The sequence below is a fragment of the Paenarthrobacter sp. GQ52 genome (assembly GCF_059759005.1).
In genome coordinates, this window is record NZ_JCAXEJ010000003.1 from 286,945 (window position 1) to 332,605 (window position 45,661).

The following is a 45,661-nucleotide window of genomic DNA, read 5'->3' on the forward strand; positions in this document are numbered from 1 at the left end:
GGACCAGGGCCGTGGGAATGGTGGAGAAACCCGGACCGGAAAGAACCTGGACATATCCACCCTCTTGGTCGGTGGCCACAAAAAGGGGTACCCCGCCGGTTGTTGCGGCAGAGACCGTGCCTGTCAGCGAAGACACAAGGGACGCCGTCGGGGCAGCTCCGGCCTTGCTGCGTCCGCTGAGGTAAACGTTCCCGGCGTGATACTTCGTCAGCGCTTCCATGGTTCCCGGTTCGGGGCCGCTGGCCTTGGCTGCCACCATGAACAGTTGTCCCACCCGCTGCTCAAGGCTTAGAGCGGCGAGCTGCTGCTCCGCAGCTGACGGCGTGCTCGGCGCCGGCACAGGCGCTACGGAGGGAGCCGGGGAAGGAACCGCTGGCTTGGTAACTGACGCCGGCGGGGACGAGGGAGCCTGCGTGCCTGACGGCGAAGAAGGAGCCACCGATGGTGTCCCCTCCGCCGAATTTTGGCCGGAGTTCGTTGGGCCAGTGGAACATCCGGCCGCCGAGACCAGAAGCACTCCGGCGGTGGCGATGCTGACGCTCAGTGATGCAATGGAAGGGGACTTGCGCATGGTAAACCGTGAATTCGTTGGGGGTGGGTTTCCACCTACGAGCCTACCCCGATCGGACGCAACATTGCCCCGGACAATTGCGTCAAGCAGTCGCCCGGGGCATCACCAAAGATCAGGCCGAGGCGCCCGCTGCGGCCTTCGCTGCTGCCGGAAGGGCATCGATGATCCGGTTCATCGCTGCGTCGTCATGGGCAGCGGAGAGGAACCAGGCTTCGAAGACGGACGGCGGAAGGTAAACGCCGGAGTCCAGCATGGAGTGGAAGAACGGGGCGTATCGGAAGCTATCCTGCCGCTGGGCGTCGTCGTAGTTGTGCACGCCGTGGGCAGAGGTTCCAAACGCAACCGAGAAGAGGTTGCCCGCCCGCTGGATGGAGTGGTCCACGCCGGCGTCGTCAAGGGCGGAGGAGAGCGCAGCTGAGAGTTCCAGCGAACGGGCATCAACATAGGCGTAGACCTCAGGAGTTGCATTGGTCAACGTCGCTACACCTGCGGCCATGGCCACGGGGTTTCCGGACAGCGTACCGGCCTGGTAAACCGGGCCCACGGGAGCGAGGTAGTCCATGACGTCGGCACGGCCGCCGAGTGCCGCCGTCGGCAGTCCGCCGCCGATGACCTTGCCGAAGGTGAGCAGGTCCGGAGCCCAGCCTTCCTGGCGACCGGTCAATCCCCAGTAGCCGGCGTAGCCGGTACGGAAGCCGGTAAGGACTTCGTCGAGGATGAGGAGTGCACCGTGTTCCTTGGTGATGCGGGACAGGCCCGCGTTGAAGCCTTCGCCCGGAGTGACGACGCCCATGTTCGCCGGAGCCGCTTCCGTGATGACGGCAGCGATGTTTTGGCCGTGGGCAGCGAAGGCAGCCTCAACGGCAGCAAGATCGTTGTAAGGCAGAACCAGAGTCTCAGCTGCGGTGGCCTCTGTGACACCGGCAGAGCCGGGCAGTGCCAACGTGGCCAGGCCGGATCCTGCGGCTGCCAGCAGTCCGTCAAGGTGCCCGTGGTAGCAACCGGCGAACTTGATGATCAGGTTGCGGCCGGTGAAACCGCGGGCCAGGCGAACGGCCGTCATGGTGGCTTCGGTTCCGGTGGATACCATCCTCAAACGTTCGACGGCGGACACCCGGTCCTTGACGATCGCGGCAAGGTTGGCTTCATCCGGCGTGGAGGCTCCGAAGGAAAGGCCGCGGTCCACAGCTGCGTGAACGGCGTCGAGCACGGCGGGGTGGGCGTGGCCCAGCAGCGCCGGTCCCCAGGAGCACACCAGGTCTACGTATTCCTTACCGTCTGCGTCCGTCAGGTAGGCGCCCTTGGCGGACACCATGAACTTCGGAGTGCCGCCCACTGACCCGAAGGCGCGTACCGGCGAGTTCACGCCGCCGGGCATCAGGGACCGGGCACGGTCGAACAGTTGATCGGACACGGGGGTGTTTGACGTCATGGTACCTATTCTTTCAGTGATTCAGGGAGTGGCATGGCTGCCACCTAGGATGCTGCGGCCAGCAACTCAGCAACCCTCGGGGCTACCTCGGTGCCGTAGAGCTCGATACAGCGCATCATGGATTGATGCGGCAATGTTCCATTGCTGTATTTGAGGTCGAAGCGGTCCACGCCAAGGTTCCGCTTGAGCAGGGCGATTTTCTGCGCCACGGTTTCCGGTGAGCCGACGTAGAGAGCACCTTCGGGGCCGCACATGGCATCAAACTCGCCACGGTTCCCTGGACCCCAGCCGCGTTCGGAACCGATCCTGTTACGTTGCTCCAGCCAATGCGGGAAGAGTTCCTCGCGGGCAGCATCGTCCGTGTCAGCGATGAAACCGGGTGAGTGCGTTGCGATCTGACGCATCGGATGGCCGTACTTGGCCATCGCCTCGCGGTACAGGTTGACCAGCGGTGCGAAGCGGCGGGGCTCACCCCCGATGATGGCGAAAATGATGGGGTACCCATATTCGGCACAGCGCAGCACGGACTCAGGTGTACCTCCGACGCCAATCCAGGCCGGCAGCAAGTGGTGCTGCAATTTGGGGTATACCTGCAGCCCGTTGACGTTGGGCCGCGTGCGGCCCTCCCAATGAACCGGTTTCTGTGCCCGAACCTTGTCGAACAGCTCCAGTTTTTCCTCGAACAGGACTTCGTAGTCCGCCAGGTCCAAGCCAAACAGCGGGAACGACTCCACGAACGAACCCCTGCCGAGCATTACCTCAGCCCTGCCGTTGGACAACGCGTCCACTGTGGCGAAGCGCTGGAAAACCCGGATCGGATCATCTGAACTGAGCACGGTAACGGCCGACCCCAAGCGAATCCGTGAGGTAACTGCGGCTGCCGCTGCAAGGAAGACCTCGGGCGCGGACACAGCGAAATCGCGGCGGTGGTGTTCGCCCACACCAAAGGCATGGATTCCGACGGCGTCAGCCAGCTTCGCTTCCTGCAGCAACTCACGCAGGACGCGCGCATGCTCCTTCGGGTTCCCATCGGCATCCACACCGGCGTCGCCAAAAGTGTTCAGGCCGAGCAGGATCTCGTTGGCCCCTACCGGAGCGGTGGGCTCGGAGGAAACAGATGTCATCAGGACTCCTTCAGCCAGCCTGCCAGTTCGGAGGCCCAGTAGGTCAGGACGGTGTCTGCTCCGGCACGCTTGATGCCGAGGACGGATTCGGTGATGGCACCGCGCCTGTCGATCCAGCCGTTGGCCGCGGCCGCTTCGATCATGGCGTACTCGCCAGAGATTTGGTAGGCCGACACCGGCACAGGGCTCATGGCTGCAACGTCGGCCAGGATGTCCAGGTAACTCATTGCGGGCTTGACCATGACCATGTCGGCGCCCTCTTCGAGGTCCAGCTCAACTTCCAGGATGGCCTCCCGACGGTTGGCAGCGTCCATCTGGTAGGTCCGGCGATCGCCCTTGAGCTGGGAATCCACGGCCTCACGGAAGGGGCCGTAGAACGCTGACGCGTACTTGGCAGCATAGGCAAGTACGGCCGTGTTCTTGTGTCCGGATTCCTCCAGTGCTTGACGGATCACCGCTATCTGGCCGTCCATCATTCCCGAGGGGCCCAAGACGTGGGCTCCGGCGTCGGCCTGGGCGACTGCCATCCGGCCATAGATCTCCAGCGTGGCGTCGTTGTCCACATAGCCATCGGAATCAAGGACGCCGCAGTGGCCGTGGTCCGTGAATTCGTCGAGGCAAACGTCGCCCATGATGACCAGGTCATCGCCGACCTCGGCCTTGACGTCACGAATGGCCTTGTTCAGGACGCCTTCAGGGTCCAGCGAGGCGGTGCCTTGCGCGTCACGTACCGCGGGCACGCCGAACAGCATGATGCCGCCGACGCCCAACTCCACGGCTTCCGCGGCCGCCCGCTTCAGGGACTCGGTGGTGTGCTGGACGACCCCCGGCATGGAACTGATGGGGCTCGGCTCGGTAAGTCCCTCCCGGATGAACGCTGGAAGGATCAGGTCCGCGGGCGCCAGACGGGTCTCGGCGGTGAGCCTGCGCATGGCGGGAGTTGTGCGCAAGCGGCGGGGACGATGGTTCGGAAAGCTCATTGCGGGTTCCCTTCGTTGGCGAAAATAGACTCCAGGGCGGCCACAATGCCGTCCGGGGTTGGTTCTTTGGCTGTGACTGCAACGGCGAGGCCGATCCGCGAGGCCTCTGCCGCCGTCGGACGCCCGATGGCGACTAAGCGGCAGGTGCCCAAAGCAGGAAATAATTGGGCGATACGACGTGCAGCGCTGGGAGAAGCAGCCACTATTGCGTCCAGGGTTCCGGCATCGAGTGCGGTTCGTGCCTCTTCAGGGCTGAGCGTTGCCGGAACGTCTGGTGCGGAAAGCACGACGCCGGACGGTAGTTCCGCTGTGAGGCGGACTTCCGCACGGGCTGGGTAATCGACCGTGTGGTAGGCGACAACGGTCGTCACGTCCGCGCCGGTGGCGGCCAGGCCGTCCCGCAGGCCGGGCGAAGCGATGTCAGCCTGAGGCAGGAAAACCCTTCCATTGGACGCCTCCCATACAGCAAGCAAACCCTCGGCCGACTGGACTTCCGCCGGCGCCAAGGCGACAGTGAGGCCGACGGATTCAAGGACCTGACGGGATGAGGGACCGATGGTGGCCACCTTCGTATCGGCTGGGACAAGGTCAGCGAGGGCGATGCCGCGCTGAGAAGCTTTCTCCAACAGAACCCGCACGGTAGTGACGCTGCTGATCACCATCCAGTCGAAGTCGCCGGCCACCAAACGGTCCAAGGCCGCGTCAAGGGGAACCTGGTTCCCCGCCTTCTCAAAATCGATGAGCGGCAGCACCAGTGGCTCCGCTCCCAAACCGGTCAAAAGCGACGCCAGCGGACGCGCACGGTCGGCGGTCCTGGTAATCAGGACGCGCCGACCGGTCAGCCCGTTCAATTCATGCGTCTCAGGACGCCGCAAGGTCCGCGATCTCCGCGGCGCCGGCAGCGAGCAGGAGCTCCGCCACTTCGATGCCGAGCAACGTGGCTCCGACTTCCGTGAGGCCGTCGGTGGCTTTCTTCTCGCGCACAGTCTTGGTGCCATCCACGGCACAGACCACTGCTTCAAGGTGCAGCATGCTGCCCTTGCGGAAGGCGTAGGCACCCACGGGAGCTGCACAACCGGCTTCAAGCCTGGCCAGGACTGCACGCTCGGCCGTGACGGCGAGGCGGGTGTCGTCGTCGTTCAGCGCCGCAAGGGCCTGCGCGAGCACGCCGTTTGACCCTTCGGTGGAACCCGCTGTACGCGGGGCGTCGTTGGTCCGGCATTCAATGGCCAACGCTCCCTGTCCGGGCGCGGGAAGCATGACGTCGGATTCGAAGAACTCGCTGACAGTGTCCAGGCGGTCCATGCGCTCCAAGCCCGCAGCAGCCAACACCACGGCGTCGAGGTCACAGGACTTGCCCGGAACAACCTCTTCGGTGAGGTTTCCGGGCAAACCCGGGACACGACCGAGGCGAGTGTCCACATTCCCACGGATATCGAGTACCTCGATATCCGGACGTGCAGCCCGAAGTTGAGCGGCACGCCGTGGCGAGCCTGTGCCTACTTTGGCACCGCCCGGCAGCTCGGCAAGAGTCATACCGTCGCGTGCACAGAGAACGTCACGGACATCCACCCGCTTGGGAGTTGCTGCGATGCTCAGGCCAAGTGCGGCTCCCGTGGGCAGGTCCTTCAGGGAGTGCACGGCGACATCACAGGTATCAGCGAGAAGGGCATCACGCAGGGCAGCAACGAACACGCCTGTGCCGCCCATCTGGGAAAGGGATCCGGTTTTGACGTCGCCCTCGGTCTTGATGTGCACGAGCTCTACGGGGAAGCCGCCGACGGCAGCCAACTGGTCCGCTGTTTGCTGCGTCTGCGTCAGGGCAAGTTTGCTCGCCCTGGTGCCGATGCGAACAGTCACTTGGCAGCCTCCGGAGCCGGGTAGGCGTCGTGGCCGATACCGATTCCGGCGCCAACTTCGGAGATGACGGGTTTTGCCCCGCGGAAGTTCTCGCAGCAGTTGGGACGGCAGACGTCGTACCAAGGGCCCAGGTCGGTGACGTGGGGACGTTCGGCGATGTTGTTGTCCACTGTGCGTTCGCAGATCAGGTCCACGAGGCCGGACACGAAAGCCGCGTGCGTACCCGGTGTGGGCACACGGGTGGCCTCGATGTCCAGGTTCTTGCAGGTTTCCAGTGCCTCGGTGTCCAAATCCCAGGCAACTTCCATATGGTCGCTGACAAAGCCAAGGGGAACTATGACCACACCGCGGACGCCCTCGGGGGCGATCTCCTCAAGGTGGTCATTGATGTCCGGTTCCAGCCAGGGAATGTGCGGCGCGCCCGAGCGGGACTGGTACACGAGGTCCCACGCCACGTTCGGCGCCACAGCGTCCATGATGGCTTTGGCATTGGCAAGGTGCTGTGCAGCGTAGGCGGAACCTTCCGCAAATTCGCGCGGCTCGTCTTCGGACCTGCCTGCGGCCTCTGCATCCCGGGTAGGAATGGAGTGGGTGGCGAACAGCACTCGAATTTTCGAATCCGGGTCCGTTTCGCCAGCGGCGGCGAGCTTCCCACGGATCTCCTCCAGGCCGGCGGCAGTTCCCTCAAGGAACGGCTGCACTACGCCGGGGTGGTCGAAGTACTGACGGATCTTGTCCACTTCAAGCTTGCCGTCCAAACCGGTTTCGGTCAGCGCAATACCAATGTCTTCGCGGTACTGGCGGCAGCTGGAGTAACAGGAGTAGATGCTGGTGGTGAGCATCAGGATCCGGCGGTGTCCGGCGTCGTAAGCGTCCTGCAGGACCGGGGCGATGTACGGGTCCCAGTTCCGGTTGCCCCAAAGGACCGGCAATTCGATCCCCCGCTGTGCCAGTTCGGCCTCGATCGCGGCCTTCAGCTCACGGTTCTGCTGGTTGATGGGGCTGATTCCGCCAAAAGCCCGGTAGTGGTGCGAGACCTCTTCGAGGCGCTCGTCCGGGATCCCGCGGCCACGGGTGACGTTGCGCAGGAAGGGAATGACGTCATCCTGGCCTTCAGGACCACCAAAGGATGCGAGCAGCACGGCGTCGTACCGCTTGGGTTCCTGCCGCCCACGCTCAGTGACGGCGTTCGGTGCTGTGGAGATAACGGGCTGGGTCATGCCAGGACCTCGGCAATCTCGGCAGCCGTGACGCGGCGGCCGGTATAGAAGGGGATTTCTTCGCGGACGTGGTGTCGCGCTTCCGTGGACCGCAGGTGGCGCATCAGGTCCACGAGGTCCACCAGTTCAGGTGCTTCAAGGCCGAGGATCCATTCCCAGTCGCCTAGGGCAAACGAGGAGACGGTGTTGGAAATGACCTGCGGGAATTCGCGCCCAAGAAGGCCATGGTCGCGGAGCATCTTGCCGCGCTCGTCCGTGGGCAGCAGGTACCACTCGTAGGAACGCACAAACGGGTAGACGCAGAGCCAAGTGCTGGGCTCGACACCGCGTGCGTAGGCGGGCACGTGGCTCTTGGAGAACTCAGCTTCGCGGTGCACGCCCATGGCGGACCAGACGATGTCTGTTCCCGCGAAGAGCTTGCTCCGGCGGATGGACCGAACAGCTGCCTGCAGGTCCTCCGGCTTGGGCCCATGGAGCCACACCATGATGTCAGCGTCCGAGCGCATGGCCGAGACGTCGTAGCTGCCCCGGAGGATCACGCCGCCCTCCGCGAGCTTCTCCGCAAGGGCTTCGAATTCCTGTGCAGCATCGCCGCTGCGCAGGACGTCGGCCGAGCGCTTGAAGACCGTCCACAGGGTGTAGAACTGTTCTTCGGTTTCAGCAGTTTTAGTGACAGATTCGGCAGAAGTGTGGCTCATGGTTCAAGTTTGCCCCGTGCCAGCCCCTAAGTCGAAACGGATCAGTTCTACAAGCCGTAGAAGTGATGCAAATCACAAATCTGACAGTCAGCCGGCCCGTACGGCGGCGAGTTGCGCCCGCGTGTCAGCCACAACTGCGGCAAGGCCGTTTCCGGCCAACCAGCCGCCCACCACGCTAAGACCGTCCGCTGCGGCGCACACCTGGCGGACCTGCGCCACGCGCTGTTTATGACCGACGGCGGCGAACGGCAAGGCGCCCGCCCACCGCACCACATCCCAGTCAACGATGTCCGCCTGCGAAATGGGAACGGTCAGCAGTGTGGAAGCATCCTCCAACGCCGCCGCCAGCAGAGATTCGTCATCGAGGACAACATCCCCGCCCCCGCCAGCTTCTTCACGCCGGCCGTAGGAAAGGCGCAAGACGTGCGTGCCGGGACCGGCTTCGTCGGCCAGCCAATCCCACTTGGCCGTTGCATGAGTCAGCGCCTTGGCCCTGATCCCCGGGGTTTCAGGCGCCACCAGGATCCCCGTCCCCCGCGGCCTGCCGTCGAGCTGGGGCAAGTCCACCACCATCGTCACAAGACTCACCAGCGGACCGGGAGCCGGGCGGAGGCTGGACAGCTCAGGCAAGGACTTCTCCAGCAACCCAACAGCGGCCGGGCCGTCAAGCGCGACCACCAGGCGGCCGGCGTCGTACGTGGCATTCCCGGCGGTGACCCGCCAGCCCTCCGGTGCCTTCACGACGTCGTCGGCGTGTTGACCCGTGAGCAACTCGACTCCACGCTCCCGGAGGTCCGCCACGAGCGCGTCCACCAGGGTGTTCATTCCACCCCTCAAGCCCGCGACGGCGGAACCCGCCTTGGCCGGACCAGACGCGCCGCCGGAACCCTTGGCGGCTTTGCGTTGAGCCGCCACAGCGGCGGCGAGTGAGCCCTGGGCGCGAATCCCAGCGCGCAGCCCCGGGGCCACCATGTCAACGTCCAAGAGGGCAGGGTCGGCCGAGTGAACGCCGCCCACTACGGGTGAAACAAGCCGTTCAAGAACTTTTTTGCCCATGCGGGCGCGGACCAAAGAGGAAACGCTGGTGACGTCCGAAGACGTGCCAACAGAGGCCGGGAGCCAGCGGTCCAAGGAGGCCCTGATGGCTCCGGCGAGGCCCAGGGAACGCCGTACCTCCGGGTCCCACGGGTTCGCCGGAATCCCAAGCACTCCCGTTTTTGGGAGCTCCTGCGGGCCGTCCGGCAGCTGCACCCAAGCACCGCCCGGGTGCGGAGCTACGATCCTGTCCGCCAGTCCAAGTTCACGTGCGAGGTCGGCTACAGCTGTGGACCGGGTGGCGAACGATTCCGCCCCGCTGTCCAGGTGCAGCCCGGCAACAACATGGCTACCCACGCAGCCGCCCCAGGCCTGGCTTGCCTCAAGGACAGTAACCGCAGAACCGGCCAGGGCCAGTTCCCGTGCGGCGATCAGGCCCGAGATGCCACCGCCCACCACGACGGCGGCTGGTCCTGCGACTGTTGCCTTGGGCGTTGGGTGTCCCCCGCGCATTGTTCCTACTTCGCGGGGATGGAGTGAATGAGCTCCACGACGCGCGTCAGGACTGTGGGGTCCGTTTCGGGAGGAACTCCGTGGCCGAGGTTCAGTACGTGGCCCGGGGCGTGGGAACCGGCGGCGATGACTTCGCGGACGTGGGCTTCAAGGACCTCCCACGGGGCAGACAGAAGCGCGGGGTCGATGTTGCCCTGCAGCGGCACGGTGCCACCGAGACGACGGTTGGCCTCGTCCAGGGGCAGCCGGTAGTCCACGCCCACGACGTCCACTCCGACGTCGCGCATGGCAACCAGCAGTTCGGAGGTGCCGGTGCCGAAGTGGATCAGCGGTGCCCCGAGTCCACGGACATGGTCAAGCGCGCGGGTAGATGCCGGCGCCACGTACTTGGTGTAGTCAGCCAGGCCCAGGGATCCGGCCCACGAGTCAAAGAGCTGCGCTGCCGAAGCGCCTGCCTCAAGTTGGGCCTGGAGGAACATGCCTGAAGTGTCGGCAGCCCAGTTGGCCAGCGCGGCCCAGGTCTCGGGATCCGCGTGCATCATGGTCCGCGGGCCGAGGTGGTCACGCGAGGGCTTCCCTTCAACCATGTAGGCGGCAAGGGTGAACGGTGCACCGGCGAAGCCAATAAGCGGCGTCTTTCCCAGCTCGGCAACCGTCAGGCGGACGGCTTCACGGATGGGCTCCAGCGCTTCCCACGTCAGCGTGGGCAGGGCAGCAACGTCGGCTGCTGTCCGGACCGGCTTATCCAGGACGGGTCCCACGCCGGGGACGATGTCCACACCGACACCGGCGAGCTTCAGCGGAATGACGATGTCCGAGAAGAAGATGGCGGCGTCCACATCGTGGCGGCGAACAGGTTGGAGGGTAATCTCGGCGGCGAGTTCCGGGCGGAGGCAGGAGTCCAGCATGGCCACGCCCTCGCGCACCTTCAGGTACTCCGGAAGGGAACGGCCAGCCTGGCGCATGAACCACACCGGCCTGCGAGAGGGGGTGCCGCCGCGGTATGCCGTAATCAGCGGCGAGTCCGAGGTCCGACCGTCCTTCAGCGGGTGGTTGGCGTCGAGGGTTCCCGCCGGGGCGTTGGAGGCCGTACTGTTGGATGCTGCCGCGCTAGAAGTCATGCCTTCGATTGTGCCGAAAATCCGGGGCAAAAGATAACGACAAGCTGTCACGTCGCGCCCCGCCCGGGCCGTTGTGGCCGGGATCACCCGCCTTCGTGTGGATCACCACGGCGCCACATTGTTCTACCGGGCTACGAAAAAGCTATGATTGGGGTGCTGTGGTTCTTTTCTCATTGGTGGCTACACACGCCGACATCGACCTCGAAACCGTCGCTCAGTTGAGCAACGGTTCCTCTGAGCTTGCCTCGGCAGCCCTGACAGATTCCTCTGTGGTCTCCGGAGCCGTGGTTCTGGCCACGTGCAACCGCTACGAGGTTTACGGCGAAACTGCCAACGGCGCTGACCTTGAGGCAGCCCGTTCCGCCCTCGTTTCGCAGATCAGCGAACTCAGCGGCCTCAACGAGCAACTCGTCTCCCGCTCTTTTGCCACACACACCGGCCCGGACGTTACCCGGCACCTCTTCGCTGTGAGCGCCGGACTGGATTCAGCCGTAGTGGGTGAGCGTGAAATCGCCGGTCAGGTCCGCCGTGCATTGATCACCGCCCAGCAGGAAGGCACGGCCAGCTCCGGCCTCGTGCGTCTTTTCCAGGCAGCTTCCAAGACCGCCAAGGATGTAGGCGCGCAGACTGCCCTCGGCTCGCGTGGTCTTTCGATCGTGTCTGTCGCGTTGGACCTGGCCACGGACCTCGCCGAGAACGACGATTGGTCCACCAAGAAAGTGGTGGTCTTCGGAACCGGTGCCTACGCCGGCGCCACCATGTCGCTGCTCCGTGAGCGTGGCTGCACGGATGTTTCCGTCTATTCTTCTTCCGGCCGCGCCGAAGGTTTCGTCGCGACCCGCGGTGGAACAGCACTCGACGCCGACACCCTTCCCGCTGCTGTTGCCGCAGCTGATGTCATGATCGGCTGCAGCGGTTCCGACAACCGGGTGGAGGCCGCGGACCTTGCCCGTGTCCGGGCAAGTTCGGGCAAACCCTTGATCGCAATCGACCTCGCCCTCACCCATGATTTCGACCCCGCAGTAGGCGAACTCGACGGCGTTGAACTCCTGACGCTCGAATCCGTTCGACTCGCGGCCCCCCAGGAACAGGCAGAGTCACTCTCGCAGGCCAGCGCAATCGTCAACGGTGCCGCAACGTCATTCGAGTCAGAACGCGAAGCCCGCTCCGTGGACACCGCCATCGTGGCGCTCCGCCGCCACACCATGAACGTCCTGGACGCGGAAATGGAAAAAGTCCGCGCCCGTCACGGCTGTACTGCCGCTGCCGAAGAGGTGGAATTCGCCCTGCGCCGGATGGTCAAGCAGCTCCTGCACATCCCCACCGTCCGGGCGCGTGAACTCGCGGCAAACGGCCAGCAGGACGACTACGTTGCCGCGCTCGAGGCCCTCTACGGCATCCAGGTGGAACAGCCCCGGGCCGTTGCCCCGTCCGCTGAGTGCCCGGTTGACCACGAGCAACTCCGCTCCGAAAGCGCCTAGCCGCCAGATTGCCGCCCGCCGGTCAGCCGGCCTGCGTTAGCTGGGCGCCCACCTCTCCGCCTAGTAGACGGGCTTCTGCGGCTCCACATCCCGCACCCAGGCGAGAATACCGCCGTCGAGATGGCTGATGCGGGTGTAACCCGCCTTTTGTGCCGCTTCCAGGACTGCAGCCGAGCGCGTCCCCGCCTTGCAGTGGAACACTATGTCTTTGTCCTGCGGCAGCTCTACCCACGCCTCGCCGGAGAGAATGCGGCCCTGCGGAATGAGCCGCGAGCCATCGATACTGACGATGCTGTGCTCGCCGGACTCACGGACATCCACGAGTTCGAAGTCCCGCTCCCCCAGCTCCCGTTCGGCAAGCATCCCGGCGAGGTCCTTGGCGGTAACAGTGTGAGCCTGGTCCGTGGCTGCCGGTGGCGTCACGCCGCAGAAGGCTTCGTAGTCGGTCAGTTCAGTGATGGGTTCGGCTTCCGGATCCTTGGAGACCTTGATCTCGCGCCAGCTGCCGCCAAGGGCATCGAAGAGCGCCACACGGCCGAGCAAGGAACGTCCGACGCCGGTGATCAGCTTCACGGCCTCAGTCACCATGAGCGATCCAACCGCTGCGCACAGCATGCCGAACACCCCGCCTTCGCCACAGGACGGCACAGACCCGGCGGGAGGCGCTTCAGGATAGAGATCCCTGTAGGTGGGCCCGTGATCGGCCCAGAAGACGCTCACCTGGCCGTCAAAACGGAAGATGGAGCCCCAGACATAAGGCTTACCGAGGATGGCAGCGGCGTCGTTCACGAGGTATCGCGTGGCGAAGTTGTCGGCGCCGTCCAGGATGAGGTCATATTGCGCAAACAGCTCCAGCGCGTTTGAAGAGTCGAGCCGGATGTCATGCAGGACCACGTTGACCAAGGGGTTGAGCTCTGCAATGGCATTGCGCGCGGATTCGATCTTGGGCGTACCCACGTCCTTCACACCATGGATGACCTGTCGCTGCAGGTTGCTGAGGTCCACCACGTCGTCGTCCACAATGCCAAGAGTGCCCACGCCTGCGGCGGCCAGGTAAAGCAGAGCCGGGGACCCGAGGCCTCCGGCGCCGATGACGAGGACTTTGGCATTCTTAAGCCTGCGTTGGCCCAGGGCGCCAATTTCGGGAATGATGAGATGCCGGGAGTACCGCTCCACCTCGGCCGGAGTGAGTTCGGCGGCAGGTTCGACGAGGGGCGGCAGGACAGCGGGCGCAGCAGTGTGGGCAGCAACAATTGAGGCCATACCCCAATGTATGCCTGCAGATGCCGCGCGGTCATATTACCCCCCGGTAGAGTAGTCATAACTGCAAAGGAAAGGCGGCAGACTGTGGCTGACGGCACACGGGCAAACGATGGAGCACCGGCCAAGCTGGAACGGGCAGGTACAACGCGTTCACCAAGGTTGCCGCGGGACGAGCGCCGCGCACAGTTGCTGAACGCGGCATTGGAAGTTTTCGTCTCCAACGGTTTCCACGGCGCGGCCATGGACGAAATCGCGGAAGCCGCACATGTGAGCAAACCAGTGCTTTACCAGCACTTCCCGTCCAAGCGTGAGCTTTATATGGCTCTCTTGGACAGCCACCTGGCAACCTTGACGCAACTGATGCTCGACGCCTTGAACTCCACCACGGACAACAAGGAACGCGTCAAGGCCGTCATGCGCGCCTACTACAGGTTCATCGCCGACGACGACCAAGCCCACCGCCTGGTGTTCGAGTCCGACCTCATCAACGACCCCGACGTCAGTTCGCGTTTGGAGACTTTCAACAAAACGTTCGCGGACGCCGTGGCCCACGTGATTGCGGAGGACACCAAACTGCCCCCGCTTGAAGCGCAGCTGCTTGGGCGTGGTTTGGCCGGAATGGCGCAGGTCAGTGCCCGGTATTGGCTTGAAACGGATGGAAACCTGGACCTCGATGTGGCCAGCGATCTGATCTATCGTTTAGCTTGGCGCGGAATCAGTCGTTTCCCCAAAGAGTCCTAGGCTACAAATAGAGGACTGACTTAACCCTTGATTGGCTTGGAGGCCTTGCTGTGGAAGTAAAGATCGGCATTCAGAATGTTGGCCGTGAGATCGTGCTCGAATCCTCTTTGGATGCCGATGCTGTTGCCAAGATCGTGGCCGAGGCCGTGACCAAGGGCTCCGAACTTCGCCTTACGGACGAGAAGGGCCGCCAGATCATCGTTCCGGGCAACGTCCTGGGCTACGTGGAGATCGGCGCCGAGGAAGTCCGCCGCGTAGGCTTCGGCGCCCTCTAGCCCAATCCCCACGTCTCGTCGTCCGCTAAGGAGTTTTCATGCTTTCTCTCGTCGTGGTGGTTTTGGCCACCATTGCCACCGGATTCATCGTGTGGGCCAACGACAAGCGGCACGGCAAATACGGGATCGCGCTGCCTGCCGGCGTCTCAGCAGCTGTCGGCACCCTGAGCTGGATCGCTTTCATCAGCGCCGGATTGGGCTACCAGCCGGGCGCCACATGGATTCCTTGGGTCCTGCCCATTGTGCTCGGGACCGCCGCTGCGGTTGCCGTGGTGCTCTTCCTGGGCCGGACCCGAACGAAACACGACACTGCGGCGCTCACCAAGGCGTTGCGGCTTTAGGGCCTTAAGCCCGCGAGATGGCAGTTAACACCAATGGCCAAGCTTGGGATTGGTGTTAACTGCCATCTCGGCTCTTTACGACGCCGGATACCGCTCAGGCTGCGCAGCTGCGCCTACCCTTGCGGCCGCTTCGCTCACAGCGGTAGCAGCCGCAACGTCACGTTTGGTCACTTGGCCGCCCGCATCGTGGGACACGTAGCGGAGAAAAACCCTGTTGTAGCGCCACTCCAGATCCGGATGATGATTTTGGTCCTCGGCGATCTCTCCAACCGCGGCGATGAGCGCTAGCGCGTCCGCCGCCGTCGAGGTTTTATATACGGTCACCAAGCCACCTTGGTACTTCCAGTCCGGAAGGTCCCCGAGGGCATCATTGATGGCTGCTTCAGTCAGTTGGTCTTCCGTGCCTGCCATGACTGCTCTTTCATCAGAGGAACTCTGCCCGGCCCTCCATCGCCGAGGATGCGAGCGCGTGCTCCCGCCGCGGGATCCGGCCCGCCTGCTTGGCCAGCCTACCGGCGATCACAGCGTGTTTGAAGGCCTCGCCCATCTGCACCGGGTTCTGCGCCCGCGTTACGGCGGTGGCAAGCAGGACGGCGTCGCAGCCCAGTTCCATGGCAAGGGCAGCATCGGAGGCCGTCCCGATCCCGGCATCCAGGACCACGGGTACGGAGGCCCGGGACACGATGAGCTCAATGTTGTGGGGGTTCAGGATGCCAAGGCCCGTCCCGATGGGCGATCCCAAGGGCATCACGGCTGTTGCACCCAGGTTCTCGAGCCTGAGCGCGAGTACGGGATCGTCATTGGTGTAAGCGAATACCTTGAAGCCTCGGTTCACCAGCTGCTCCGTTGCATCCACCAGTTCGACGGCGTCTGGAAGGAGCGTGTGTTCGTCCGCGATGACTTCCAGCTTCACCCAATCGGTCTCAAGTGCTTCCCGGGCCAGTTCAGCAGTCATCACGGCGTCCTTGGCCGTGAAACAACCAGCAGTATTGGGTAGCACGCGGATGTCATGGTCCACCAGCAGCTGGAACAGCGAGCCCGTTTCGGCGGGTGAATAGCGACGCATCGCCACCGTGGTGAGCTCGGTCCCCGAAGCGAGGAGCGCTGCTCCCAAGCCATCGAGGCTCGGCGCGCCTCCGGTACCCATGATGAGGCGGGAACCGAATTCGACGCCGTCGATCACCAGTGCGTCGGTGCGAACGTCAACGTTTGCTGTTGTCATGATTAGCCTCCCTGGACTGCTGTTACGAGTTCAAGTTCGTCTCCGTCGGAGAGCGCTGTCACGGCCCATTGGCTGCGCGGCACGACCTCGGAATTGCGTGCGACAGCGACTCCCAGCTTGCCGCCGTCGGCCGCTTGTCCGCGAGGGTCCAAGGCGCGACCGGTGACGGCGGTGACGAGGGTACTGACGGATGCGTCGTCAGAGACTGCGTGGTCGGTTCCGTTCACTTTGATGTTCATGCTGTTTCCTTGGTGGTGGTTCGGGCTGCTGGTGTAAGTGCTCGGGCAACAGGGGCGTTGCCCGCGAAACGATGGGGCAGGAAGGGGGCCCACCGGGAGTCCGTGGAGCCTTTGAGGAGTTCCCCCACGATCTTGGCGGCCACCGGAGTCAGGAGGACTCCGTGGCGGAAGAATCCTGTGGCAACCACCAGGCCGTCGATGTCACCGTTGGAAACACCGACCCGTCCGAGCAGTGGAGCGTTGTCCGGAGTTCCGGGCCGGGCGCGGGCGGTTGCTTCAAGGAGTTCCAGTTCAGCCACTGCGGGGACCAATACTTGGGCGTCCCTCAGCAATTGGTAAACGCCACCCGCCGAGACCGCGTTGGAAGAGGCTGACAACCCGTCTTCGCGTTGCGTGGCTCCAATCACCACAGTTCCGTCGTCCCGGGGCACGATGTAAACCGGTACCCCGCGAACCATCCCGCGAATCGTTGATGTGACCAAGGGCCGCAAGTGATCGGGGACGCGAAGCCGGAGGATGTCCCCGTAGACCGGCCTTACGGGAAGCGTGAGGCCCTCAGGGAGACCGGAGAGTTGGGACGCCCCGAGCCCGTTGGCCACCACCGTTTCTCCGGCGTGAACGGTGACTCCTGAGTCCAGTGCCACGCCTGTGACACGCCCGCCTTCCCACAGCAAACCGCGCGCCCTGGAAGCAATGGCGAATCCGTCATCGGCTCCCGACACCCAGGAACTGTCATTGGGCGAATGGGCTGCCAGTCCTGCCAGGAGGCATGCCGCGAGTTTCCTTGGATCGACTTGGTGGTCGGCAGGTATATCGAAAGCACAGGAGATCTGCGGGCTGAGGAGCGGCTCACGCTGCCTCGCGTCCCGCAGAGCGATAGGTTCGACTTCCAGGCCAGCCGCAAGCTGGACCGACCTTAAGTCTGCGAGCGCCCGGCGGTCGGCTGCGTCGGCACCCACGGCGAGGGTCGGCGTCGTGCGATATCCGTTGTCCTCCGCGCCTTTATGCAGGCCGTCCACGAAGGAGGGCCAGAGCTGGGAAGACTCAAGCATTAACTCAAGAAGGTCTTCTTCCTGGTAATGGAGTTCGCTGACGGGTGCAAGCATGCCTGCCGCTGCGAAGGACGCGCCGGAAGCGGGAGCGGGGTCGATCAGCGCAACTGAACGGCCCAATCGCCGGGCTTCGTGAGCGATGCCGAGGCCGATGACGCCGCCACCAATGACGGCAACGTCTGCCTGGAGGCGGGTATGGCGGGAATCTGCCATTCGTTTCCTTCCCTACGCCGGTACTAGCCGGATCAGGTCAAGCGGTCGGCGCTGAAGCCCTCTCAGCCGGACAGTCATATGACGAATGTCGCGGCTCCCGCAGTACGAGCCCAGTTTAGAGGAACTACTCTGGTTCCCATGACTCAGCCTGACGCTCTTGCCTCCGCCCGCCTTTACCTGTGCACCGATGCCCGTAAGGAGCAGGGCGATTTTGAGGACTTTGTGGACGCCGCTTTCGAAGGCGGTGTGGACATCATCCAACTCCGCGACAAGACGCTGGAAGCTGCCGAGGAACTGGAGATGTTGACCGTCCTGCGGAGCGTCGCACAACGGCACGGACGGCTTTGGGCGGTCAACGACCGGGCCGATGTTGCCAGCATTTCCGGGGCTCCCGTCTTCCACATCGGGCAAAAGGACCTGCCCCTGACTGCAGCCCGGACCCTCCTGCCGAACGCCACCGGCATAGGCCTCTCCACCCACACAACCGAACAAATCGATGCCGCTGTGGCCACCTCCCAAGGGCCCCTGGGACTGGACTATTTCTGCGTGGGTCCGGTCTGGGCAACACCCACCAAACCCGGTCGCGCTGCTGTCGGTTTGGACCTGGTCACATATGCCGCAGAAGCGGTCAAGCGCTCGGGCGACGGTGTGACCCTCCCTTGGTTCGCCATTGGTGGCATCGATCTCAGCAACGTTGAACAGGTTGTGAAAGCGGGCGCCGGCCGGATCGTGGTGGTCCGCGCCATCACAGCGGCACCGGACCCGACGGCGGCGGCCAAGTCGCTGCTGGAAGCCTTGGATTCCGTCTAGGGAAGCCGGAGGTTCCGCGCGATCCGCGGGCTAGGCGGTCAGGCCGAGGCCAGTCATCCGGCGGGCGTGCTTTTCGGCGAGCTCCGTCGTCAGCCTTTTCGCCGCGGCACGCGTGTCCCCGCCGCTTTTCAGCATCGGCCCCAGCAGGGGGTGTTCCATGCCCACGCGTTGCGCCTGCGTCAGCGCTTCCCCCACCAAGCGGCGGCCCCACAGCGCCAATCGCGAAGCGAGGCGCGGGTCATCTGCCAAGGCCCGCCTGAGCAGGACGCGAAGGACTTCCGTGGCCTGATCGGGTGAAGCAACGCGCTCAACGAAATGCTGCGTTGTCGGGTCGAGGAACATCGAGACAGCCCTATAGAAATCCGATGACACAGTATCGATGACATAGGCCTTCATCACGGATTCGAACCAGTCCCCCGGCTTGGTGCGCTCGTGGAAGTGATCGAAGGAGCGCTGAAACGGCAGCATGGCACGTTCGGGATCCAGACCCATCTCCGACAGGCGGTCGTTGAGGAGGGCGAAGTTTCCGTAGGCCCCCACTGCGATCTTCGCGAGCACTGACCTGTCGTGAAGCGTGGGTGCATAGCGGGAATCCAGGGAGAGCCGCCCGAAGGCGGACAGTTCGCCATACGCCATGGCTCCAAGCAACTCCGCTGAGAGTTGCCCGGCATAGGCTGCGGCGTCCGGGGAAGTGCCCATGATCCAAGACTATCGGCCCATTTCGGGCTAACCTGATTTTCGTGTCACATCATCGGATTGCGCCCAACGTCGACGACTCGTCGGACCAGCTCGCCTCGGCCCTCGCCGCCCTAAGGACGGAGCTGGAACTCCCCGGCGAATACCCGGCAGAAGCTGTGGAGGAGGCACGGGAAGCGGTGGAGGCCCTTGAGCTGCCGGCCCAGGACCTGCGGGATATCCCTTTTGTGACCATCGACCCCGCGACGTCCACCGACCTGGACCAGGCTCTGTTCATTGAAAGGGCCGGTGATGGGTACAAGGTCCTCTATGCCATCGCCGATGTGCCTTCCTTCGTGGCTCCCGGCGGCGCGCTGGATACCGAAACGCGTCAACGCGGGCAGACGTTCTACGCCCCTGACGGGCGGATCCCGCTGCATCCGGAGGTCATCAGTGAGAACGCGGGAAGCCTGCTGGCCGACCAGGATTGCAGCGCGTTCGTTTGGGATTTCGACCTGGACGGGAAAGCTGAAATTTTGGCCGTCACCGTTGCCCGTGCGACTGTGCGCAGCAGGGCAAAGCTGAGCTACAAGGGCACACAACAGCAGATCGACGACGGTACTGCCCCGCCGGTTCTCCAGCTACTCAAAGAAGTGGGCCTGAAGCGCGTTGAACTGGAACGTCAACGCGGCGGCGCAAGCCTCAACATGCCGGAACAGGAGATAGTCCAGGCGACTGACGGCGGCGGGTACAGAATCGCGGCAGCACCGTCCCTGCCGGTTGAGGATTGGAACGCGCAGATCTCCCTCATGACCGGCATGGCCGCCGCGCAGATGATGCTCGATGGAAAAGTGGGCATCCTGCGCACCATGCCCGCACCTGATGATCGGTCACTGCTCCATTTCAAGCGGCAGACCACTGCCCTCGGCAAACCCTGGGACGGAGAGGTCAGCTACGGCGAATACCTGCGGACCCTGGATGCATCCGATCCCAAACAGCTTGCGATCCTGCATTCGGCCGGAACGTTGTTCCGCGGTGCAGGCTACACGCCCTTTGACGGTGATGTTCCGGCCAATGTGATCCAAGCAGCTATCGGGGCTCCCTATGCCCACACCACAGCACCCTTGCGGCGCCTCATTGATCGCTTTGTCCTGGTGATCTGCGAAGCCCTCAGCAATAACCAGGACATTCCGGCATGGGCGCGTGAAGCCCTCCCGTCGTTACCCGAGATCATGGCATCCTCGGATCAGTTGGCCGGACGCCTCGAACGGGCGGCATTGGACACAGTAGAAGCGGCGCTCGTTGCCAACCACATCGGCCAGGAATTCGAGGCTGTTGTCATTTCCGGGTCCAAACCCTCCAACGGAGCCGCCCGTGGAAACGGCAACGGCAATGGAAACGGCAACGGGCCCTTTGGCGTCGTGCAAATCGCGGACCCCGCTGTCACGGCCCGGTGCGACGGAGAAATGGAGTCCGGAACCAAGGTTCGGGTGCGCCTGCTGAAGGCTGATATCGCCAGCCGGGAGATCCGGTTTCAGTTGCTGCCCTGAAGCCGTTCATCCGGCAATCCGGGCTTTCCGGCCCCCAGAGGATAGACTGGGCTTGTAGTAATGGATGCCCGGTCGTTGATTCAGTTAATTTTTGAACTCAACAAGCCCGCCCCTACGCGATCTTGAGATGTACCAACTGGTCACCAGTGCCAGTACTTAGATAGCCCGCGATCGGCTTCCACTGGACTTGCTTGCGCGCCCGTTCGTGCTCCGGTACGGCTCCGCCGCCGCCGTTGAGCATGCAGCGCCAATGCCCAAATGAATAAGGAAACTCCCTGTGAGTGAATTGCATACCCACGAAGTCCTGACGGACTCCACCGGAACCGAATCAATCGAACCCGAGGAAACGATCATCTCGGATGAGACGCCCCACGAGATCGAAGAGAAGTCGTTCGCTGATTTTAACGTGCGCGCCGACATCGTTGAGTCCTTGGCCGACGCTGGCATCACGCACCCCTTCCCCATCCAGGCCATGACCCTGCCGGTCGCCTTGAGCGGCCACGACATCATCGGCCAGGCCAAGACGGGAACGGGAAAGACGCTTGGGTTCGGCATTCCCGCCCTCCAGCGCGTAGCCGGCCGCGACGACGCCGGTTACGAAAAGCTTGCTGTCCCGGGCGCACCCCAGGCCTTGGTGATCGTCCCCACGCGTGAACTCGCGGTGCAGGTTGCCAACGATCTCCAGACCGCGTCACGCAAGCGCAACGCCCGCATCGCCACCATCTACGGCGGCCGTGCGTACGAGCCGCAGGTTGATGCCCTGCAGAAGGGCGTCGAAATCGTAGTGGGCACGCCCGGCCGGCTGATCGATCTCTACAAGCAGAAGCACCTCAGCCTCAAGAACGTCAAGATGGTCATCCTTGACGAAGCCGATGAAATGCTGGACCTCGGCTTCCTGCCCGACGTCGAAACGCTGATTGCGGGCACCCCCGCCGTTCGGCAGACGCTTCTCTTCTCGGCAACGATGCCCGGCCCCGTCATCGCGATGGCCCGCCGCTACATGACGCAGCCCACCCACATCCGTGCGGCTGACCCGAATGATGAAGGCCTCACCAAGCGCGACATCCGCCAGCTCATCTACCGTGCCCACAGCATGGACAAGACCGAGGTTGTGGCCCGCATCCTGCAGGCCCGCGGACGTGGCCGCACCATCATCTTCACCAAGACCAAGCGCACCGCCGCGAAGGTTGCCGAGGAACTCGTAGACCGCGGCTTCGCAGCTGCAGCCATTCACGGCGACCTTGGCCAGGGCGCCCGCGAGCAGGCGCTCCGCGCTTTCCGCAACAACAAGGTTGACGTCCTGGTGGCCACCGACGTCGCAGCCCGCGGCATCGACGTCGATGACGTCACCCACGTCATCAACTACCAGTGCGTGGAAGACGAAAAGATCTACCTGCACCGCGTTGGCCGTACCGGTCGCGCGGGCAACAAGGGCACGGCCGTCACGTTTGTTGACTGGGACGACATGCCTCGCTGGGGCCTGATCAACAAGGCCCTGGGACTCAGCGTTCCCGAGCCCGTTGAGACGTACTCCTCTTCGCCGCACCTGTTCTCCGATCTCGACATCCCCGAGGGCACCAAGGGCCGCCTGCCGCGCAACAAGCGCGTCCTCGCCGGCGTCGACGCCGAGGTCCTTGAGGACCTGGGCGAGACGGGCAAGAAGAACGCCCGCTCCGGCGGCTCCGGCCGGGATGGCGGACGAGACGGCAAGCGCGACGGTGGTCGCGATGGCGGCCGTGGCCGCTCCGGCAGGTCCGGTGACGCCGAGTCCAGCGAATCCAAGGGCGAGGGTGGTCGTAACCGTACGCGCCGCCGTCGTACTTCTGATGGTGAGGCAGCCCCGGCTGCCGGCGCCTCGGAGACCCGCACCGCCACTGCGGACAATGCGGAGAAGCCGTCACGTACGCGTCGGACCCGCACGCGTCGTCGCAACGGCGAAGTGGTTTCCGGAGAGACCGCAGCTGCCCAGTCCGGCAGCACCGAGGCCTAAAAACCTCAATGACTGAATCTGTTTGGGCGCCGGACGGCGGCAACTTGGTGGTGCACGCGGACAACGCGGAATTCCTCCCTACGCTGCCGGACGGCGCCTTCACACTCATTTACGTGGACCCGCCCTTCAACACGGGCAGGGTCCAACGCCGCCAGGAAACCCGTATGGTCCGCAATGCGGACGGCGACGGCGACCGCGTCGGCTTCAAGGGCCGTTCTTACGACACCATCAAGGGCGCCCTCCATAGCTACGACGACGCCTTCAGCGATTACTGGTCTTTCCTGGAACCAAAGCTCGTGGAGGCCTGGCGACTGCTGGCAGACGACGGCACCCTGTACCTGCATTTGGATTACCGGGAAGTCCACTACGCCAAGGTGATGCTGGACTCGATCTTCGGCAGGGAATGCTTCCTGAACGAGATCATCTGGGCCTACGATTACGGCGCCCGCGCCAAGAACCGCTGGCCCACCAAGCACGACAACATCCTGGTGTACGTCAAGAACCCCACCAAATATCACTTCGACAACGCCGAAGTGGACCGGGAACCGTATATGGCGCCTGGCCTGGTCACTCCAGCCAAACGCGAGCTCGGCAAGCTTCCCACGGATGTCTGGTGGCACACCATCGTCTCGCCCACGGGCCGCGAAAAGACCGGCTACCCCACTCAAAAACCCGAAGGCCTGGTTCGCAGGATTGTCTCTGCATCAAGCCGCGAGGGCGATTGGTGCCTTGATTTCTTCGCCGGTTCAGGCACCCTGGGCGCAGTTGCAGCCAAGCTAGGCCGCAACTTCGTGTGCGTAGACCAGAACGAACAGGCCATCGAGGTCATGCGGAAACGGCTGGGCAGCAAGGCAGGATTCCACCGGAGCGGGTCCTTGCCGGTCGCTGGCCTGGATCAGGCAGCACCCTTCACGAAGGCCTGAACGGCGTCCGCGATCATCTGGACGGCAATGGCTGATAGCAGCAAGCCGGCGATCCGGGTCACCAGCTCCACTCCGTTTTCACCGAGCACGCGCTGTACGACGCCAGCGAAGCGCATCGCAAGGTAAAGCGAGCCCAGCACCACGGCAATGCCAAGGCCAACCGCCAGGTACTCCGAGAGCTGGCTGGACTGCTGCACGAACACCATGACGGCGACGATCGCCCCGGGCCCGGCCATCAGCGGTGTTCCCAGCGGCACAAACGCCACGTTTTTGTACTTGGCAGCATTCTCTTCGCCACTGGTGGACCCCGTCAGCAGCTGCAGCGCAATGAGCACCAGAAGCAGACCGCCGGCGCCCTGCAAGGCCGCCAGCGAGATGTGCATGTAGTTCAGGATGGACTGCCCGAAGATCGCGAACACAACGATCACACCGGTGGCCACCAAAAGAGCCTGGAACGCGGACCGGTTTCGCTCCTTGGCCGACATCTGAGCCGTAAGTGACATGAAAATCGGCACGGTACCCGGGGGATCCATGATCACGAACAAGGTGACGATCACGGAGGCAAGCAGTTGAAGATCCATCAGCGAATGACCGTGCTCCCTGTTGCCAACTCCTCAATGCGTGCCAAGACCTCGGGCGAGGTAGTGTTTTCGCCCAACAGGTTGGGCTTGCCCGCTCCGTGATAGTCAGATGACCCTGTCATGAGCAAACCGTGTTCGGCTGCCAGGCCCCGCAGGAACGTGCGGCCCTCCTCCGGGTTGTCCCGATGTTCAACCTCAAGTCCCAGCAGTCCGGCATCAATCATGTCCCGGTATGTCTGCTCCCCCACAATGCGGCCCCTCGACGAGGCCACAGGATGGGCAAAGACTGGAACGCCGCCGGCTGCACGGACAAGCTCGACGGCGACTGCCGGGTTGGGCGCATAGTGCTGCACGAAGTACCGCGAATGTGAGGTGAGGATGGAAGTGAAGGCCTCCGTTCGATCCGCGACAACGCCAGCCGCGACCAAGGCATCGGCGATGTGAGGGCGACCCACCGTGGCACCGGGAGCCACGTGGTGGATGACGTCATCCCAGGTCAACGGGTAATCCTCGGACAACAAGGTGACCATGTGCTCGGCACGGGTGAGTCGGGCGTCCTTGGACTTGGTGATTTCCTCCAGCAAACCCGCATGGGTGGGGTCGTGGAGGTAACTCAGCAAGTGAACGCTGATTCCCTTCTCGGTCCGGCAGGAAATCTCCATTCCGGGAACGAAGGCAATGCCATGTTCCCGGGCCGCCGCGGCAGCAGATTCCCAGCCGTCCGTCGAATCGTGGTCCGTCAACGCCACGGCGTCCAGGCCGGCCGAGACGGCGGAGATGATCACGCCGGCCGGTGTCTCGGTTCCGTCGGAAACATTTGAGTGCGCATGCAGGTCTATCCTCACTTTCCCAGCCTATGGGATACGGGCATGCTTGGAGCGTTGCGCCGTTGGCCTCCTCACCTAACTGGTGGGACGATGTAACGGTGAACGATGCCGAAAACACCCAGAACTCGTCCTCCCAGCCACTGCAAGAGCGTGTCAACAACCGCTCGCAACGGCCCACATCCGATGCCTTCAAGGCATTCATGGCCAGCAACTGGGCGCCCGCCCCGCAGGTGACCCCCGCGCGAGACGCCGTTGCAGACCACGCTGCCCCCCGCCGTCGTACTATCTCCGAACTGTTCAAGGGCGAACGGCTCGTCATCCCCGCCGGTCCATTGAAGGTCCGTTCCAACGACTGCGACTACCGCTTCCGCCCGTATTCCGGCTTCGCCCACCTCACCGGCCTGGGCCTCGACCACGAGCCCGACGCCGTGCTGATCCTTGAGCCTGTTGCTGAAGGAAAGGGCGACGACGGCGGTCACCACACTGCCACCCTCTACTTCCGTCCGTTGGCCGGCCGGGATACAAAGCAGTTCTACGCGGACTCGCGCGCCGGCGAGTTCTGGATCGGTGCGCGTCCCACACTGGCCGAATTCGAAGCCCGCCTCGGCCTCCCCACCGCGCACATCTCCGAGCTCGAGATGGCCATCACCAAGAATGTGGGCGCCCCGGAAATCGGCGGCATCTCCATTCGCCTGGTCCGCAAGGTGGACGAGAACATTGATGCGCTGGTTGACACCGCCCGCTACAACACGGCCAAAGACCCCGAGAACCTGGACCTCGGCGAACTCGACGCCCTGGATGAGAAGCTCAGCGAAGCGTTGTCCGAGCTGCGCCTCATCAAGGACGAGTGGGAAATCGAGCAGATGAAGATCGCTGTGGCGGCAACCGTGGAAGGCTTCGCCGACGTCGTCCGGGCCCTCCCGCGCGCGCTGACCCACAAGCGCGGCGAACGTGTAGTTGAGGGCGCTTTCTTTGCCCGGGCCCGTGAGGAAGGCAACGAACTCGGTTACGACACCATTGCCGCGTCCGGCAATAACGCCACCGTGCTGCACTGGAACCGCAACTCCGGGACCGTCAATGCGGGCGAACTCCTTCTCCTCGATGCCGGTGTGGAGGCAGACTCCCTCTACACAGCGGACATCACCCGCACACTGCCTGCTACAGGGACGTTCACCGATGTCCAGCGCAAAGTCTATGAGGCCGTGCTCGACGCCGCCGATGCCGGTTTTGCTGCCGCCCAGCCGGGTGTGAGGTTCCGGGATATCCACACCGCTGCAACCACGGTGCTGGCCGAACGCCTCGCCGAGTGGGGTCTGTTGCCTGTTTCCGTGGAGGAAGCCATCAGCCCGGAGGGCCAGCAGCACCGCCGCTGGATGCCGCACGGCACCAGCCACCACCTTGGCCTGGACGTCCACGACTGCGCGCAGGCGAAGCGCGAGCTCTACCTCGATGGCATCCTCACCGAGGGCATGGTTTTCACCATCGAACCCGGGCTCTACTTCAAGAATGAAGACCTCGCCATTCCCGAGGAGTACCGCGGGATCGGCGTCCGCATCGAAGACGACATCCTCATGACCGCAGACGGCCCCCTGAACCTCAGCGCAGCGTTGCCGCGCAAGGCCGATGACGTCGAGTCCTGGATGGCCGGCATCTACCAGGAAGCCCAAGGCTAAGCGCACGCCGTTGGGCTGACACAGGCAGTTGGGCCAAACAAAGGGAAGGCCACCGGAGATCCGGTGGCCTTCCCTTGGTGCATTGCGGAGGCTATTGCTTTGCGGAAGCTGGTGCCTGCGGAGGCTGGTGCCTGCGGAGGCGACTACTGCTTGGGCGAACCCTCGGCGCTGGAGTGATCTCCGTCTTCCTGTGGCGCGTTCCGTGTCCGGTCCTGGCTGTCGGCCACCCGGACACCGTACTGCGGGCGACCGTCCGGGAGGTCCGGGTAACGGACAGCTGCCGGCGCCGGATTCGGAGCCGGCTGGGTCTCCGGCGCAGCTGCACCCTGTCCCTCCGGAGCCGTTGGACCATTAGCCTCAGGACCACGCTGGCCGTAGGGGTCGTTCCAGGTGGAAGGCCGCTCAGGAGCCTGGCCCGGCTGCTGGAACGGCGCATTCGGCTGGTTGTAGTTGGCCTGCGGCGCGGCTGCCTGCGCCGGGTTCATCGGCAGCTGGTGAAGCAAACGGCGAGCCTCGTGGGCTGCCTCTACAGAGACGATGACGTCGTAGTTGGTGGCCACTACCTGGCTGGTTGAGGTGAAGTCACGCTTCCCGCGCTGCATGGCATAGGTGACGATGCCGAACAGCATGAAGAAAGCCGCACCCATGAGCACAGATGTGATGATGGAGAACGGTCCCCCGGCGGGAGTAAAGAAGGACAGCATGACGCCTACGAAGAGGCCGAACCACATGCCGCTCAAGGCACCGGACAATGCCACCCTCGGGTAGCTCAGGCGGCCTGTTACCCGTTCCACCATTTTGAGGTCGTTGCCCACGATCGACACCAGCTGTACTGGGAACTGCTGGTCTGCGAGGTAGTCCACCGCCTTCTGGGCATCCAAATACGAGGTGTACGAGCCTACGGTGTCACCTTGGGGGACACTGCGGGATTCCTCAACGGCTTTGGGAGCACCAAAAATGTTTGACATAGCCCCATTGTGTCTCATGGACATGTGTAGCGGCTGTAATTCAGCTAAAAGAGAGCAGACTCGGTAGCCTGTAAACATGAGCACACATCCCTCACGCGTCTTTGTCGCGCGCTTGCTCGGCTTGGACGTCTTCGACCCCCTGGGCGATCGTCTGGGCCGGTTGCGCGACGTCGTGGTGCTCTCCCGCGGCACCCGTGGTGCGCCCCATGTGGTGGGCATCGTGGTTGAAGTTCCGGGCAAGAAGCGGGTTTTTGTTCCCATGACGCGCATCACGTCCATAGACCAGACGCAAATCATTTGCACCGGCCTGGTCAACCTGCGCCGCTTCGAGCAGCGCGGCGCCGAGACCCTGGTGGTCGCTGAGATGTTCGACCGCCGCGTGACGCTGGCCGATGGCAGTGGCGACGCCACGATCGAAGACATCGCCATGGACCAGCACAGGTCCAAAGACTGGTTTGTCAGCAAGCTCTTCGTCCGCCGTGGGCACTCCCTGTCCCCCTTTGGCAGGCTTCGCCGCAACGAGACCCTGATCATCGATTGGGCCGATGCACAGACCGGCGCCCATAACGAGCCCCAGGCTGCCACGCAGTTCGTTGCCACGCACGAAGACCTTAAACCTGCCGACTTCGCTGAGGCCCTCCAGGAAATGAGCGACAAGCGACGTTTCGAGGTGGCCAGTGAGCTTCAGGACGAGCGCCTCGCCGATGTCCTCCAGGAACTCCCGGAAGACGACCAGGTGGAGATCCTCTCAGCGCTGGATGTGGAACGAGCCGCTGACGTCCTCGAAGAAATGGATCCGGACGACGCCGCCGACCTCTTGGCCGAGCTGCCTTCCGCTCAGGCGGAAGAGCTGCTTCAACTCATGGAACCCCAGGAAGCCGAGGACGTCCGCCGTCTCCTGGAATACGACGAAGACACCGCCGGTGGCCTCATGACTCCGGTTCCGGTCATCCTGCCGCCGGAAGCAACCGTGGCCGAGGCCCTGGCACACGTTCGCCGCGAGGAGCTCTCGCCTGCACTGGCCTCATCCATTTTTATCGCCCGCCCTCCCTTGGAGACGCCGACAGGCCGTTTCCTGGGGGTGGTGCACATACAGCAACTGCTGCGCTTCCCACCGCCGGAACCGCTGGGCAACCTCGTGGACAAGAACCTCGAGCCGCTCTCGGACCAAGCCCACATCAGCGAGGTGGCCCGCACCTTGGCCACGTACAACCTGAACTCGCTTCCAGTCGTTGACGACGACGGCCGCCTTGTGGGGGCGGTGACTGTTGATGACGTGCTGGATCACCTGTTGCCGGATGACTGGCGCGCCCATGAGGACGACGCCCCTATAAGGAAACTTGGAGGCCGCATTGGCTGATAACAACGCCGCCCGATCCCCCAAGTCCGCAGGACGCTCGAGCAGTAGCCTTGACACGCCCCTGAGCGGTCGCCAACGCATCCTGCCCAAGTTCTCCCCGAACCCGGACGCGTTCGGAAACGCAACGGAGGGCTTCGCCCGGTTCATGGGCACGCCGACGTTCCTCGTCTACATGACGGTGTTCTGTGTCTTCTGGCTTGCCTGGAACACCTTCGCGCCCACGGACTGGCAGTTCGACCGCGTGGAGCTGGGCTTCACCCTGCTGACCCTGATGTTGTCCCTTCAGGCTTCCTATGCGGCACCGCTGCTGCTGCTCGCCCAAAACCGGCAGGATGACCGCGACCGTGTCTCGCTCCAGCAGGACCGCCAGCGTGCCGAACGCAATCTCTCCGACACCGAATACCTGACCCGGGAACTGGCGTCACTGCGCATCGCCTTGCGCGAAGTAGCCACCCGTGACTACGTCCGGACCGAGCTCCGAAGCCTTCTGGAAGACATCATCGACGCCCAGGAGGAACTCCGCGAGAGCGAAGGCGCCAATGATGGCACGGAATCGCCGGGTGAAAAGGTCAAGGAGAAGCTGAAGGAGAAGCGCGACAAATCGCGTGGGCCCCGCACACAGCAGATTCCGAAGGTCCGCCCGCCGCGGGCCGCAGGTCCACAACATTCCACCGGCAAGCCATCGCCTGAAAATCCCGAAAGCCGAGCCTGAACGTATGAGCATCGCATCTGCCGAGGCGCTGCATGCCGCCTTGGCCACCGTCATTGATCCCGAGCTCCGGCGCCCCATCACGGAACTGGGAATGGTGGAATCGGTGTCGGCCGATGATGACGGCGCAGTACACGTCGCAGTTCTGCTGACCATCGCCGGTTGCCCCCTGCGCGAGACCATCACCAAGGATGCCACCGACGCCCTGATCCGGGTGGAAGGCGTCACGGGCGTAGATGTTGAACTGAAGGTCATGACCCAGGCCCAGCGGGAAGCCCTCAAGGAACAACTCCGCGGGCCCGGTGGACAGCGCGGCATACCCTTCACCAAGCCTGGCTCCCTGACCAAGGTGTACGCCGTAGCCAGCGGAAAAGGCGGTGTTGGCAAGTCATCCGTCACCGTCAACCTGGCGTGTGCACTTGCCGCCCAAGGCCTCCGGGTTGGCATCGTGGACGCCGATGTGCACGGCTTCTCCGTGCCCGCCCTGATGGGGATCGACCAGAAACCCACGCAGGTAGACGACATGATCCTGCCGCCTGTCGCCTACGGCGTGAAGGTCATCTCCATCGGCATGTTCGTTGCAGGCAACCAGCCGGTGGCCTGGCGCGGTCCCATGCTGCACCGGGCCCTGGAGCAATTCCTCACCGATGTCTACTTCGGTGACCTCGATGCGCTCTTCCTGGACCTGCCCCCGGGCACGGGCGACATCGCCATTTCCGTGGCGCAGCTCCTGCCCAACGCAGAAATTTTGGTTGTCACCACACCGCAGGCAGCTGCTGCCGATGTCGCAGAACGAGCCGGTACCATCGCCACCCAGACAGGGCAGAAAGTGGCCGGCGTCATCGAGAACATGTCCTACCTGGAAATGCCCGACGGCGGACGTATGGAACTGTTCGGAAGTGGCGGAGGTGCCATCCTGGCTGAGCGCTTGAGCGCTGCCGTGGGCAGCGACGTTCCGCTCCTCGGGCAGATTCCCTTGGACATCCGTTTGCGGGAGGGCGGCGACAACGGAAAACCCGTGGTCCTGGCAGCACCTGAAACGGCTGCCGCAAAAGCGATGGAAGGTATTGCTTCCGCCTTGGCCACGCGACCCCGCGGACTGTCCGGCATGTCCTTGGGAATCCAGCCGCGCTAGGCCGGCGTCCTTCACGCTGAGCCGGCACCCTCAACGGGCTTCACTGCTTCGAATCAGGTCGCTTCGGTATCGAACGGGGCAGCTTCGCCCTCGGCGAGCCGCTCAATGACCCGCACAGGGGCCTTGGGCTTGGTATCTACAGCAGTGGCAGCAGCTGCTGGAGCTCCAGCGCTGACTGGCTTGGTGTCGTCATCCAGGAGCGCGTCCTTGATGATTCGACGGGGATCATACTGGCGGGGATCATACTTCTTCCAGTCGACGTCATCGATGTCGATGCCGACTTCTTCTTTGATCTGCTCGCGGGCGCCGGAAGCCATCCGACGGACTTCCTTGACCAGGTTGGCGAGCTTTTGAGTGTATTCGGGCAAACGGCTGGGACCGATGACGAGTACGCCGATAATCAGAAGGAGTATGAACTCCGGGCCGTTGATTCCAAGCACGCTACGAAGATTACCTTGTCTGTGGTGCCGCTCATAAACCGGCGGGACGGAGTAGGGTCTGAAGGCCGCGAAGCAGCCTCTGGTACCAGGCTTCCGGAGCTTCATCGGCGGACATTAACGCCATGGACTCCCCGGCCCGGACGATTTCAGGGACGGCGTCGTCCGCGCTGTCCGCCGGGAGGTCGGAGGCATAGCTGATGACTGCGGCGGGCATGGTGTAGACAGCCTTCCACGGGGTTCCCTGCGTGACAGAAAGCTGCGCAGACGTAGACCGTCCAGTTCCGGATCGATCCGCCGGCAGATGTTCCTCCACGATAGTGGCGTAGTGACCGTTGCTTTCGAGCCTGATCTCCACAGCCGGATTCCCGTTATGCATGGTGGCCTGGGCGGACACGACGTGGAAGCCCATTCCGGATAGTTCGGGACACGCCCACCCGTCTTCACGCAGTGACTCCAGCTGGGCAGCGCTCAAGCTGACCATGCTGCCGGCCCGAAATGCGGGTCCAACCATGGCTTCTGCGGGGTTACCCGTCCAGGCACCGGCAAGTGGGCCACCATGGCTGGTTCCCGCAAGGGCCTGTGGTCTTTCATCGCCGGCGATCACGTAGGCGGACAGTGCCAAGGCTCCTGCGCTCACCGCCAAGGTGCCGGCAGCAATGCCCGAAATGCCAAGGCCGCGCAACCGACGGTTCGGATATTGCGGTGGTGAGTACATTGGTGCCGGTTCGTTGGCCAAGCGTTCGGTGTGCTGAATCAATCGCGCCGCAAGATCCTGGCTGGCTTCGGGCACGGCTGCCGCACGGAGGCGTTCAAGGTACTGCCGTTCCCGGCGGAGCGCGCTCCGGCAGTCCGGGCAGTCCTCCAGGTGTTCCGGGCTGCGTGTATGGCGAAGCGCAGCCAATTTGCGCCGGGACAGGGCTCCCGGACGAAGTGAACGTCGAGGCATCGACTACCTAAAGAATGCTGGCGATGCGGGGCATCTTCAGCCGCGGCTTGCGGGCCTCCGCCGGTCGGGGGTCACGGTGGGCAAGCTTCTCGCGCAGCATGGTCCGGCCGCGGTGGATACGGGACCTGACGGTTCCGAGCTTCACACCGAGCGCCTCCGCCACTTCGTCATAGGAAAGGCCCTCAAGGTCGCACAGCACGACGGCGGCGCGGAAGTCCGGCGGGAGTTCTTCCAAGGCCCTTTGGACATCAAGGTCAAGGTTGTTGTGCTCGAAGCTCTGCTCAGGGCCTGGCTCGCGGCCGGGCAAGCGGGATTCGGCATCCTCGGCAAGCGCGTCGAAGCGGATCCGGCTCTTGCGCCGGGCCTGGTCCAGGAACAGGTTGGTGGTAATGCGGTGCAACCAGCCGTCCAGGGTTCCCGGCTTGAAGTTTTCCAGGGACCGGAAAACCCTGACGAAGACCTCCTGGGTGAGGTCTTCGGCGTCGAACTTGTTGCCGGTCAGTCGATAGGCGAGGCGATATACCTTGGCGGAGTGGTTCGAAACCACTTCCTCCCAGCTGGGCATGACCCAATCTGTAACGGCCTCAAGGCTTTCCGATGTTTGGACTGGCGCAGCATGCGATGCCGGCATCGTCCACTCCCCTCAAACTGTGGTTCACCGAGTCTTCGGCGCCGCCCACCTCATGGATGACCGGAGCATTATCATCCCAAGTTTGTCTGGGAATTTCCTGACTGGCAGAGGATTTCCCCGCGAGGCTGAAATCGGCCGTGGACACAGGTGCGGGGAGGCTTCCCTGCGACGGGTTTACGGGGGCGGACACAGTAGTCTTGGTACAAACACCCCTACCCGCGGAAAGCGAACCCCTTCATGAGTGCCGACAAGTCAAGCAGCTGGTCCTACGCAGAAGATCTGCCGGCTGAGGATGACGTATTGTTGCGTGCCCGGGAGCGGTCATTCGAACTTGGTGTTACTCCCATCAGTCCCGGTGTGGGCGCCGTGCTGACCGTACTCGCTGCCGCCTCCAAAGCGCAGACAGTGGTGGAAGTCGGCTCAGGTGCCGGGGTATCCGGGGTTTGCCTGCTGCGTGGATTGAGTCCTCACGCGGTGCTGACCACTATCGATGTGGACGTCGAACACCTCAAGGCGGCCAGGGAAGCGTTCTTGGAATCGGGTAGCCCGGCCAACCGCACCCGTACCATCTCGGGCCGCGCAGCCGACGTGTTGCCGCGCCTGACCGACTCTGCCTACGACCTCGTCTTCATCGACGCCGACAAGCCCAACTTCCCCAAGTATGTAGAACAGGCAATCCGCCTCCTGAAATCCGGCGGCACCCTGGTCATCAACGATGCGTTGGACAAAGACCGCGTCTCCAATCCCGCAGCTCGGGATGCCACCACGGTGGTTCTGCGTCAGATCGGCAAGGCCATTCGCGACGACGAGCGGCTGGCTTCGGCGATGCTGCCCACCGGCGATGGACTTCTGGTGGCCGTCAAGAAGTAGGGCGGTTCAACAAACCCGGGACCAGAACCGGTAGCAAGAGCTTAAACAAAAGCAGGGCCCCGGCTCTGAAATGCTCGCCGGGCCCTGCTTTGTAACTCTAGTCAAAAATGCCTATTCAGTGACGCCTACGAGGCATTCCTTGAGGTTGGCCGCTTCCGCGGCATTGAGCTCGACAACGAGTCGTCCTCCGCCTTCGAGCGGCACACGCATGATCAAGCTGCGTCCCTCTTTGGTAACTTCCATAGGGCCGTCGCCGGTACGTGGTTTCATAGCCGCCATTAGGAAAATCCCCTCCATTTGTCCCAAGTCACGCCAACCCGGCCGGGCTGGTTCCGCGTCGCAATTGCAGCCGGCGGCACCGCTTGGGAGGCCGCCTTGGCCGGGCACTTTTCGGTGCTTTGTCCTTGCTCTTAGTCCATTATCCCGTAATTACCCGTCCGTAGCGAATCAAACGCCTATTTGTCCGGGCTTTGTACATACTCGCCTTGCCCGGCAAAGGTCCATGTCAGGGCGGGTAGTCTCCGCCCCCGGGGAGCGGGGCCCACGCCCACAGCCACACCACCCACACGATCTGGAGGAGGACGAACATCAGCACGACGGTCCCCCGGTACGCCTTGGACTTGGACAGCAACGCCACTCCCAGCGCCAGCGGGAAAAGGGGCAGCAGCATTCTGAATGTACTGGTCTGCGGATGCAGGAAAACCAGCAAGTACCCCATGTAGCAGGCACACCAGAGCCTTAACTCGGTTCCGAGCGCCCGAACGGGCTTTGACACCATGACCAGCACGAAAAGTGCCGTGAAGACGAACGGGGCCAGCACACCCAGCACGGGACCGAACAGCATCCTGCCCGTATCGAACCATGGCTTGAAAGGCACAAGATCGTGCCCCCGCCAGGCTGTTTCGGTACGTGTGTAGGCCGTTAGATCACCGGTAGTGGCCCACGCAATCGCCGGCCACGCCAGAGCCCCGGCTCCCGCTGCCAACACCAATGCCGCCAGCGATAACAGGCTCCGCACCGGCGTCGGCCCATCGTCGTTGGAAGCTGAAGCCGGAGCTGGCAGCGTACTGGATGGCCCGAAGCGCTGCCATAAACGCCACAGCAACAGCAACCCCACCATGGCTGCAAAAGGAACCCCCGTGGGCCTGGAAAGGCACATCAGGAGCACTACGGGAATAGCTGCCAGGTACTGGCGCCGAACCACCAGCAGCAAGGCACCCGACAACAACAACAGATTCAGCGACTCGGCATAAGGGACCTGGAGAATAGGTGATACCGGGAAAGTAGAGACGAAGATGACGCCCCACAGGGCGGCCCGCTTGCCTGCGAACTCGCGGAAGAGCTTGTAGATCACCAAAGCAGCGCCCACACCTGCCAGCATCGCGATGATCGTGAGCGAAGGGAGGGTTCCTATCCCGGTGACCGCCGAGAGACCCCTGGCGAGGAAAGGAAAGAGCGCGTAGAACGCCCAGGCGTTTTGCTGCACCACGCCGTTCGCGTCCAGGGGAAGGACCGAGGGGTATCCCTTGTCAGCAGCTTCCTGGTACCAGCGCCCATCCCAGATGGTGATGAAGTTCCAGTAGTCAGGAGCCGGCGGGAACCAGGGATTCGTTCCCTGGTGAATGGCGGCCGTCATGAAGATGCAGGCGCTGACCAGCCTGGCAGCCACAAAAACCAAGGAAACCTGTACCCACCACGGCCATCCAGCCATTCTGGCGGCCGCGGCTGACAACCCCAGGGAAAGCCGCGCGGTGGGCCCTCGCTGCACCTGTGTCTTCGGGGCAGCAGTTCCCTTCGGCGCCGGGACCCGGGAACTCACTGCCCGGTCCGGCCGGTTTCGCCGTCCTGGAGGCGCGGCTGGACCAAGGCGCCAAGCCGTTCGATCTCGCGATCCTTTGCCTGCAGCTGGTCCCTCAGCTCATCCAGGACCTGGTCAACCTGATCCATGCGATACCCGCGAAGCCCCAAGGCAAAGCGCAAGGAGTCGACGTCGGAGGGCTTGGCATCCTCCGACAGCAGAACAGCGGGCAAGTTGGGGACCGGTTGGTCAAGTCCCGAACCGATCGAGCGCCCCCGTACGATCCCGGCACCGAGGTACAGCGCCGCGCCGATGAGGACTATCGCGAGAAAAACCAGGAAAAAGCTCACAGGGTCCATCGTGCCAGAAACAGCCGCCTATTCCGGGCGTTGGTTTCCATTGGTGGTTGGGGGTAGCGGTGCACCGTGCAGGACACGGTGCACCGCATCGGCGGGGTCATCCACCAGCTGGATCAAGTCAAGGTCCTTCTCGGAAACCATGCCTTCTGCCACCAGGGTGTCCTTGATCCACTCGATCATGGGTCCCCAGAACCGAATACCGAGCAGCACGATGGGGAACGACGTCACTTTGCGGGTTTGGACAAGCACCATGGCCTCGAACAACTCATCGAGGGTGCCGAGTCCTCCCGGAAGCACCACGAAGCCCTGCGCGTACTTAACGAACATGGTTTTGCGGGCGAAGAAGTACCGGAAGTTGATGCCCAGGTCCACCCACTGGTTGAGTCCCTGCTCGAAAGGCAGTTCGATGCCCAGGCCCACGGAGACTCCGTTGCCTTCCACGGCGCCCTTGTTGGCGGCTTCCATCGATCCGGGTCCGCCACCGGTGATCACGGCAACTCCGGCTTCAGCGAGCTTGCGTCCTACATCGACCGCCATCTCGTAGTACTCGGTTCCCGGTTTGGTTCGTGCCGATCCGAACACGCTGACGGCAGGCCCCAAGTCAGCCAGGGCTCCGAAGCCCTCCACGAATTCGCTTTGGATCCTCAGGACACGCCAAGGATCGGTGTGGATGAACTGCCCGGCACCGCTGGTATCCAACAAATGCTGGTCCGACATCCCCGTATCCGCTTGTTTGCGACGGAGCTCGAGGGAGCCTTTGTGCTTGGCGGGAGCGATCTCCGAGGGGAGTGGCACATGGGTGCCCGTGACGCGACCGTTGGCATCCGGGTGGGGAACTGGGTGCTGGCTGATGCTCATTGCCCAAGGCTAGCGCGTACGAAGGCCTGCTCCGTCGCTGCGACCCGCTTCTTGCATTGCAGTCTGGTATATCGCTGTGGGGCAGGTTTCTGTTCAGTCACGATCTTCAGGAAGTTGCCGTGACCGTGGTCATATTTGCTTCTTTGTTCGCTAGATTCGTCGTATGACTACTCAAGCGTCCGGCGATGCCCTCGTCTCCCTGAACGGCGTCAATAAGCACTACGGTCAATTGCACGTCCTCAAAGACATCAACCTCCAGGTTCAGAAGGGTGAAGTCGTGGTGGTTATCGGGCCTTCCGGTTCCGGTAAATCCACTCTCTGCCGTGCGATCAACCGTTTGGAAACGATCGACGACGGCGACATCGCCATCGACGGGAAGAAGCTTCCCGAAGAAGGCAAGGACCTCGCGCACTTGCGTGCCGACGTCGGCATGGTGTTCCAGTCCTTCAACCTGTTCGCCCACAAGACGATTCTTGAGAACGTCACGCTGGGCCCCATCAAGGTTAAGAAGGTGGCCAAGGGCACGGCTGACAAGGAGGCCATGGCCCTCCTTGAGCGTGTAGGCGTCGGGCATCAGGCCCCGAAGCTTCCCGCCCAGCTCTCCGGCGGCCAGCAGCAGCGTGTGGCCATTGCCCGCGCTCTCGCCATGAAGCCGAAGGTAATGCTGTTCGACGAGCCCACATCCGCGTTGGACCCCGAGATGATCAACGAAGTACTGGACGTCATGATCCAGCTGGCCAAGGAAGGCATGACCATGATCGTGGTCACCCACGAGATGGGCTTCGCCCGCAAGGCCGCTGACCGAGTGGTGTTCATGGCTGACGGTCAGATCGTGGAAGACGCAACTCCCGAGGAATTCTTCACCAACCCGAAGAGCACCCGTGCCAAGGACTTCTTGTCCAAGCTCTTGACCCACTAGCTCCTTACCGCCAGCACCCCCGGCCGTAAGGCGGCCACCCAATGAAAGGAACATCATGAAGTCTCTTATTACCCGGAGGAAGTCACTCCTGGTGGCCGCATCGGCTGCGCTTGCTCTCTCCCTGAGCGCTTGCGGCGGCGGCAGCAGCACCACCACTCCCCCCGTTGCCTCGGCGAGCTTCGAAGCCGGCACCACCATGGAGAAGCTGAACAAGGCCGGGACGATCAAGATCGGTACTAAGTTCGACCAGCCGTTGTTCGGCCAGAAGGGCCTGGACGGCAAGCCTGTCGGTTTCGACGTCGAAATGGGCAAGGCAATTGCCGCCAAGCTTGGAATTCAGGCTGACAAGATCGAGTGGGTAGAAACTGTCTCCCAGAACCGTGAGTCGTTCATCGAGCAGGGTCGCGTCGATCTCGTCATCGCCACGTACACCATCAACGATGCCCGTAAGGAAAAGGTCGCCTTCGCCGGACCGTACTACGAAGCCGGCCAGGCGCTGTTGGTGAACAAGGACGACACCTCCATCACCAAGCCCGAAGATGTCGCCGGCAAGAAGGTCTGCTCCGTCACGGGTTCCACCCCGGCCAAGACCATCGCCGAGAAGTACGGCGCTGAGGTAGTCCCTGCGGCCACCTACACCGCTTGCCTGGAGCCGCTTCGCAACAAGCAGGTTGTCGCCGTCACCACTGACAACGTCATCCTCGCCGGCTACGTGGACAAGGAACCGGACGCCTTCAAGCTCGCCTCGGATGAAACCTTCACCAAGGAGCCTTACGGCATCGGCCTGAAGAAGGACGACACCGTTTTCCGCAACTGGATCAATGACCAGCTTGAGGAATTCGCCAAGGACGACACCTACAAGAAGGCTTGGGAAGCCACTGCAGGCAAGGTCATCAAGACCGCTCCTGAACTTCCTACGATCAACCGCTACTAGTCGGGACCCGTCAACTGCCGCCGCCCACCCGGACGGCGGCAGTTGACGAATCCAGGACCCTGTTCCCTGATTAGCTGCAGCCAAAGGAAGCCATGGACGCCGTCATAGCAAGCCTCCCCGAGTATTGGGACGGATTTCTCCGAACCCTTTATCTCTCCGTAATTTCAGGAATCATTGCCCTCCTTGTCGGCACACTCCTGGCAGCCATGAGGGTTTCCCCCGTGGCAGCACTTCGCGGTTTCAGCATGTTCTATGTTGAAGTGGCGCGTAACACCCCCCTCACCATCATTTTCTTCTTCGCCGCCATTGTTCTGCCGCGGCTGGGCGTTAAGTTTGAACAATTCGAAGTCGCGGCCATTATCGCGTTGAGCAGTTACACGGCGGCCTTCATCGCCGAAGCCGTCCGTTCCGGCGTCAACAGCGTGCCTGTGGGCCAAGCAGAAGCTGCCCGCAGCGTCGGCATGACCTTCACCCAGGTGTTGGGCTTCATCGTCCTCCCCCAAGCCGTGCGCACCGTCATACCTCCGTTGATCAACATTCTGATAGCACTGGTCAAGAACTCCTCGGTGGCCGGCGCGTTCTTCGTCCTGGAGCTTTTCGGCTACGGCCGCCAGCTCTCCAACGACTACGGCAACCAAGTCCTCTGGATCCTCCTCGGGGTGGCTTTCTTCTACCTCCTGATCACAGTTCCGCTGGGACTTCTGGCGCACTTTGTTGAACGAAAGGTGGCGATTGCCCGATGACATCGGTCCTGTACGACGTCCCCGGGCCCAAGGCCCGCCTCTATTCGCTCCTGGGCTCCGCCGCTGGAATCCTGATCATCCTCGGCATCCTCGCCATTGCTGTCGTAACGCTGGCACAGCAGGGCATTTTCGACGCCGACCGTTGGGAGATTTTCTACGGTCCCATGGCTCCGGACGTCTGGAACCTGATCGGCCAAGGCATTCTCTCCACCTTGGCCGCAGCCGCCGTGGCAGCCGTGATCGCATTCCCCCTGGGCATCGCGCTCTGCCTGCTGCGTATCTCCCTGATTCCTTGGATCCGGATTCCCACGCAGGTAGTGCTTGAGTTCCTCCGTGGCATGCCTGTGGTCCTCATGATGTTGTTTGTCCTGTTGGTTTTCGCCACGGGTCAGTTCCAAGCCGTGGTTGTTGGCCTGGTTCTCTACAACGCCGCCATCTTTGCTGAGATCCTGCGTGCAGGCATCCAGTCCCTCCCCAAGGGACAGCGCGAGGCGGGTCTGGCCATCGGCCTCCGAAGCTTCCAGTCACGGATGTCCATCGAGTTCCCCCAGGCTGTTCGCCGGATGCTTCCGTCCTTGGTGGCCCAGTTGGTGGTTCTGCTCAAGGACACCTCGCTCGGCTACATCGTGGGCTACGAGGAACTCCTGCGGAAGATCCAGATCATGGCCGACTTCCTCGGCCCGGACTTCCTGTTCCCGGCGTTCTTCGTGGGCGCTGCGATCTACATCCTGATTAACCTGACAGTGTCGCGGATTGCCATCATGATTGAGCGCCGCGGTTCCAAGAAGGCCGCCGGCGGCGTGGCCTCGGCCATCAAGACGGTGGATCTCGAAGTCAACGTACCGGGTACCGATAAGAAGTAGCTCTGTAGCAAAGAAGAAGGTCCGCAGCCACGGTGACCAGTTCACCAGGCTGCGGACCTTCTTCATTTGCTGAGCAGAAAGCTCTGGGACTACGGCGTTAGCCACGTCCTGAGTGCCCGGAGGCACTCACGGACGGCGTCGGCGTCGACGTGTTCGTTGTCCTTGTGCGCCAGCAGAGGATCGCCGGGGCCGAAGTTAACTGCCGGGATGCCCAGTTCACTGAAGCGCGCGACGTCGGTCCAGCCGTATTTGGGCTTGGGCTCGGCACCCACTGCGGCAACGAAGGACGCCGCGGCGGGATGGTTGAGTCCGGGGCGCGCGCCGGCAGCAGCGTCCGTACGGACGACGTCGAATCCTTCCAGCAAGTCCCTGACGACGGCCTCAGCCTGGTCCGGGGTCTTGTCCGGGGCGAAGCGGTAGTTGATCTCCACCACGCAGCGGTCCGGGATGACGTTGCCCGCAGTTCCACCGTTGATCTTTACGGCATTGAGGCTCTCGCGGTAATCGAGGCCGTCCACGTTGATGGTCTGCGGCTCATAGTCGGCGAGCCGGGCCAGGATGGGTGCTGCGGCGTGGATCGCGTTGATGCCCATCCATGCCCGCGCAGAGTGTGCTGTTTCGCCGATGGTGGTTGCTTCGAAACGGCTGGTTCCGTTGCAGCCGCCTTCCACTGTGCCATGCGTTGGCTCCAACAGAATTGCGAAGTCGCCCTTCAGCAGGTCGCCGTGGTTGCGGACCAGCCTTCCGAGCCCGCTCTTCACCGCTTCCACTTCCTCATGGTCATAAAAGACGAAGGTGACGTCCTTGTCCGGCTGCCTGCCGTCGTCGAACAGTGTTGCCGCCAGCGCGAGCTGCACCGCAACGCCGCCCTTCATGTCAGTAGTCCCGCGTCCGTAAAGCACGCCTTCGCCGGGAACGCCGGACTCCCACGTGGCCGGGACGGTGCCGAGCGAGCCGGATACGGTGGGCAGGGGCACGGTGTCCAGGTGTCCGGCCAGAATGACTCGCTCCGGGCGGCCAAGTTCGGTGCGGGCGATGATGGCGTCTCCGTCCCGGGTCACGGTATAGGCGGGGATGGCGCGCAGGGCGGTCTCGACGGCGTCGGCAAGCTCGGTCTCATTGCCGGAAACGCTGTTGAAGTCGATGATCGCGGCCGTCAGCAAAGCAACGTCCTGGCGCAGGTCAAGGAGGGCGGGAGCAGGGTTCAGGGTCACCCGTCCAGCCTAATGCCCGCAAATGCGACTTCTATGGCATGAGACGGGTTTTAACCGACCTCTGCCTGCTGGATAGACTTGGCGCATGACTGAAACTGCTTCCTCTGCTGCGCCCGCAAACGCGTCCGACAACCACCGATCGGCCTACGGCTTCGGCCTCGCCACCATCGCCACCTCGGCTTCCGGGGAAGCAACCGTGCTGGATGTCTGGTACCCCGCACCCTCGCTGGGCGTTGCCGCCGAGTCCTTGCGCGACGTCGAGAACGCCGATCCCGCACTCACTGCGCTGGCCCAGGAAGGCAAAGACGCCGACCGCGGCACCGAGCAGAAGGTTGTCTTCGCGCAGATCGACCTCGACGCCGCCCCGGCAGACACCGCCGACGCCTACCTGCGTCTGCACCTCCTCTCGCACCGCCTGGTCAAGCCGAACAGCATCAACCTGGATGGTGTCTTCGGCAAGCTGCCCAACGTTGTGTGGACCAACTTCGGCCCCGCCGCGGTTGACGGCTTCGAACTGACCCGCGCCCGCCTGCGCAAGCGCGGCAACGTTGTGGTCTTCGGCGTGGACAAGTTCCCGCGGATGGTTGACTACGTCGTTCCCACCGGTGTGCGCATTGCCGACGCCGACCGCGTCCGTTTGGGTGCCCACCTCGCCGAAGGCACCACGGTCATGCACGAAGGCTTCGTGAACTTCAACGCAGGAACCCTGGGAACCTCCATGGTGGAAGGCCGGATCTCCGCTGGCGTTGTTGCCGGCGACGGCACGGACGTCGGAGGCGGAGCGTCCATCATGGGCACGCTCTCCGGCGGCGGCAAGGAAAAGATCGCCCTGGGCGAGCGGGTTCTGCTCGGCGCCAACTCCGGCGTGGGCATCAGCATCGGCGACGACTCCGTTGTGGAGGCCGGCCTCTACGTTACCGCCGGCACCCGCGTGCGCGTTCCGGGACCCAAGGACGAGAACGGCGAGGACACCAGCAAGATCATCAAGGCCGTGGAACTCTCCGGCGTCCCGAACCTCCTCTTCCGTCGCAACTCCACCACCGGCGGCGTGGAAGTCCTGCCGCGCAAGGGCCAGACGGTGGAGCTGAACGAGGCTCTCCACGCCAACTAGCAGGAGACACCCAATGCGCCGGTTCCGCCGCGCCATCGTTGCGGTGCTGGCTTTGGCCCTCGTAGCAGGTGCCATTTACGCGATAGTTGCCGTGCTGCAGCGCTCCGAGACCTTGGTCACGGAGCGCTGCTTTGCCGTGGTCGGCTCTGAAAACCATGAGCTTGCCACGGACCAGACTGCCAACGCGTCGCTCATCTCGGCGATCTCCGTCCGGCGTGGGCTGCCGCCCCGGGCGGCGAGTATCGCTCTTGCCACAGCCATGCAGGAATCCAGGCTGCGCAACATCAACTACGGCGACGACGCCGGACCGGACTCCCGCGGTTTGTTCCAGCAACGCCCCTCGCAAGGCTGGGGAACCGAGGAACAGGTGATGGACCCCATCTATGCAAGCAATGCTTTCTTTGACGGACTGGTCAAAGTGCCCGGCTACGAGGCCATGGAGATCACCCAAGCTGCCCAAGCGGTCCAGCGTTCCGCTTTCCCCCGCGCGTACGCCCAGCATGAGGGAATGGCACGGGCTTTTGCTTCCGCCCTCACCGGGCACTCCACCTCGTCATTGAATTGCGAATTGCGCATGCCGGAGGCGGCGGGTGACCCTGCCGTCGTCGTCGATGAACTCACGACGGCGTTCGGCCCCCAGGCGGCCACCGTTCAGGGCCGCTCGGTTCAGTTGCAGATCGGCGGAACGCAGGCTTGGGCTGTGGCTCACTGGGCGGTGGCAAACGCAAAAACTTTGTCCATCACGCAAGTGGACCTTGCAGGCCAGACGTGGAACCGGGAGAAACGCGACGGATGGCAACCCTCCGCCGCTCCCACTGAGACGGTCACCATCACTGTTTCAGCGCCAGCAACCTGAGTTTTTTGTGCAGCCCATCAGGCCAGCATCTCCACCACGGGCTGGACGTAACTACGGAACACATCGGGCTCGGACAGCAGCCGATGGCTCATGATCATGGTGCTCGGTTCCAAGTACCAGGCCCGGGGTTCATTGAGGGGCAGCTCAATAATAGTGAGTTCGAAGTCCCGGGAACTGCGACCGACCTCAAGGAGCCTGTCCTCCACCATTTCGTTCAGTACGTGTGTCACCCCGTTGGCTTCACGCGCGGCCTCAAGATGGGCATACTCGTCGATCCTGTCGGTGGCCCATCCCAGAGCAGAGCCAAAATGTGCCTGCAGGACGCGCTGGAGTGCCGGTGAATTGCCAAAAGCTTTGAAGCTGGGCGGCGATAGCTCGGGAGCCGGATTGGGATAAGACTTCACCAGGCTCTCCCACCAGGCCTCCCACTCGGTCTTTAGCGCCGGGAGACCCCCCACATCAGAGGTGAGGTGTTGGTGGTCTGCATGCCTGACTTTTGGAGCTGCGTGGGAGAGGATGGGTTTTCCAGCACCATCCAATCCGGCTACGTCGCGCAAGTACAGGGCAATGAGCATAGGCCCGGACGTATCCATGGTGATGCGCCATCCCGGGCCGCCTGACTCGTGCATGCGAATTCCTCCCTTTGGCAGGTCCCCGACATGTTCCAGTCTATTCCCGATGACTCCGGACGGTAATGGCGTTGTTCGGCTCTTATAGGCTGGGCAGCCGCAACAACCCTCAGCGGCTGGCTGGCACTGCCCCCAAGGAGCGCAGGTGGGCCGTGAGGACGTCGCTGCACATCTCTGCGGTCATCCACTCGGGCTGCAGCAGCGCATGCATGCACAGCCCGTCCATGGTGGCCAAGAGCCTCTCCGCTTCCGTCACAAGGGTTTGCTGCGCGTCAGCTTCACCCGGATTCAGGAGCATGATGAGGCGACCGACGACGGCGGCCACGGTACGGTGGCTGCGCTCGGCTTCGTCGGCCAGAACGGGCTTGATCCGGGCAGCGTGCCGGAATGCCATCCACACGCAGGCATCTACTGCGAGTTCCTCGTCCAAGGGCAGGAACTGGCCGAGGAGATTAAGCACCGCGTTGTGCTGCTCGGGGCTTTCAGGTGGGGCGTCCTCGACGGACACGAGTGCCGCCTCAAGACGCCATGAAATGCGATCGATGACGGCCGCGAAGGAGAAGACCAGAAGTTCATCACTGCTGGCGAAGTAGTGCCGCACCGAACCAACAGCCAGGCCTGCTTCGTCAGCTACTTCCCTGAGGGATGCCCGCTCCAAGCCATCGCTGGCAATAATCCGGAAGACGGCTTGGACAACTTCATGGCGCCGGGCTTCGGCATCAACAATTTTGGGCACCAGTAGTTTTTAGCACGAACGTGCTTCAACACCGCTCAACACAGAGCGGCGTGGCTCCGATTTCCGATAGCGTAGGAACCATGAAAATTCTTGTCACGGGTGGCACCGGCTACATCGGTTCCCACACCGTTTTGTCCCTTCAGGAAGCCGGCCACGACGTCGTTGTGCTCGACAACCTCGTGAACTCCAGTGAGGAATCCCTCCGCCGGGTTTCGGAGCTCACCGGCAAGACTGCCGCCTTCCACAAGGTGGACCTGGTGGATGAGCCCGCCGTTGAGGCGGTCTTCGACCAGCACCAGATCGACGCGGTCATCCACTTCGCGGGGCTGAAGGCCGTAGGCGAGTCCGTCCAGGAACCCCTGGCCTACTACTACAACAACATCGTGGGCACCCTGAACCTGCTCCGCGCCATGGACAAGCACAACGTGCGCTCCATTGTCTTCAGCTCCTCGGCCACGGTGTATGGCGAGCACAACCCAATTCCCTACATCGAGAAGATGGAAATCGGGGCCAACAACCCTTACGGCCGCACCAAGGAACAGATCGAGGACATCCTCTCAGACCTGGGTAACGCGGATGACCGCTGGCATATCGCACTCCTGCGCTATTTCAACCCGGTTGGAGCGCACCCGTCCGGCCGCATCGGCGAGGACCCCCAGGGCATCCCGAACAACCTCGTCCCCTTCATCGCACAGGTAGCCGTAGGACGCCGCGAGAAGCTCATGGTTTTCGGCGGCGACTACGACACGCCCGATGGCACTGCGCAGCGCGACTACATCCACGTAGTTGATCTGGCCGATGGCCATGTAGCAGCCCTGAACTACATCGCCGAGCGCGCCGGTGTCCGTCGCTGGAACCTGGGCTCCGGCCGCGGTTCGTCCGTTCTGGAGGTCCTGCGTTCCTTCGAGAAGGCCGTGGGCCGGCCGATCCCGTACGAGATCACCGACCGCCGTGCCGGCGATCTCCCCGCCTTCTGGGCCGACGCTTCTTCAGCCCTTGCTGACCTTGGATGGTCCACCACGAAGACCGTGGACCAGATGTGCGAGGACCACTGGCGCTGGCAGAAGAACAACCCCTACGGCTACAACGCAGCTGAGGCTGCCGCGACGAGCAACGCTTAGGCGAGCACTGCTTCGGCAACTAACGACGGCGGGCGCGCCCCCCCCCCGGGG

49 protein-coding genes and 1 riboswitch (1 of these 50 cut by a window edge) are annotated in these 45,661 nt (G+C 63.2%); of the genes, 20 read left to right on the forward strand and 29 right to left on the reverse strand.

The window, feature by feature from the left end:
* The 10 genes from AC6CH8_RS06775 to hemE form a co-directional block, all read right to left on the reverse strand.
* A protein-coding gene (locus AC6CH8_RS06775; protein WP_498189509.1) for a glycoside hydrolase family 3 N-terminal domain-containing protein crosses the window boundary here: on the reverse strand, positions 1-571 show its beginning. It extends 716 nt beyond the left edge of the window; only the first 571 of its 1,287 coding nucleotides appear in the window; its start codon is at positions 569-571; its stop codon lies beyond the left edge, outside the window.
* Between the two features lie 112 nt (positions 572-683).
* Complete coding sequence (gene hemL / locus AC6CH8_RS06780) at positions 684-2,003, reverse strand: glutamate-1-semialdehyde 2,1-aminomutase (protein WP_091468683.1); 1,320 nt, start codon at positions 2,001-2,003, stop codon at positions 684-686.
* Between the two features lie 44 nt (positions 2,004-2,047).
* Positions 2,048-3,127 (reverse strand): LLM class flavin-dependent oxidoreductase, encoded by a 1,080-nt coding sequence (locus AC6CH8_RS06785; RefSeq protein WP_498189511.1) that lies wholly within the window; start codon positions 3,125-3,127, stop codon positions 2,048-2,050.
* A complete protein-coding gene (gene hemB, locus AC6CH8_RS06790; protein ID WP_179017115.1) occupies positions 3,127-4,107 on the reverse strand; it encodes a porphobilinogen synthase in 981 nt (326 codons plus the stop codon). The genes AC6CH8_RS06785 and hemB overlap by 1 nt, the downstream gene beginning before the upstream one ends.
* Positions 4,104-4,958 (reverse strand): uroporphyrinogen-III synthase, encoded by an 855-nt coding sequence (locus AC6CH8_RS06795; RefSeq protein ID WP_498189514.1) that lies wholly within the window; start codon positions 4,956-4,958, stop codon positions 4,104-4,106. The genes hemB and AC6CH8_RS06795 overlap by 4 nt, the downstream gene beginning before the upstream one ends.
* A 10-nt stretch (positions 4,959-4,968) precedes the next feature.
* Positions 4,969-5,967 carry a hydroxymethylbilane synthase gene (hemC, locus tag AC6CH8_RS06800; protein ID WP_420178498.1) on the reverse strand — a complete coding sequence of 333 codons (999 nt, stop codon included), beginning with the start codon at positions 5,965-5,967 and terminating at the stop codon, positions 4,969-4,971.
* The gene (locus tag AC6CH8_RS06805; RefSeq protein ID WP_498189516.1) at positions 5,964-7,187 is read right to left on the reverse strand and encodes a ferrochelatase; all 1,224 of its coding nucleotides are present in this window, start codon (positions 7,185-7,187) and stop codon (positions 5,964-5,966) included. The genes hemC and AC6CH8_RS06805 overlap by 4 nt, the downstream gene beginning before the upstream one ends.
* Complete coding sequence (gene hemQ / locus AC6CH8_RS06810; RefSeq protein WP_091468698.1) at positions 7,184-7,885, reverse strand: hydrogen peroxide-dependent heme synthase; 702 nt, start codon at positions 7,883-7,885, stop codon at positions 7,184-7,186. The genes AC6CH8_RS06805 and hemQ overlap by 4 nt, the downstream gene beginning before the upstream one ends.
* An 87-nt stretch (positions 7,886-7,972) precedes the next feature.
* Positions 7,973-9,433, reverse strand: a complete 1,461-nt coding sequence (gene hemG / locus AC6CH8_RS06815) for a protoporphyrinogen oxidase (RefSeq protein ID WP_498189518.1) — start codon at positions 9,431-9,433, stop codon at positions 7,973-7,975.
* 5 nt (positions 9,434-9,438) lie between these two features.
* Positions 9,439-10,554 (reverse strand): uroporphyrinogen decarboxylase, encoded by a 1,116-nt coding sequence (hemE, locus tag AC6CH8_RS06820; RefSeq protein WP_498189520.1) that lies wholly within the window; start codon positions 10,552-10,554, stop codon positions 9,439-9,441.
* A gap of 158 nt (positions 10,555-10,712) precedes the next feature.
* Here hemE and AC6CH8_RS06825 point away from each other — a divergent pair, with 158 nt between their 5' ends.
* Entirely contained in the window at positions 10,713-12,035 is a 1,323-nt protein-coding gene (locus tag AC6CH8_RS06825; protein ID WP_091468705.1) for a glutamyl-tRNA reductase, read from the forward strand.
* Between the two features lie 60 nt (positions 12,036-12,095).
* On the opposite strand, the gene moeB is transcribed toward AC6CH8_RS06825, so the two are convergent.
* Entirely contained in the window at positions 12,096-13,298 is a 1,203-nt protein-coding gene (gene moeB / locus AC6CH8_RS06830) for a molybdopterin-synthase adenylyltransferase MoeB (protein ID WP_498189521.1), read from the reverse strand.
* A gap of 6 nt (positions 13,299-13,304) precedes the next feature.
* Here moeB and AC6CH8_RS06835 point away from each other — a divergent pair, with 6 nt between their 5' ends.
* Genes AC6CH8_RS06835 through AC6CH8_RS06845 form a run of 3 tightly spaced genes read left to right on the forward strand, consistent with a single transcriptional unit; the run spans position 13,305 to position 14,655 of the window.
* Positions 13,305-14,039 (forward strand): TetR/AcrR family transcriptional regulator, encoded by a 735-nt coding sequence (locus tag AC6CH8_RS06835; protein ID WP_091468709.1) that lies wholly within the window; start codon positions 13,305-13,307, stop codon positions 14,037-14,039.
* Positions 14,040-14,089: 50 nt separating this feature from the next.
* Positions 14,090-14,314 carry a DUF3107 domain-containing protein gene (locus AC6CH8_RS06840; RefSeq protein WP_091468712.1) on the forward strand — a complete coding sequence of 75 codons (225 nt, stop codon included), beginning with the start codon at positions 14,090-14,092 and terminating at the stop codon, positions 14,312-14,314.
* Between the two features lie 38 nt (positions 14,315-14,352).
* Positions 14,353-14,655, forward strand: coding sequence for a hypothetical protein (locus AC6CH8_RS06845; protein WP_017198593.1), 303 nt, complete (start codon positions 14,353-14,355; stop codon positions 14,653-14,655).
* Positions 14,656-14,730: 75 nt separating this feature from the next.
* Here AC6CH8_RS06845 and AC6CH8_RS06850 read toward each other — a convergent pair whose 3' ends face one another.
* The 4 genes from AC6CH8_RS06850 to thiO all read right to left on the reverse strand — a co-directional run bounded on the left by AC6CH8_RS06850 (position 14,731) and on the right by thiO (position 17,381).
* Positions 14,731-15,066 carry a 4a-hydroxytetrahydrobiopterin dehydratase gene (locus tag AC6CH8_RS06850; RefSeq protein WP_091468714.1) on the reverse strand — a complete coding sequence of 112 codons (336 nt, stop codon included), beginning with the start codon at positions 15,064-15,066 and terminating at the stop codon, positions 14,731-14,733.
* 13 nt (positions 15,067-15,079) lie between these two features.
* Complete coding sequence (locus tag AC6CH8_RS06855) at positions 15,080-15,877, reverse strand: thiazole synthase (RefSeq protein ID WP_091468716.1); 798 nt, start codon at positions 15,875-15,877, stop codon at positions 15,080-15,082.
* 2 nt (positions 15,878-15,879) lie between these two features.
* Complete coding sequence (thiS, locus tag AC6CH8_RS06860) at positions 15,880-16,116, reverse strand: sulfur carrier protein ThiS (RefSeq protein ID WP_054809343.1); 237 nt, start codon at positions 16,114-16,116, stop codon at positions 15,880-15,882.
* Positions 16,113-17,381, reverse strand: coding sequence for a glycine oxidase ThiO (thiO, locus tag AC6CH8_RS06865; RefSeq protein WP_498189522.1), 1,269 nt, complete (start codon positions 17,379-17,381; stop codon positions 16,113-16,115). The genes thiS and thiO overlap by 4 nt, the downstream gene beginning before the upstream one ends.
* A riboswitch (TPP riboswitch) is annotated at positions 17,374-17,492 on the reverse strand. It overlaps the preceding gene by 8 nt.
* Before the next feature lie 27 nt (positions 17,493-17,519).
* Between thiO and thiE the strand changes: the two genes are divergently transcribed.
* Positions 17,520-18,191 (forward strand): thiamine phosphate synthase, encoded by a 672-nt coding sequence (gene thiE / locus AC6CH8_RS06870; protein WP_498189524.1) that lies wholly within the window; start codon positions 17,520-17,522, stop codon positions 18,189-18,191.
* 30 nt (positions 18,192-18,221) lie between these two features.
* On the opposite strand, the gene AC6CH8_RS06875 is transcribed toward thiE, so the two are convergent.
* Entirely contained in the window at positions 18,222-18,890 is a 669-nt protein-coding gene (locus AC6CH8_RS06875) for a ferritin-like fold-containing protein (protein WP_498189526.1), read from the reverse strand.
* 41 nt (positions 18,891-18,931) lie between these two features.
* Here AC6CH8_RS06875 and AC6CH8_RS06880 point away from each other — a divergent pair, with 41 nt between their 5' ends.
* From AC6CH8_RS06880 to AC6CH8_RS06890, 3 genes are all read left to right on the forward strand, one after another.
* Positions 18,932-20,416: an RNB domain-containing ribonuclease gene (locus tag AC6CH8_RS06880; RefSeq protein WP_498189528.1), complete on the forward strand. Its 1,485-nt coding sequence runs from the start codon at positions 18,932-18,934 to the stop codon at positions 20,414-20,416.
* A 277-nt stretch (positions 20,417-20,693) separates the two neighbouring features.
* Positions 20,694-22,406, forward strand: coding sequence for a DEAD/DEAH box helicase (locus AC6CH8_RS06885; RefSeq protein ID WP_420178509.1), 1,713 nt, complete (start codon positions 20,694-20,696; stop codon positions 22,404-22,406).
* A gap of 8 nt (positions 22,407-22,414) precedes the next feature.
* The gene (locus AC6CH8_RS06890; protein WP_091468729.1) at positions 22,415-23,329 is read left to right on the forward strand and encodes a DNA-methyltransferase; all 915 of its coding nucleotides are present in this window, start codon (positions 22,415-22,417) and stop codon (positions 23,327-23,329) included.
* Here AC6CH8_RS06890 and AC6CH8_RS06895 read toward each other — a convergent pair.
* Positions 23,302-23,910, reverse strand: a complete 609-nt coding sequence (locus AC6CH8_RS06895) for a MarC family protein (RefSeq protein ID WP_498189531.1) — start codon at positions 23,908-23,910, stop codon at positions 23,302-23,304. The two genes, AC6CH8_RS06890 and AC6CH8_RS06895, sit on opposite strands and share 28 nt — an antisense overlap.
* Positions 23,910-24,755: a PHP domain-containing protein gene (locus AC6CH8_RS06900; protein WP_498189533.1), complete on the reverse strand. Its 846-nt coding sequence runs from the start codon at positions 24,753-24,755 to the stop codon at positions 23,910-23,912. The genes AC6CH8_RS06895 and AC6CH8_RS06900 overlap by 1 nt, the downstream gene beginning before the upstream one ends.
* 80 nt (positions 24,756-24,835) lie before the next feature.
* On the opposite strand from AC6CH8_RS06900, the gene AC6CH8_RS06905 reads away from it, so the two are divergent.
* The gene (locus AC6CH8_RS06905; RefSeq protein WP_498189534.1) at positions 24,836-26,410 is read left to right on the forward strand and encodes an aminopeptidase P family protein; all 1,575 of its coding nucleotides are present in this window, start codon (positions 24,836-24,838) and stop codon (positions 26,408-26,410) included.
* A 143-nt stretch (positions 26,411-26,553) separates the two neighbouring features.
* On the opposite strand, the gene AC6CH8_RS06910 is transcribed toward AC6CH8_RS06905, so the two are convergent.
* Positions 26,554-27,378: a YflT domain-containing protein gene (locus tag AC6CH8_RS06910; RefSeq protein WP_498189536.1), complete on the reverse strand. Its 825-nt coding sequence runs from the start codon at positions 27,376-27,378 to the stop codon at positions 26,554-26,556.
* Between the two features lie 76 nt (positions 27,379-27,454).
* Here AC6CH8_RS06910 and AC6CH8_RS06915 point away from each other — a divergent pair, with 76 nt between their 5' ends.
* From AC6CH8_RS06915 to AC6CH8_RS06925, 3 genes are read left to right on the forward strand one after another with little or no spacing between them, the layout of a single operon-like run.
* On the forward strand, positions 27,455-28,738 hold the full coding sequence (locus AC6CH8_RS06915; protein WP_011775428.1) for a magnesium transporter MgtE N-terminal domain-containing protein: 1,284 nt from the start codon (positions 27,455-27,457) through the stop codon (positions 28,736-28,738).
* A complete protein-coding gene (locus AC6CH8_RS06920) occupies positions 28,719-29,450 on the forward strand; it encodes a DUF1003 domain-containing protein (RefSeq protein WP_498189538.1) in 732 nt (243 codons plus the stop codon). The genes AC6CH8_RS06915 and AC6CH8_RS06920 overlap by 20 nt, the downstream gene beginning before the upstream one ends.
* 4 nt (positions 29,451-29,454) lie before the next feature.
* Positions 29,455-30,582 carry an Mrp/NBP35 family ATP-binding protein gene (locus AC6CH8_RS06925; RefSeq protein ID WP_498189540.1) on the forward strand — a complete coding sequence of 376 codons (1,128 nt, stop codon included), beginning with the start codon at positions 29,455-29,457 and terminating at the stop codon, positions 30,580-30,582.
* Between the two features lie 53 nt (positions 30,583-30,635).
* Here AC6CH8_RS06925 and AC6CH8_RS06930 read toward each other — a convergent pair whose 3' ends face one another.
* From AC6CH8_RS06930 to sigE, 3 genes are read right to left on the reverse strand one after another with little or no spacing between them, the layout of a single operon-like run.
* The gene (locus AC6CH8_RS06930) at positions 30,636-31,022 is read right to left on the reverse strand and encodes a twin-arginine translocase TatA/TatE family subunit (RefSeq protein ID WP_420178515.1); all 387 of its coding nucleotides are present in this window, start codon (positions 31,020-31,022) and stop codon (positions 30,636-30,638) included.
* Positions 31,023-31,053: 31 nt separating this feature from the next.
* Complete coding sequence (locus tag AC6CH8_RS06935) at positions 31,054-31,968, reverse strand: hypothetical protein (RefSeq protein ID WP_498189542.1); 915 nt, start codon at positions 31,966-31,968, stop codon at positions 31,054-31,056.
* A 7-nt stretch (positions 31,969-31,975) separates the two neighbouring features.
* Positions 31,976-32,599: an RNA polymerase sigma factor SigE gene (sigE, locus tag AC6CH8_RS06940; protein WP_017198611.1), complete on the reverse strand. Its 624-nt coding sequence runs from the start codon at positions 32,597-32,599 to the stop codon at positions 31,976-31,978.
* Positions 32,600-32,836: 237 nt separating this feature from the next.
* On the opposite strand from sigE, the gene AC6CH8_RS06945 reads away from it, so the two are divergent.
* Entirely contained in the window at positions 32,837-33,469 is a 633-nt protein-coding gene (locus tag AC6CH8_RS06945) for an O-methyltransferase (protein WP_017198612.1), read from the forward strand.
* Between the two features lie 111 nt (positions 33,470-33,580).
* Here the strand turns inward: AC6CH8_RS06945 and AC6CH8_RS06950 are convergent, their stop codons facing one another.
* From AC6CH8_RS06950 to AC6CH8_RS06965, 4 genes are all read right to left on the reverse strand, one after another.
* Entirely contained in the window at positions 33,581-33,748 is a 168-nt protein-coding gene (locus AC6CH8_RS06950; RefSeq protein WP_009357720.1) for a DUF3117 domain-containing protein, read from the reverse strand.
* A gap of 226 nt (positions 33,749-33,974) precedes the next feature.
* Positions 33,975-35,180, reverse strand: a complete 1,206-nt coding sequence (locus tag AC6CH8_RS06955; protein ID WP_498189545.1) for a hypothetical protein — start codon at positions 35,178-35,180, stop codon at positions 33,975-33,977.
* Between the two features lie 104 nt (positions 35,181-35,284).
* Positions 35,285-35,626: a DivIVA domain-containing protein gene (locus AC6CH8_RS06960; RefSeq protein WP_498189547.1), complete on the reverse strand. Its 342-nt coding sequence runs from the start codon at positions 35,624-35,626 to the stop codon at positions 35,285-35,287.
* 18 nt (positions 35,627-35,644) lie between these two features.
* Entirely contained in the window at positions 35,645-36,484 is an 840-nt protein-coding gene (locus AC6CH8_RS06965; RefSeq protein WP_178997004.1) for an LOG family protein, read from the reverse strand.
* 163 nt (positions 36,485-36,647) lie between these two features.
* On the opposite strand from AC6CH8_RS06965, the gene AC6CH8_RS06970 reads away from it, so the two are divergent.
* The 4 genes from AC6CH8_RS06970 to AC6CH8_RS06985 all read left to right on the forward strand — a co-directional run bounded on the left by AC6CH8_RS06970 (position 36,648) and on the right by AC6CH8_RS06985 (position 39,943).
* On the forward strand, positions 36,648-37,403 hold the full coding sequence (locus AC6CH8_RS06970; protein WP_011775438.1) for an amino acid ABC transporter ATP-binding protein: 756 nt from the start codon (positions 36,648-36,650) through the stop codon (positions 37,401-37,403).
* A 55-nt stretch (positions 37,404-37,458) separates the two neighbouring features.
* Positions 37,459-38,337 carry a glutamate ABC transporter substrate-binding protein gene (locus tag AC6CH8_RS06975; RefSeq protein WP_420178519.1) on the forward strand — a complete coding sequence of 293 codons (879 nt, stop codon included), beginning with the start codon at positions 37,459-37,461 and terminating at the stop codon, positions 38,335-38,337.
* A 92-nt stretch (positions 38,338-38,429) separates the two neighbouring features.
* A complete protein-coding gene (locus AC6CH8_RS06980) occupies positions 38,430-39,080 on the forward strand; it encodes an amino acid ABC transporter permease (protein ID WP_498189550.1) in 651 nt (216 codons plus the stop codon).
* Complete coding sequence (locus AC6CH8_RS06985) at positions 39,077-39,943, forward strand: amino acid ABC transporter permease (protein WP_178997006.1); 867 nt, start codon at positions 39,077-39,079, stop codon at positions 39,941-39,943. The genes AC6CH8_RS06980 and AC6CH8_RS06985 overlap by 4 nt, the downstream gene beginning before the upstream one ends.
* 89 nt (positions 39,944-40,032) lie before the next feature.
* Here AC6CH8_RS06985 and dapE read toward each other — a convergent pair whose 3' ends face one another.
* Positions 40,033-41,157, reverse strand: a complete 1,125-nt coding sequence (gene dapE / locus AC6CH8_RS06990; protein WP_498189552.1) for a succinyl-diaminopimelate desuccinylase — start codon at positions 41,155-41,157, stop codon at positions 40,033-40,035.
* An 85-nt stretch (positions 41,158-41,242) separates the two neighbouring features.
* Between dapE and dapD the strand changes: the two genes are divergently transcribed.
* On the forward strand, positions 41,243-42,268 hold the full coding sequence (gene dapD, locus AC6CH8_RS06995; RefSeq protein ID WP_364306153.1) for a 2,3,4,5-tetrahydropyridine-2,6-dicarboxylate N-succinyltransferase: 1,026 nt from the start codon (positions 41,243-41,245) through the stop codon (positions 42,266-42,268).
* 13 nt (positions 42,269-42,281) lie between these two features.
* Entirely contained in the window at positions 42,282-43,124 is an 843-nt protein-coding gene (locus tag AC6CH8_RS07000; protein ID WP_420178522.1) for a hypothetical protein, read from the forward strand.
* A gap of 17 nt (positions 43,125-43,141) precedes the next feature.
* Here the strand turns inward: AC6CH8_RS07000 and AC6CH8_RS07005 are convergent, their stop codons facing one another.
* Together AC6CH8_RS07005 and AC6CH8_RS07010 are read right to left on the reverse strand one after the other, a co-directional pair.
* Positions 43,142-43,753 carry a hypothetical protein gene (locus tag AC6CH8_RS07005; RefSeq protein WP_420178523.1) on the reverse strand — a complete coding sequence of 204 codons (612 nt, stop codon included), beginning with the start codon at positions 43,751-43,753 and terminating at the stop codon, positions 43,142-43,144.
* Positions 43,754-43,862: 109 nt separating this feature from the next.
* The gene (locus AC6CH8_RS07010; protein WP_498189554.1) at positions 43,863-44,489 is read right to left on the reverse strand and encodes a TetR/AcrR family transcriptional regulator; all 627 of its coding nucleotides are present in this window, start codon (positions 44,487-44,489) and stop codon (positions 43,863-43,865) included.
* A gap of 80 nt (positions 44,490-44,569) precedes the next feature.
* On the opposite strand from AC6CH8_RS07010, the gene galE reads away from it, so the two are divergent.
* Positions 44,570-45,610 (forward strand): UDP-glucose 4-epimerase GalE, encoded by a 1,041-nt coding sequence (gene galE / locus AC6CH8_RS07015; protein ID WP_026005471.1) that lies wholly within the window; start codon positions 44,570-44,572, stop codon positions 45,608-45,610.
* The last annotated feature ends 51 nt before the right edge of the window (positions 45,611-45,661 follow it).

Bases quoted from the DNA above. Each gene is read 5' to 3' on its own strand.
- hemL (WP_091468683.1), bottom strand. From the start codon at position 2,003: ATGACGTCAAACACCCCCGTGTCCGATCAACTGTTCGACCGTGCCCGG.
- AC6CH8_RS06785 (WP_498189511.1), bottom strand. From the start codon at position 3,127: ATGACATCTGTTTCCTCCGAGCCCACCGCTCCGGTAGGGGCCAACGAG.
- hemB (WP_179017115.1), bottom strand. From the start codon at position 4,107: ATGAGCTTTCCGAACCATCGTCCCCGCCGCTTGCGCACAACTCCCGCC.
- AC6CH8_RS06805 (WP_498189516.1), bottom strand. From the start codon at position 7,187: ATGACCCAGCCCGTTATCTCCACAGCACCGAACGCCGTCACTGAGCGT.
- hemQ (WP_091468698.1), bottom strand. From the start codon at position 7,885: ATGAGCCACACTTCTGCCGAATCTGTCACTAAAACTGCTGAAACCGAA.
- hemG (WP_498189518.1), bottom strand. From the start codon at position 9,433: ATGCGCGGGGGACACCCAACGCCCAAGGCAACAGTCGCAGGACCAGCC.
- hemE (WP_498189520.1), bottom strand. From the start codon at position 10,554: ATGACTTCTAGCGCGGCAGCATCCAACAGTACGGCCTCCAACGCCCCG.
- moeB (WP_498189521.1), bottom strand. From the start codon at position 13,298: ATGGCCTCAATTGTTGCTGCCCACACTGCTGCGCCCGCTGTCCTGCCG.
- AC6CH8_RS06835 (WP_091468709.1), top strand. From the start codon at position 13,305: ATGTATGCCTGCAGATGCCGCGCGGTCATATTACCCCCCGGTAGAGTA.
- AC6CH8_RS06845 (WP_017198593.1), top strand. From the start codon at position 14,353: ATGCTTTCTCTCGTCGTGGTGGTTTTGGCCACCATTGCCACCGGATTC.
- AC6CH8_RS06850 (WP_091468714.1), bottom strand. From the start codon at position 15,066: ATGGCAGGCACGGAAGACCAACTGACTGAAGCAGCCATCAATGATGCC.
- AC6CH8_RS06855 (WP_091468716.1), bottom strand. From the start codon at position 15,877: ATGACAACAGCAAACGTTGACGTTCGCACCGACGCACTGGTGATCGAC.
- thiS (WP_054809343.1), bottom strand. From the start codon at position 16,116: ATGAACATCAAAGTGAACGGAACCGACCACGCAGTCTCTGACGACGCA.
- thiO (WP_498189522.1), bottom strand. From the start codon at position 17,381: ATGGCAGATTCCCGCCATACCCGCCTCCAGGCAGACGTTGCCGTCATT.
- thiE (WP_498189524.1), top strand. From the start codon at position 17,520: ATGACTCAGCCTGACGCTCTTGCCTCCGCCCGCCTTTACCTGTGCACC.
- AC6CH8_RS06875 (WP_498189526.1), bottom strand. From the start codon at position 18,890: ATGGGCACTTCCCCGGACGCCGCAGCCTATGCCGGGCAACTCTCAGCG.
- AC6CH8_RS06890 (WP_091468729.1), top strand. From the start codon at position 22,415: ATGACTGAATCTGTTTGGGCGCCGGACGGCGGCAACTTGGTGGTGCAC.
- AC6CH8_RS06895 (WP_498189531.1), bottom strand. From the start codon at position 23,910: ATGGATCTTCAACTGCTTGCCTCCGTGATCGTCACCTTGTTCGTGATC.
- AC6CH8_RS06910 (WP_498189536.1), bottom strand. From the start codon at position 27,378: ATGTCAAACATTTTTGGTGCTCCCAAAGCCGTTGAGGAATCCCGCAGT.
- AC6CH8_RS06915 (WP_011775428.1), top strand. From the start codon at position 27,455: ATGAGCACACATCCCTCACGCGTCTTTGTCGCGCGCTTGCTCGGCTTG.
- AC6CH8_RS06925 (WP_498189540.1), top strand. From the start codon at position 29,455: ATGAGCATCGCATCTGCCGAGGCGCTGCATGCCGCCTTGGCCACCGTC.
- AC6CH8_RS06935 (WP_498189542.1), bottom strand. From the start codon at position 31,968: ATGCCTCGACGTTCACTTCGTCCGGGAGCCCTGTCCCGGCGCAAATTG.
- sigE (WP_017198611.1), bottom strand. From the start codon at position 32,599: ATGCCGGCATCGCATGCTGCGCCAGTCCAAACATCGGAAAGCCTTGAG.
- AC6CH8_RS06945 (WP_017198612.1), top strand. From the start codon at position 32,837: ATGAGTGCCGACAAGTCAAGCAGCTGGTCCTACGCAGAAGATCTGCCG.
- AC6CH8_RS06950 (WP_009357720.1), bottom strand. From the start codon at position 33,748: ATGGCGGCTATGAAACCACGTACCGGCGACGGCCCTATGGAAGTTACC.
- AC6CH8_RS06955 (WP_498189545.1), bottom strand. From the start codon at position 35,180: ATGGCTGGATGGCCGTGGTGGGTACAGGTTTCCTTGGTTTTTGTGGCT.
- AC6CH8_RS06960 (WP_498189547.1), bottom strand. From the start codon at position 35,626: ATGGACCCTGTGAGCTTTTTCCTGGTTTTTCTCGCGATAGTCCTCATC.
- AC6CH8_RS06965 (WP_178997004.1), bottom strand. From the start codon at position 36,484: ATGAGCATCAGCCAGCACCCAGTTCCCCACCCGGATGCCAACGGTCGC.
- AC6CH8_RS06970 (WP_011775438.1), top strand. From the start codon at position 36,648: ATGACTACTCAAGCGTCCGGCGATGCCCTCGTCTCCCTGAACGGCGTC.
- AC6CH8_RS06975 (WP_420178519.1), top strand. From the start codon at position 37,459: ATGAAGTCTCTTATTACCCGGAGGAAGTCACTCCTGGTGGCCGCATCG.
- AC6CH8_RS06980 (WP_498189550.1), top strand. From the start codon at position 38,430: ATGGACGCCGTCATAGCAAGCCTCCCCGAGTATTGGGACGGATTTCTC.
- AC6CH8_RS06985 (WP_178997006.1), top strand. From the start codon at position 39,077: ATGACATCGGTCCTGTACGACGTCCCCGGGCCCAAGGCCCGCCTCTAT.
- dapD (WP_364306153.1), top strand. From the start codon at position 41,243: ATGACTGAAACTGCTTCCTCTGCTGCGCCCGCAAACGCGTCCGACAAC.
- AC6CH8_RS07000 (WP_420178522.1), top strand. From the start codon at position 42,282: ATGCGCCGGTTCCGCCGCGCCATCGTTGCGGTGCTGGCTTTGGCCCTC.
- AC6CH8_RS07005 (WP_420178523.1), bottom strand. From the start codon at position 43,753: ATGCACGAGTCAGGCGGCCCGGGATGGCGCATCACCATGGATACGTCC.
- galE (WP_026005471.1), top strand. From the start codon at position 44,570: ATGAAAATTCTTGTCACGGGTGGCACCGGCTACATCGGTTCCCACACC.